Genomic DNA, 56296 nt, shown 5'->3' on the forward strand with positions numbered 1-56296 from the left:
GGGGTCAGCGCCGACCGGGAGCTGCCGGTGGTCTGGGCGGTGGCCAGGGGCTCGCTGTACAACAAGCTGATCCTGGTGCCGGCGGCGCTGTTGATCAGCACCCTGGCGCCCTGGGCCATTCTGCCGCTGCTGATGCTGGGCGGCGCCTTCCTCTGCTTCGAGGGGGCGGAAAAACTGCTGCACGGCCTGGGGCGGGAGCCGGACGGCCACGCCCGCCAGCCGCCCGAGCCGGTGGATCTGGTGGCATTCGAGCGCGACAAGATAAAGGCGGCGATCCGTACCGATTTCATCCTGTCCGCCGAGATTATCGTCATCACCCTGGGCACCGTGGCCGGGGCGGGTTTCGGCATGCGGCTGGCGGTGCTGGCCGGTATCGGCCTGCTGATGACGGTGGGGGTCTATGGCCTGGTGGCCGCCATCGTCAAGCTGGACGACGCCGGCCTCTACCTGAGCCGCCAGGGCGCGCCCTGGCGCCGGCTGGGACTGTTTCTACTCGCCGCCTGTCCCTACCTGATGAAGTTGCTGTCGGTGGTGGGCACCGCCGCCATGTTCCTGGTGGGCGGCGGCATTCTGTTGCACGGCCTGCCGTTCGCCGAGAACTTTGTGCACCACTGGGCCGACCTTATCGCCGGGGTGCCCGGCATCGGTGCCGTGCTGGCCTGGCTGGTGCCCGGCCTGCTCAACGGCCTGGCCGGGGTGGCCGCCGGCGCCCTGGTACTGGCGGCGGTCTCGCTGTTCGGCTGGCTGCACCGGCCGGCCCGTTAGCGGATCCGGGTCCGGTACCAGGCCAGCAGGTTGCGGCTGCGGTAGCTGAGCAGGGCCAGCAGGATCAGCAGGCAGCCGAGGATCTTCTGCGGCGGCATGGGTTCGTGGTACCAGAACACGCTGATCAGCACCGTCCACACCGGCTCCAGCATCATGATGATGGCGGCGTTGGCCACGTTGCTCAGTTTCTGTCCCGTGGTCTGGCAGGCGAAGCGCAGCGAGGTGGCCAGCAGCACGCTGGCGACAAACCAGCCCCAGATATGGGAAGGCACGCTGTCCGGCCAGTGTTCGAACAGGGCGGAATAGAGCAGGTTGATCACCCCGGTCACCGCCAACTGGATACAGGTGAGCGCCACCGGCGGAATGCGCCGGGCGAAGCGGCTGTTGAGGTTGAAGTAGAGCGCCATCGACAGCGACGCCAGCAGGAACAGCAGCTGGCCGAGGGACAGGCTGAGCCCGCTGCCCATGGTGAGCAGGAACAGGCCGGCCACGGCGATGGGCAGGGCGGTCCAGAAGGCGCGGGTGGGGCGCTCCTTGAACAGCACCCAGGCCAGCAGCGGCACCATCAGCATCGACAGGCTCATGATAAAGGCCCCTTCGCCGATGCCGGCGCTGTGGGACACCGCCTGGATCCAGCACAGCAGGTTCAGGCCCATGACGGTGCCCACGGCGGCGGCCCTGAGCAGGTTGGCCCGCGGAATGTCGCGCAGTTGGCGCCAGCAGAACGGCAGCAGCAGCAGGGCGGCGAGCAGGAAACGCCAGCCGACGAAGCCGGCGGCCGGCAACCCCTGAATCGCCTCCTTGGAAAACAGCCAGCCGGCGGAGGCCAGCAGGGTGGCCGCCAGGATAAAGAGATCGCCTCGCCGTTCCGGCAACATAGTTGACACCCCGATAGAGAAAGACAGCCCGCCCGGCGGGGGCGGTGGTGATGGCCATCGAAAGTTGCGATGGTAACTGAGTCGTCTACTCTATGCCATTCGGGAGCATTTGCACACACCGGGTTGTCAGATGGAGACGGTCGGGTGATGGCGTTCCATGATGGCTTTCAATGCCGCCATCTTGTCGGTGCTCGGCGGGGTGAGCCCGGCCAGCGGATAGGCCTGGCCGAAGCTGGCCCATTTGTGGCTGCCCAGGTTGTGGTAGGGCAGCAGCTCCACCTTTTCCACCGCCGGGCCCAGGCCGGCGATAAAGCGGCCGAGGGCGTCGATGTCGGCCTCGTCGTCGCTCCAGCCCGGCACCACCACGTGGCGGATCCACATGGCCTGGCCCCGTTCGGCCAGGTGCCTGGCCAGCGCCAGGGCGAAGCGGTTGCTGACCTGGGTCAGCGGGATATGCTGTTCGTCGCGGATATGCTTGAGATCGAGCAGCACCAGATCGGTGTTGTCGAGCAGCCGGTCGAGGGCGGCGTCGTGATGATGCACGAAGCCGTTGGTGTCCAGGCAGGTGTGCAGGCCCTGGGCCTGGCAGGCCTCGAACAATTCGGTGACGAAGGGCAGCTGCAGCAGGGGTTCGCCGCCGGAAACGGTAATGCCGCCGCCGGAAGCCTGCATAAAGGGCCGGTAGCTCAGCAGCTCCGGCATCAGCTCGGCCACCGTCACCTCGTGGCCGGTGTCGGTGTCCCAGGTATCCCGGTTGTGGCAGTACAGGCAGCGCATCAGGCAGCCCTGCATAAACACCAGGAAGCGGATGCCGGGACCGTCGACGGTGGCGCAGCTTTCGGTGGAATGGATTCGTCCGCTAATGGCCATGGTTCCTCCCCAAGACAAATAACAAGGATAGATGCGGTGGGCGGAGCCGCCTGCTGGCATTACCCTCAGACGGCGTCGGGGCTGGAAAGAGGCAACAGGGATGGCCTCCGCCGACCGTCACCTGCCAGGGATGGCAGGTGCGAGCGTACAGGGAGGTATTCACAGCGTGTCGGCGGAGGTGGCCCTGTTGCCTCTTCTCTGCGTCACATCAGACAGCCGGACTTGTGACGAAAAGTCCGGCTTCCAGCCCCCTACATCGACTCGGTAAAGGTCCGGGTGATCACATCCCGTTGCTGCTCGGGGGTCAGGGCGTTGAAGCGCACCGCGTAGCCCGACACCCTGATGGTCAGCTGGGGGTACTTGTCCGGGTGCTCGATGGCGTCGAGCAGCATCTCCCGGTTCATCACGTTGACGTTGAGGTGCTGGCCGCCCTCGCGTCCGGCCTCGTGATGGAAGTAACCGTCCATCAGCGCCGCCAGGTTGCGTTGCTGGCCTTCACCATCCTTGCCCAGCGCCTTCGGCACGATGGAGAAGGTGTAGGAGATCCCGTCCTTGGCGTGGCTGAAGGGCAGCTTGGCCACCGAGGTCAAGGAAGCCAGGGCGCCTTTCTCATCCCGGCCGTGCATGGGGTTGGCACCGGGGCCGAAGGGCTCCCCGGCACGGCGACCGTCCGGAGTGTTGCCGGTTTTTTTGCCGTACACCACGTTGGAGGTGATGGTCAGCACCGACTGGGTCGGAATGGCGTCCCGGTAGCAGGGGTGGGCCTGGATCTTGTCCATAAAGCGGCGCACCAGATCGCAGGCGATGTCGTCCACCCGGTCGTCGTTGTTGCCGAATTTAGGGAAATCGCCCTCTATCTCGAAATCCACCGCCAGTCCGGACTCGTCGCGCACCGGTTTCACCCTGGCGTACTTGATGGCGCTGAGGGAGTCGGCGGCCACCGACAGCCCGGCGATACCGCAGGCCATGGTGCGCACCACCTCCTTGTCGTGGAACGCCATCTGGATGGCCTCGTAGGCGTATTTGTCGTGACTGTAGTGGATCACGTTGAGGGCGGTCACGTACTGGGTGGCCAGCCAGTCCATCAGGCTGTCGAGGCGGCTCATCACCAGGCCATAGTCCAGCACCTCGCCCTGGAGCGGCTCGGCTGTGGGGCCGACCTGGATGTTCAGTTTCTCGTCCACACCGCCGTTGATGGCGTAGAGCAGGGTCTTGGCCAGGTTGGCGCGGGCGCCGAAGAACTGCATCTGCTTGCCCACCACCATGGGGGAGACACAACAGGCGATGGCATAGTCGTCGGAATCGAAGTCCACGCGCATCAGATCGTCGTTTTCGTACTGGATGGCGGAGGTGTCGATGGACACCCTGGCCACGTAGTCCTTGAACGCCCGCGGCAGTTGCTCGGACCAGAGCACGGTCAGGTTCGGCTCCGGGCTGGGGCCCATGTTGTACAGGCTGTGCAGGTAGCGGAAGCTGGTTTTGGTGACCAGGGGGCGGCCGTCCAGGCCCATGCCGGCCAGGGACTCGGTGGCCCAGATGGGGTCGCCGGAGAACAGCTCGTCATATTCCGGGGTACGCAGGAAACGGACCATGCGCAGCTTCATGATGAAGTGATCCACCAGCTCCTGGGCCTGGGCCTCGGTCAGGGCGCCTTCACGCCGATCCCGCTCGATATAAACATCGAGGAAAGTGGAGGTGCGTCCCAGCGACATGGCGGCGCCGTTCTGGGACTTGATGGCGGCCAGGTAGGCGAAGTACAGCCATTGCACCGCTTCCCTGGCATTGGCGGCGGGGCGACCGAGGTCGAAACCGTAGCCGGCGGCCATGGTCTTGAGATCGGCCAGGGCGCGTACCTGCTCGGCCAGCTCCTCGCGCAGTTGCAGGGTGCGGGAGAGATCGATGCCTGCTTCGAGGTCCGCCTGGGTGGAGGCGAGCTGGGCCTGTTTGTCCTGGATCAGGAAGTCCACGCCGTACAGGGCGCAGCGGCGGTAGTCGCCGATGATGCGGCCGCGGCCATAGGCATCGGGCAGGCCGGTGAGCACCCCGGACTTGCGGCAGTTGAGGATGTCCTGGGTGTAGAGGTCGAACACCGCCTGGTTGTGGGTCTTGCGGTAGTCGGAAAATACCTTGCTCACCTGCGGATCCAGCTCGCGGCCATAGGCCTGGCAGGAAGCCTCGACCATGCGCACGCCGCCATAGGGCATGATGGCGCGCTTGAGCGGCGCCTCGGTCTGCAGGCCGACCACCTGCTCCAGCTCCCGGTCGATGTAGCCGGGGGCGTGGGAGGTGATGGTGGACGGATTGCCGGTGTCGAAGTCGAGCGGGGCGTGGGTGCGGTTTTCCTCGGCGATGCCGATCATCACCTGCTCCCACAGGGCGAGGGTGGCCGGGGTCGGGCCGGCGAGGAAGCGGCCGTCGCCCTCGTAGGGGCTGTAGTTGGCCTGGATAAAGTCGCGTACCTTGACTTCCGTTTGCCAGCTTTCCCCACCGAAGCCACGCCAGGCGTGCTCTACGTTGTTGTTGACCTGTGCCATAAAAACCTCCGCTGAACGGGTGGTGGCGCCCTGGTGATAAAGGGCGGGCGCCATTACCGGATAGCGTCAGACTACTGCCGGGGAGGTAGCCGGCCTTTGATCTGGATCAAGCCTGGTTCCTGAATCTTTGTAATTTTACTACATTTTGATGTAACAACCGGTGCCGCCGCGACGTCAGCCACGGATCTCATCGGCGAGAGGGGAGCGGTGCCGTTTGCTGTGTGGTTCTTTGGTCACCCCCGCGAAGGCGGAAGTCCATCAGGCCCGGCCGGAAACAAGACCGAGACACTCCGCCCCTGGATGCCCGCCTTCGCGGGCATGACGGTTTTGCCCACCCCCATGTGGGGATTTGACCCTGGACGTGCCCTGTATCTACGGGGATTTGAGCCTGGTCGGAAGTACGCAATGTAGTAATAAATAGCATACCTGTCCCGGTGCCGACCTCGGGTGGGGCCCAGGCTTTTGTCAATCGTCGATTGTGCTAGAATGTGCGCACTTTTCTGCAAACAAGGATTCCCATGAAGGTAATCGAAGGGCTCATGGCCGCACCCGAGGCCAAGGTGGCCATCGTGGTGGCGCGCTTCAACAGCTTTATCAACGACAGCCTGGTGGCTGGCGCCCTGGACGTGCTCAAGCGCCAGGGACAGGTCGGCGATGACAACATCACCCTGGTTCGGGTACCGGGGGCAGTGGAGATCCCGCTGGTGTGCAAAAAACTCGCCAAGCGTGGCCAGTACGATGCCATTATCGCCCTGGGCTGTGTCATCCGCGGCGGCACCTATCACTTCGATCTGGTCGCCAACGAGAACAGCAAGGGCATGGCCGGCGTGATGATGGAATTTGAAGTGCCCATCGCCTTCGGCGTGCTGACCACCGAAAACATCGAACAAGCCATCGAGCGTGCTGGCACCAAGGCGGGTAACAAGGGCGCGGAAGCGGCCCTCAGCGCACTTGAAATGATCAACGTCCTGCAGCAGCTGGACTAAAAGGAGTACTGCATTGAAACCGTCTGAACGCCGCAAGGCCCGCCGTCTCGCCACCCAGGCCATTTACCAATGGCAGATGACCAGGGATAACGTCGCCGATATCGCCCAGCAGTTTGTGCTGGAACAGGATACCAAGGGCGTGGATCTGGATTATTTCCGTGATCTGCTGTTTGGGGTCTCGGTGCATGCCACCGAGCTGGACGCGGTGTTTTCTCCTTACCTGTCCCGTCCGCTCGCCGAGCTGGACGTGGTGGACAAGGCGGTGCTGCGGTTGGCCACCTACGAGCTGACCCGGCGTGAGGATGTGCCTTATCGGGTGGTGATCAACGAAGCCATCGAGTTGGCGAAGGCGTTTGCCGCCGAAGAGAGCCACAAGTTTGTGAACGGTGTGCTCGATAAGGTCGTCAAGCAGTTGAAAAAATAACGACAAGCATCGGGAAAAAGCCAGCAGCCGCTGGCTTTTCATTTTCTATGAATGAATTTGAAATAATAAAACACTATTTTACCGCCGACAGCGGCCGCAAGGACGTGATCATGGGGCCGGGGGACGACTGCGCCCTGCTGCAGGTCCCCGCCCAGACCCTGTTGGCGGTGAGCACGGACACCCTGGTCAGCGGGGTGCACTTTTTTGCGGATATGGAACCCTCGGCCCTCGGACACAAGGCGCTGGCGGTCAACTTGTCGGATCTGGCGGCCATGGGCGCGGATCCGCGCTGGGTTTCGCTGGCGCTGACCCTGCCCGCGGTCGACGAGGTGTGGATCAAGGGCTTTTGTGCCGGCTTCTTCGAGCTGGCGGAATATTACAACGTCGCCCTGGTGGGCGGTGATATGACCCGGGGGCCGTTGTCCATCACCGTCACCGTGCACGGCACCCTGCCCGAGGGCAAGGGACTCAGGCGCAACGGCGCCCGGATCGGGGACGGCATCTATGTCACCGGCACCCTGGGGGATGCGGCCCTGGGTCTGAAGGCGGCGCTCGGCGAGGCCAGGGTGCCGGCGGCCCACCTGGAGTTTGTGCGCAACAAGCTGGAACACCCCCATCCCCGCATCCTGGCGGGGCAGGCGCTGCGCGACATCGCCTCCAGTGCACTCGACATTTCCGATGGCCTGGCCGGGGATCTGGGGCACATAGTGACGGCCTCCGGGGTTCGTGCCCAGCTGGAGCTGGAGCAGTTGCCCCTGAGCGAGGCCATGCTGGCCTCGGTGTCCAGGGAGCAGGCCTGGCAACTGGCGCTGACCGGCGGTGACGACTACGAGCTGTGCTTTACCGTGCCCGAGTCGCATCGCGGTCTGCTGGACACCGCCTTGTCCCACTGCGGGGTCAAGTTCACCCGCATCGGCCGGCTGGTTCCCGGCGAGCCGGGACTCGAGCTGCTGGCCGACGGAGGCCCCTGCGAGCTCGATCTCCACGGCTGGGATCATTTCCGGAGCCGGCCATGAGAAAGCCCGAGCTGGCGGCGCTCAGGCTGTCCAATCCGCTGCACCTGCTGGCCCTGGGCTTCGGCTCCGGCCTGAGCCCGGTGATGCCCGGCACCATGGGCACCCTGGCGGCGATCCCGCTCTACTGGCTGGTGCAGGGGCTGCCGCTCGGCTGGTACCTGCTGTTGCTGGCGCTGGGCTTCGTGGCCGGCATCAAAATCTGCGAGGCGGCCACCAACGCCATCGGCCGCCACGATCACGGCGCCATCGTGTGGGACGAGATCATCGGTTTCGGCATCACCATGATAGCGGCGCCGGCGGGCTGGGGCTGGATCGCGGCTGGCTTCGTGCTGTTCCGCTTCTTCGATATCGTCAAGCCCTGGCCCATCCGCTGGTTCGACCGCCGGGTGCATGGCGGTTTCGGCATCATGCTGGACGACGTTATCGCCGGCCTGTTCGCCCTGGCCTGTCTGCAGGGGCTGGCCGTCCTGTTGTAGCCGCCAAGGGCCCGGATTCGCCGTTGTCCCGGGGATGCCGTCAGCAGCATGGCGGCATCCCCGGTCTTTTTTCGCGACGCAAACGTTTTCCTCTTCCCATTCCCCGATCCCGCTCACTGTCCGCCATTCGGACGCTTGCTTTTTAGAGTAAAATTTCTATTCTATTTCACTGCGAGGCGATCTACTTTAAGACGCAGTATTAGTCATAAATTCTGAATGTGCCGTCATGAGTGAAGTTTGTTACTAATTTTGTGAGATTGATCCGGATATATGAGGTTCCGTTTTTTGAGAACGGGCTTACAATACTTGCAAATGTTACTTTTTTGTTGCCGTCGTCCCGTGTATTCAAAACGGGTCGCGAATAAAGTCGTTATGCGGCCCGGGCGCCGGGGCTGGTCGGCAACGGGCGTTGAAGCCGCAGCGGTGTCGAGCCACCGCCGCTATCAAGGATGCCGTATCGAGGGGCTTGCCCCGGTTAAGGATGAACATGTCCCTGCTAGAAGTGAAACACCTGCGGATCGAGTATCCGTCCCGCCACGGCGTCATGGCCGCCGTCGAAGATCTTTCCTTCAACATCGAAAAGGGTGAAATACTCGGGGTGGTCGGTGAGTCCGGCGCCGGCAAGTCGACCATCGGCAACGCCGTCATCGACCTGCTGAGCCCGCCCGGGCGCATCGCCAGCGGCGACGTTTACCTGGACGGGGAAAAAATTTCCGACCTGGATCCCGCGGCCATCCGCGCCGTGCGCGGCCGGCGCATCGGTTTTATCTTCCAGGATCCCATGACCTCGCTCAATCCGCTGTTCACGGTGGAATACCAGATGGTGGAGACCCTGCTGGCCAATACCGGCATGAGCCGGGAGCAGGCCCGCAAGAAGGCGGTGTCGTTGCTCGAGGCGGTGGGCATTCCCCAGCCCGAGCTGCGCATCAAACAGTATCCGCACCAGTTTTCCGGCGGCATGCGCCAGCGGGTGGTGATCGCCATCGCCCTGTCGTGCGATCCGGAGCTGATCATCGCCGACGAGCCCACCACCGCCCTGGACGTGTCCATCCAGGATCAGATCCTCACCCTCATCCGCACCCTGTGCAAGGAGCGCAACGTGGGCTGCATGCTGGTCACCCACGACATGGGCGTGGTGTCGAACGTGACCGACCGGGTGGCGGTGATGTACCGCGGCCGGCTGGTGGAAATCGGCCCTACCGCCAAGGTGCTGGGCACGCCTACACCCGCAGTTTGATCTCCGCCGTGCCCCGCTCCGACGTCAAGCTGGTGCGCTTCCCGCTGGTGTCCTATATCGAGGATGCCAAGGAAATGAGCCACCTGGATCTCAAGCATCACTGGTTGGGCCAGAGCCAGGATCAGCGGCAATATCAGGGTGCCCTGCTCAGGGTGGAGCACTGCAACCTGCGCTTCGTGACCAGGGATTCCTTCTTCCCCTCGCGCCGGGAATACCTGCAGGCCACCAACGACGTCAGCTTCGAGATCGTCGAAGGCGAAACCTTCGGCCTGGTGGGGGAGTCCGGCTCCGGCAAGTCCACCATCGCCCGCGCCATCACCGGCCTCTATCCGCCCGACAGCGGCCAGATCTGGTTCGAAGGCATCGAGCTCACCGCCATCAAGACCGAGCAGGAACGCCGCCCCCTGCGCCGGCAGATGCAGATGGTGTTCCAGAATCCCTATTCCTCCCTCAATCCGCGCATGCGGGTGGAGGACATCATCGCCGAGCCGATCCGCTTCCACCGACTGGCCGGGAGCGAGGCGCAGACGCGCGGCATCGTCGCCGACCTGCTCGACTACGTGGGCCTGGGCCGGGCGGCGGGGGTCAAGTTTCCCCACGAATTTTCCGGCGGCCAGCGCCAGCGCATCTCCATCGCCCGGGCCCTGGCCACCCGGCCGCGGCTGCTGATCTGCGACGAGCCTACCTCGGCGCTGGATGTCTCGGTGCAGGCACAAATCCTCAACCTGCTCAAGGATTTGCAGGACGAACTCAGGCTGACCATGCTGTTCATCAGCCACGATCTGCCGGTGATCCGGCAGATGTGCGACCGTATCGGGGTGATGAAAAAAGGCACCCTGGTGGAGGTGGCGCCGACCGAACAACTCTTTACCCAGGCGGCGGATCCCTACAGCCGCTCGCTGATTTCCCTGATGCCCGAATTCAAGGGCATGTCCCGGGAAGGTCTGGATATTTCAGACGTGGCCGCCGGCCAAAACTAATCCCATCGACGGAGTGTGAAATGAAAAAAGGACTCAACAAAGTAACAGCGGCGCTGCTTGCCGCCGGTTTCGCCTTCAGCCTGCAGGCGGCGGACATCACCATCGCCTACGACTCGGATCCCACCTCCATGGATCCCCACGAGCAGTTGTCGGGCCAGACCCTGGAGATGTCGCACCTGCTGTTCGACCCCCTGGTGCGCTGGACCAAGGAGTTCGACTTCGAGCCCCGGCTGGCGGAAAAGTGGGAGCGGATCGACGAGGAAACCATGCGTTTCCACCTGCGCCAGGGCGTCAAGTTTCACAGCGGCAACGACTTCACCGCCGACGACGTGGTCTGGACCTTCAACCGGCTGAAGGAATCCCCCGACTTCAAGGCCATCTTCGAGCCCTTTGTCGAGGCGGTGAAGGTGGACGATCATACCGTGGATCTGGTGACCACCGGCCCCTTCCCGCTGGTGCTGAACACCGTGACCTACCTGTTCCCGATGGACTCCCAGTTCTACAGCGGCACTACCGAGGACGGCAAGGACAAGGGAGAAGTGGCCAAACACGGCAGCTCCTTCGCCTCCACCAACACCTCGGGCACCGGCCCCTTCAAGCTCAAGTTCCGCCAGCAGGGGGTGAAGGTGGAATACGAGCGCCATGCCGACTACTGGGACAGCAACTCGCCGGGCAATGTGGATAACATCACCCTGGTGCCGATCAAGGAAGACGCCACCCGGGTGGCCGCCCTGCTGGCCGGCGACGTGGACTTCATCAAGCCGGTGTCCCCCAACGACCACGACCGGGTCAAGGCCGCCAGCGACGTCAAGCTGGTGACCGAGTCCGGTACCCGCATCATCACCTTCCAGCTCAACCAGGACCGCTTCGAGCCGTTCAGGGATGTGCGGGTGCGCCAGGCGGTGAACTACGCCATCAACCAGGAGGGCATCGTCCAGCGTATCATGCGCGGCTTCGCCACCACCGCCGGCCAGCAACCGCCCGCCGGTTACGTGGGCCACAACCCCGAGCTCAAGCCGCTGTTCGATCTGGACAAGGCCAGGCAGCTGATGGCGGAGGCCGGCTACCAGGACGGCTTCAAGATCAGCATGATCGCCCCCAACAACCGCTACGTGAACGACTTCCGCATCGCCGAAGCGGTGAAGGCGATGCTGGCGCGCATCAATATCGAGGTGGACCTGAAGACCATGCCGGTGGCCCAGTACTGGCCGGAGTTCGACAAGTGTGCCGCCGACATGCTGATGATCGGCTGGCACTCGGACACCGAGGACACCGCCAACTTCTCAGAATTCCTGACCATGACCCGCAACAGCGAAACCGGTCGCGGCCAGTATAACTGCGGCCATTACGCCAACGCGGAACTCGACGGCCTGATCGAGGCGGCCAACCTGGAGACCGATACCGGCAAGCGGGAAGCCATGTTGCAGCGGGCCGAGAAGATCCTCTACGACGACGCCGCCTTCGTGCCCCTGCACTGGCAGGATCTGGCCTGGGGTGCGCGCAACAACGTGGAGGCCGAGCCCATCGTCAACGCCATGGACTTCCCCTACCTGGGCGACCTGGTGGTGAAGGAGTAAGACTTCGGGGTTAAAACCGGGGACTTGGGATTGGGGACTGGTGCTGGCTTAATCCCGAGTCCCGAGTCCCGAGTCCCGAGTCCCGGGATTTTATCCCCAGTCCTCAATCCCGCTATTGGAATTTTACAAAGATGTTGACGTTTTTACTGAAACGAGTGTTCCAGGCCCTGATCGTGATGTTTGTCATCAGCCTGGTGGCCTTTTCCATCCAGGACAACCTGGGCGACCCCCTGCGCGAGCTGGTGGGACAATCGGTGTCGGAAGAGGTGCGCCAGCAGATGCGGACCGAGATGGGGCTGAACGATCCCTTTATGGTCAAGTACAGCCGCTTCGTCGGCAATGCGCTGCAAGGGGACTTCGGCACTTCCTATTTCTTCAAGCAGCCGACCATTGAGGTCATCTTCGAGAAGCTGCCGGCGACCCTTGAGCTGGTGTTCTGTGCCAGCCTCATCATTATCGCCCTGAGCATACCGCTGGGGGTGTATTCGGCGATCAAGCCCCGCTCCATCCTGTCCAGGGCGATCATGGGGGTGAGCATCATCGGCATTTCGGTACCGGTGTTCCTCACCGCCATCCTGCTGATGTATGTGTTTTCCATCGAGCTCGGCTGGTTGCCGGCCTATGGCCGGGGCGAGCTGAGCAGCCCGCTGGGGTGGGACTCGGGGCTGTTCAACTGGCAGGGCTTTCGCAACCTGATACTGCCGAGCATAGCGCTGTCGTCGATCATGCTGCCGTTGTTCATCCGTCTGGTGCGTTCCGAGATGCTGGAGCAGCTCAGTGCCGAATACGTCAAGTTCGCCTGGGCCAAGGGCCTGGACAAGTACCGCATCTGGTTCATCCACGCCCTGAAGAACACCTTGCTGCCGCTGATCACCGTGGGCGGGGTGCAGATCGGCACCATGGTGGCCTACACCATCCTCACCGAGACGGTGTTCCAGTGGCCGGGCATCGGCCTGCTGTTCCTCGAGTCCATCAACCGGGTGGACACGCCGCTGATCACCAGCTACGTGATCTTCGTCGGCTTCATCTTCGTGGTGACCAACACCATCGTCGATTTGATCTACGGTCTGGTCAACCCGACCGTCAACCTGGCCGCCAAGGGGTGAGCACCATGAGTACAGACGTCAGCCTGAGCCGCTGGGCCCGCTTCAAACAATCGGATTTTTTGTATCACTTCCTGCGCGACAAGGTGGCCATGATCAGCTTCGCGGTGTTCGTGGCGCTGGCGGCGGCGGCCTTTTTGTCGCCGCTGATCGCGCCCCACAACCCCTATGACCTGGCCACCATCGACATCCTCGATTCCGAGCTGCCGCCGAACTGGCTGCCGGGCGGCGACGAGCGCTTCATGCTCGGCACCGACGTGCAGGGGCGCGACATCTTCAGCACCATCCTCTACGGCTCCCGGGTGTCGCTGATGATCGGCCTGGGCGCGGTGGCGCTGCAGCTGGCCATCGGCATCGTGGTGGGGCTGTCCGCCGGCTACTTCGGCGGGCGCGTCGACAACCTGCTGATGCGCATCGCCGACGTGCAGCTGTCCTTCTCCACCATGATGGTGGCCATCATCGTCTCGGCGGTGTTCCAGGCCACCCTGGGCGCCGATTTCTACGCCCAGTACGCGGTGCTGATGCTGGTGGTGATCATCGGCCTGGCCGAATGGCCCCAGTACGCCCGCACTATCCGCGCCACCGTGCTGGCGGAGAAGAAAAAGGAGTACGTGGAGGCGGCCCAGGTGATGGGCTTCAAGTCCATGCGCATCATGTTCCGCCACATCCTGCCCAACTGCCTGTCGCCGATACTGGTGATTTCCACGGTGCAGGTGGCCAACGCCATCATGAGCGAGGCGGCGCTGTCCTTCCTCGGCCTCGGCATGCCGGTGGACAAGCCTTCGCTGGGGTCGCTGATCAGCATGGGCTTCAGCTACATCTTCTCCGGCTCCTGGTGGATCACCGCCTTCCCCGGCATCTACCTGGTGGTGCTGGTGCTGGTGATCAACCTGCTCGGCGACTGGCTCAGGGACGTGTTCAATCCCAAGATCTACAAGGGGTAAACGCCTGGCCGAGGCGGCTTAAGGACTGTGACTGAAGACTGGGGGTTTGGGAGTCTTGCCCGACTCTCAATCCAATCTCCAGACTGCGGGATCGTGCGACTGACGTTGCGCCTATGAGGAGCAGCGTCAAGGTGCCAGACGGTAACCTGATGCATTGGCACAGGCGCGGCGTTATGATCGGCGTTTTGCCCCAGTTCAGATCAACGGAGCCCTCGTCTTGCTGACCCTGCTGTTCAACCGTTTTCCCGCTCTTTCCCGCCGGCGCCTGTCCGGTGGGCTGATCCTGCTTTCCATGGCGCTGGTGGCCGCCGGGCTGCTGGGAATGCCGGTGGCGCGGACCTGGGCCGGGGCGGGGTACTGGATGGCGGCGGCCCTGCTGTGGCCGGCGCTGGCCCGGCGCAATCGCATCCAGGCGCTGCTGCTGCTGGCCATCGGTGGCCTGTGCCTGGCCTGGAGTGCCGGGCTGGGCGCGGCCGTGGAGGTGGAGCGCATCGTGGCCAGCAACAGCGGCCTGTTGTCGATGCTGGTGGCGGTGAGCTTTCTGGGGCTGGTGAGCCGGCCCGCTACCGAAGGCGACGAACGGCTGCCCCGGGGGCGGCGGGCGGTGGCTTCCACCCTGGGGGCGGTGCATCTGTTCGGCTCCGTCATCAACCTGTCGTCGGTGTTCATCATCGGTGATCGCCTGGCCCGGCGGGGCACGCTCAGCCGGGAGCAGGCCATCGTGCTGATCCGGGGCTTTACCGCCGCCGCCTTCTGGTCGCCCTTCTTCGCCGCCATGGCGGTGGCGCTGAGCGTGGCGCCCGGTGCGGATCTGGCCCGCCTCTGGCTGGTGAGCATGCCGCTGGCCCTGCTGGCCATGGCACTCACCTTCTGGCAGCTGTGCCGGCAAGGGACGGGGGGAGAGGCCAGCGCGGTGAGCGAGTTCAGGGGCTATCCGTTGCATGCGGGCAGCCTGGTGCTGCCGGCCCTGCTGGCGGCGTGCGTGCTGCTGTTGCACGAATGGCGGCCGGCGTTGTCTATCCTGGCGGTGATCACCCTGCTGGTGCCGGCACTCAGCCTGGCGGTGGTGGTGGCCGGCCGGCGCTCGCCGCTGGCGGCGCTGGGGCAACTGGTGAACGGCCGGCTGCCGCAGATGGGCAACGAACTGGCGCTGTTTCTCACCGCCGGCGTGCTGGGTTACGGCCTGGAAAGCCTGATCGCCGCCTGGGGCGGCACCCTGCCGCTCGCGAGCTTCGGGGCACTGGAGGCGAGCCTGACCTACCTGGCCACGGTGCTGTTGTCGCTGCTGGGCATTCACCCCATCATCTGCATCGCGCTGGCGGGCTCGGTGCTGGCGCCGCTGTCGCCCGACCATACCCTGCTGGCACTGGTGTTTCTGTCGTCCTGGGCGGTGGGCACCCCCACCGGGCCCCTGTCCGGTATCAACCTGGCGTTTCAGGGCCGCTACGGGCTGGACTCATTCCGCATCATGCGCTGGAACCTGGGCTATCTGGGAGTGATGTCGGCGCTGGTGGTGCTGGCCATCTGGCTGCTGGCCGCCCTGCTCGGGGTGGATTAGTGCCGGTCGCGGTGCCCGTATCGCGTTTTGAACGGTGCCCGGCGGCCCCCCCGACCCCGGCCGGAGGGAAGGCAGGCCTCGCGCCGCAAAAACGGGCGCGGGCCCGGAGCCGGTATCCGGTCCGGCGCGCCGGCCCTTGTTTGAAAAATGCGCGATCCGGTGTTCTGGCCATTTGCGCACGCCTGGGTTCTACTGCATAATGTGCGCCTCGAAAAACTGATGTGCGGTGTGTCGGTACTCTTCACATGCTCCGTCTACTTCTTCAATCAACCATATAAAGTTGCATCATGTCCGAATTATCCAAATACAGAAATATTGGTATCTTTGCTCACGTTGACGCGGGCAAAACCACCACCACCGAACGTATCCTCAAGCTGACCGGCAGGATCCACCGGATTGGTGAAGTACATGATGGTGAGTCCACCACCGACTTCATGGAACAGGAAGCCGAGCGCGGTATTACCATCCAGTCCGCGGCGGTCAGTTGTTTCTGGAAAGACCACCGTTTTAACGTTATCGACACCCCCGGACACGTTGACTTCACCGTTGAAGTGTACCGCTCCCTGAAAGTACTGGATGGCGGTATCGGTGTTTTCTGTGGTTCCGGCGGTGTTGAACCCCAGTCAGAAACCAACTGGCGTTACGCGAACGAATCCGAAGTGGCCCGTATCATCTTCGTCAACAAGCTGGACCGTATCGGTGCCGACTTCCTGCGCGTTGTTCAGCAGACTCGCGACGTGCTGGCCGCCAACCCGGTGGTGATGGTGCTGCCTATCGGTGTCGAAGACGAGTTCAAGGGTGTGGTCGACCTGCTGACCCGCAAGGCCTACATCTGGGACGAAACCGGACAGGCTGAAAACTACGTTGTCGAAGACGTTCCGGCCGACATGGTTGACATGGTGGAAGAGTACCGTGAAAAACTGGTTGAAAGCGCCGTCGAGCAGGACGACGACCTGATGGAAGCCTACATGGAAGGTGAAGAGCCCTCCATCGAGGACATCAAGCGTTGCATCCGCAAGGGTACCCGCACCATGGCCCTGTTCCCGACCTACTGTGGCTCCGCGTTCAAGAACAAGGGCATGCAGCTGGTACTGGACGCCGTTGTTGATTACCTGCCGAGCCCGACCGAAGTCGACCCCCAGCCGCTGACCGACGAAGAAGGCAACGAAACCGGCGAACACGCCATCGTTGACCCCGAGGCACCGCTGAAAGCACTGGCGTTCAAGATCATGGACGACCGTTTCGGTGCCCTGACCTTCGTGCGTCTTTACTCCGGTCGCCTCAAGAAGGGTGATACCATCCTTAACAGCGCCACCGGCAAAACCGAGCGTATCGGCCGTATGGTTGAGATGCAGGCCAACGAGCGTAACGAACTGGACTCGGCCCAGGCCGGTGACATCATCGCCATCGTCGGTATGAAAAACGTGCAGACCGGTCACACCCTGTGTGATGTCAAGCACCCCTGCACCCTGGAAGCCATGGTGTTCCCGGAGCCGGTGATCTCCATCGCCGTTGCGCCGAAAGACAAAGGCGGTTCCGAGAAGATGGGTATCGCTATCGGCAAGATGATCGCCGAAGATCCGTCCTTCCGCGTTGAAACCGACGAAGATTCTGGTGAAACCATTCTTAAGGGCATGGGTGAACTGCACCTGGACATCAAGGTTGACATCCTCAAGCGTACCTACGGCGTCGAGCTGATCGTGGGTGAGCCGCAGGTGGCCTACCGCGAAACCATCACCGCCGAAGTGGAAGACAGCTACACCCACAAGAAGCAGTCTGGTGGTTCCGGTCAGTACGGCAAGATCGACTACATCATCCGTCCCGGCGAGCCGAACACCGGCTTCGTGTTCAAGTCCACCGTGGTCGGCGGTAACGTACCCAAGGAATTCTGGCCCGCGGTCGAGAAAGGTTTCGGCAGCATGATGAACACCGGTACCATCGCCGGTTTCCCGGTGCTGGACGTTGAATTCGAACTGACCGACGGTGCCTACCACGCCGTTGACTCCTCGGCCATCGCGTTCGAAATCGCCGCCAAGGGTGCCTTCCGTCAGTCCATCGCCAAAGCCAAGCCGCAACTGCTCGAGCCGGTGATGAAAGTGGACGTGTTCAGCCCGGAAGACAACGTGGGTGACGTGATCGGCGACCTGAACCGTCGCCGCGGCATGATCAAGGATCAAAACGCCGGCGTGACCGGTGTGCGCATCAAGGCCGACGTTCCGCTGTCCGAAATGTTCGGTTACATCGGTTCACTGCGTACCATGACTTCCGGCCGTGGCCAGTTCTCCATGGAGTTCTCGCACTACACCGCCTGCCCGGCCAACGTATCCGAAAAAGTGGTTGCCCAGGTGAAAGAACGCAAGGCCGCCGAAGCCAAGAAGTAATGCCGGCTTAAGCCTGCGCATTCAACAAAAACCGCTGCCGGAGCAGCGGTTTTTTTATGCCAGTTCCGGGACCGGCCATCAAAAAACGGCGAAGCCACCCGGCTTCGCCGTTTTTCATCGGCCAGCTCAGCGCTGCCGATATTCCGCTATGCTGCTGACCATGCCGTCCGCGTCCAGGCCCAGTTTGGCCAGGATCTGCGGCTGGCTGCCCTGCTCGATAAAGTGGTCCGGCAGGCCCAGGTTCAGTACCGGTACCGGCTTTTTATGGCGCATCAGGCACTCGTTCACCGCCGAGCCGGCGCCGCCCATGACGGCGTTTTCCTCTACCGTCACCAGCAGTTCATGATCATCCAGCAGGGAGAGCAGCAGGGCTTCATCCAGCGGTTTCACAAAACGCATGTCCACCAGGGTGGCATCCAGTTGCGCGGCGGCCACTTCGGCCTCGGCCAGCAGGGTGCCGAAGTTGAGCAGGGCTACCTTGCCGCCCCGGCGCAGCACCCGTCCCTTGCCCAGTGCCAGCGCCGTCATCTGCTCATCGATCCCGGCGCCGCGGCCGTTGCCGCGCGGGTAGCGCACCGCCGCCGGGCCCGGGTGCCGGTAGCCGGTGTAGAGCATCTGCCGGCATTCGTTCTCGTCGGCGGGGGTCATGATCACCATATTGGGCACGGTGCGCAAAAAGCTTAAGTCGAAGGCGCCCTGGTGGGTGGGGCCGTCGGCGCCGACGATGCCGGCCCGGTCGATGGCGAACAGCACGTCCAGGTTCTGCAACGCCACGTCGTGGATCAGCTGATCGTAGGCCCGCTGCAAAAAGGTGGAGTAGATGGCCACCACCGGTTTTTTGCCCTCTATCGCCAGCCCCGCCGCCAGGGTGACCGCGTGTTGCTCGGCGATGGCCACGTCGAAATAGCGCTTGGGGTATTCCCGGGAGAAGCGCACCAGCCCGGAGCCTTCGCGCATTGCCGGGGTAATGGCCATCAGCCGGGGATCCATCCTGGCCATGTCGCACAGCCAGGTGCCGAAAATGGCGGAATAGGAGGGGCCGGACGAGGCGCTTTTGGGCAGCGCATTCTGGCTGGGATCGAACCTGGGTACGCCATGGTAGCCAATAGGGTCCTGCTCGGCGGGCAGGTAGCCCTTGCCCTTGCGGGTCATCACGTGCAGGAACTGTGGGCCCTTGAGCTTGCGCATGTTGCGCAGGGTTTCCACCAGGGTCTCGATGTCGTGGCCGTCGATGGGGCCCACGTAATTGAAGCCGAATTCCTCGAACAGGGTGCCGGGCACCACCATGCCCTTGAGGTGTTCCTCGGTGCGCCGCGCCAGCTCCTTGAGCGGCGGCACCATCTCCAGCGCCTTCTTGCCCCCTTCGCGCAGGGTGCTGTAGAGGGAGCCGGACATGATCCGCGCCAGGTGGTTGTTGAGCGCGCCCACGTTCTCGGAGATCGACATCTCGTTGTCGTTGAGGATCACCAGCATGTCCTTGTGGATATCGCCGGCGTGGTTGAGCGCCTCGAAGGCCATGCCGGCGGTCAGGGCGCCATCGCCGATCACCGCCACCACCTTGCGGCCCTTCCTTTCTTCATCGGCGGCGATGGCCATGCCCAGCGCGGCCCCGATGCTGGTGCTGGAGTGGCCCACCGACAGGGTGTCGTATTCGCTCTCTTCCCGCCAGGGGAAGGGGTGCAGCCCCTGATACTGGCGGATGCTGCCCATGCGTTCGCGCCGGCCGGTGAGGATCTTGTGCGGGTAGGCTTGGTGCCCCACGTCCCATACCAGGCGGTCGAAGGGGGTGTTGTAGACGTAATGCAACGCCACCGTCAGCTCCACCACCCCCAGCCCCGAGGCCAGGTGGCCGCTGCTGCGGCTCACCGAATGCAGCAGGTAGGAACGCAGCTCCTCGCACAGGGTGGGCAGCCGCTCCTGGGGCAGGCTGCGCAATTCGTCGGGCAGGTTGGCCAGCGCCAGGGTAGGGTAATCGGCAATATTCAGACTCATAAGCTTATTATTATCCTCGCCCTAAAAGTCGCGTTTAACGATGTAGTGAGCGAATGCTTCCAGTGTTTGGGTGTTGTAGGGAATATCCGCCAGTGCCGCCAGCGCCTGCTGGTGCAGCTCGCCGGCCAGCCGCCGGGCGCCGTCCAGGCCGAGCAGGGCCGGGTAGGTGCTCTTCTGCTGGGCCAGATCCTTGCCCTGGGTCTTGCCCAGGGTTTGGGTGTCGGCGGTGATGTCCAGGATGTCGTCCTGCACCTGGAACGCCAGGCCGATGGCCTCCGCATAGCGGCTCAGGGCCGCCAGGTGGGCTTCGTCCAGCCGGCTGGCGCACAGGGCGCCGAGGCGCACGGCGGCACGGATCAGCGCTCCGGTCTTGTGGCGGTGAATAGACTCGAGCGTGGCCCGATCGACGCCTCGGCCCTCGTATTTGATGTCCAGCGCCTGGCCGCCGCACATGCCGCCGTAGCCGCTGGCCCGGGCCAGCTCCTGCACCATGCGCAGCCGGCGGCCGGCATCGAGGCCATCGTCCTGGTGACGGCTGAGCAGCTCGAAGGCCAGGGTTTGCAGGGCGTCGCCGGCGAGAATGGCGGTGGCTTCGTCGAACGCCTTATGCACCGTCGGTTTGCCCCGGCGCAGGTCGTCATCGTCCATCGCCGGCAGATCGTCGTGGATCAGGGAGTAGGCGTGCACGCATTCGATGGCGGCGGCGGCGGCGTCCAGGGTGCGCGGGTGGTCGGCGCCCAGCACCTCGCCGCTGGCATACACCAGCAGGGGCCGCACCCGCTTGCCGCCCTGCAGCAGGCCGTATTCCATGGCGGCCTTCAGCTCCGGCGCCAGGCCGTCGAGGTCGTCCAGGGCGGCGGAGAGCACCCCGGCGATGCGCGGGCCGTACTGCTGCTGCAACAGCGCCACGCTCACTTCTGTGGCTCCTGCCCGGGGCCGAAGGCCGCCAGCTGTTCGCCGTCCTGCTGTAGCAGTATCTGTACCTGCTGTTCGGCCTGGCTCAGGCGCTGTTGACCGGCGCGCGCCAGCTGGATCCCGCGCTCGAAGGATTTGAGTGCCTGCTCCAGGCTCAGCTCGCCTTCTTCCAGCTGGTTGACCAGACCTTCCAGTTCGCTCAGGGCGCTTTCAAAATCCATGTTTTCCGGTTTTTTGGTGGCCACGGGATCCCCTGTCATTCGCTTGCCAAATTGGCGCCAATAGTAACATTGCTGTTTACGATTTGGCGAAAGATATAGAAGAATTGCCGGTGCGGGATGTGATGGTCGTCCTAAAGAAATTCCGGCCCAGCCGATAACAACAAAAGCGACAAGGCGAGTCGTATCACGCTAATATTGGCATCACTTATGCCTGCAACAGTAATGGGGACCCTACTTTGGATCTGGCAACTCTTCTCGGATTGATCGGTGGCCTGGCGTTTATCGGTATGGCGATGGTGCTGGGGGGCGGGCTGACCATGTATGTGGACGTACCGTCCATTTTTATCGTGTTTGTCGGTTCCCTGTTCGTGGTGATGATGAAATTCAATCTCGGCCAGTTCCTGGGGGCGGCCAAGGTGGCGGCCAAGGCGTTCATGTTCAAGCTGGAAAAGCCCGAAGCCCTGATCGAGCGGGTGGTACAGCTGGCCGATGCGGCGCGCAAGGGCGGTTTTCTGGCGCTGGAAGAGGCGGAGATCAACAACCCCTTCCTGCAGAAGGCGGTCAACATGCTGGTGGACGGGCACGAGCAGAGCGTGGTGAAAACGGCCCTGGAGACGGACATCGAGCTGACCGCCGAACGGCAGGTGGAGGGCGCCCGCATCTTCCGTGCCCTGGGTGACGTGGCGCCGGCCATGGGCATGATCGGTACCCTCATCGGCCTGGTGGCCATGCTCGCCAACATGGACGATCCCAAGGCGATAGGACCGGCCATGGCCATCGCCCTGCTCACCACCCTCTATGGCGCCATGCTGGCCAACATGATAGCCCTGCCCATCGCCGACAAGCTGGAACTGCGCTCCGGCGAGGAGCGGCTGAATCGAACCCTGATCCTGGACGCGGTGCTGGGCATTCAGGATGGCCAGAATCCCCGGGTACTGCAGAGCCTGCTGGAAAACTACCTGACTGACGCCAAGCGGCCGAAGGAGGAATAGTGGCCGCCAAGAAAAAGGGGAAGCCGCAACCCGTCGGGGCACCGGCCTGGATGGCCACCTTCGCCGACCTGGCCACCATACTGATGAGCTTTTTCGTGTTGCTGCTGGCCTTTGCCGAGATGGACGTGCTCAAGTTCAAGCAGATCGCCGGCAGCATGAAGTTTGCCTTCGGGGTACAGAATCAGCTGGAGGTGACCGAAATCCCCAAGGGCACCTCGGTCATCGCCCTGGAGTTCCGCCCAGGGCAGCCGCAGCCGACCCCCATCGACACCATCATGCAGCACACTACCGACTCCACCCAGGCGGAGCTGGACTTCCAGCCGGGCGAGTCGGACCGGGCCGCCGGGCAGAGCAGAGAAACCGGCAACCTGAGCGGTAGCGAACAGCCGGAGATATCGCAGACGGACCCCCAGACTGTGAGCCTGGCCCAGGAGCTGGCCGAGCAGCTGAGCACCTCCATCGAACGGGATGCCATCGAGATCGAGGCCCTGGGACAGCAGGTGGTTATCCGCATCAAGGAGCATGCCTCCTTCCCGGCCGGGTCGGCCTTCCTGCAGCCCCAGTTCTGGCCGGTGGTGCGCCAGATAGGCGGCCTGTTGCAAGCGCTGCCCGGCGAAATCCTGGTCTCCGGCCACTCCGACGATATCCAGACCAGCAACGAGCTGTTCCGCTCCAACTGGGAACTGTCGACCCAGCGGGCGCTGGCGGTGGCCGATCAACTGCTGCGCACCGACGGCTTCGACGACAGCCGCATGGTGGTGATGGGCATGGCGGATACCCGCCCCCTGGTGCCCAACGACACGGCGGAGCACCGCAGCCGCAACCGGCGGGTGGAAATCGCCATCTCCCAGGGCAAACCGAAGTTTAGCGACCCGCTCGACGTGATAGCGCCGGACTAAATAGCTGTTCCGAATAGTAGATCAATCAAGACAGCGGGCGGGTACTGCTAAGCAGACCCTCTGCGCCAGGGATGGGTTTACGGCGTGTCTGTGTGCGGTGCCCGGCCGATGTAGCACCATTAGGATCGGTTATTTAGCCCCTGCTATTATTTAATCAAAAGCCCGGCTTTGCTGTATAATGCCGGGCTTTCGTTTTTGTTGTCGAATCCCGGGCGTACCGATCTATGAAATTTATTATCAAGCTACATCCAGAAATTACCATCAAGAGCAAGTCGGTGCGTCAGCGCATGAGCAAGATCCTGCAGGGCAACATCCGCAATGTGCTGCGTCCGCTGGATGAACACCTCAAGATCCGCGCCGACTGGGACAAGCTGGTGGTGCGCACCCATATTCAGACCGAGGAACACCGCCTGGCCATGGTGGCGGCCCTGGCCTGCATCCCCGGCATCCAGTCCTTCCTGGAAGTCACCGAGCACCGCGTCGAGACGATGGACGAGATCCTCGAGCTGACCCAGGCCATGTTCGGCGACCGGCTGGCCGGCAAGACCTTTTGCGTACGCGCCAAGCGCCGGGGCCAGCAGGCGTTCAGTTCGCTGGATGTGGAGCGTTACGTGGGCGGCGGCCTGAACCAGCGCTGCGTCACCGGTGGGGTGCGCCTCAAGCATCCGGATGTGCAGATCAACCTGGAGCTCGACGGCGACCGGCTGTTCCTGGTGAGCGAGCAGCACGCGGGGCTCGGCGGCTTCCCCATCGCCACCCAGGAGAGCGTGCTCAGCCTGATGTCCGGCGGCTACGACTCCGGGGTGGCCTCCTACCAGTTCATCAAGCGCGGCAGCCGGGTCCACTACTGTTTCTTCAACCTCGGCGGCCAGGAGCATGAGGCGGGGGTGCGCGAGGTGGTCTACTACCTGTGGAAGAAATACGGCGCCTCCCACCGGGTCAAATTCGTGTCTGTGCCCTTCGAAGGGGTGGTGGCGGAGATCCTGGCGAAGGTCGACAAGGGCCACATGGGCGTGGTGCTCAAGCGGATGATGATGCGCGCCGGCGCCGCCGTGGCCGGAAAACTGGCGATCAACGCCCTGGTGACCGGCGAGTCCATGGGCCAGGTCTCCAGCCAGACGGTGACCAACCTCAATGTGATCGACCGGGTGACCGACATGCTGATCCTGCGCCCGCTGATCGCCGCCGACAAGCAGGACATCATCGATCAGGCCCGCCAGATAGGCACGGCGCCCTTCGCCGAGAAGATGCCGGAATACTGCGGTGTCATCTCCCAGAAGCCGACCATCAAGGCCAGGCTGGGCAAGGTGGAGGCGGAAGAGGCCCACTTCGATTTCGGGGTGCTCGACACCGCCATCCAGGCCTCCTTCGTCGAGGACATCCGCAACCTGGCCGAGGCCTGGGTACTGCCGGAAGTGGAGTTCAAGCAGGAGGTCGAGGCCCGGGAAGTGATCCTCGATATCCGGGCGCCGGAGGAAGAGGAGGAGGCGCCGCTGGCGGTGGCCGGGCACCAGGTGGTGCATATGCCGTTTTTCAAGCTGGCGCACCACTTTGCCGAGCTGGATCCGAGCAAAACCTACCTGCTCTATTGCGCCCGGGGGGTGATGAGCCGGTTGCAGGCCATCCACCTGAAAGAACAGGGATTCGACAACGTCAAGGTCTATCGGCCCTGACGGCGGCGGATGTCCTGGTACAGCTGCCGGCATACCGGAACCGGCAGCTCGCCGGCCCGGCCGAGCAGGTAGCCGGTGATCTGGTCGATTTCGGTCCGGCGGCCGTGGTGCAGATCCTGGTGCATGGACGAGTAGTTGGTGGCGGTCAGCTCGATGACACTGCGCAGCCGGCGCCGGAACCGGGCCAGTGACTCCTGCTGCCCGAGCCGCGCCATCACCCGGTGTACTTCCTCGCTCAGTTGCTCCAGCACCGCCGCGAAGCGGGGCTCCAGCAACTGGCCGTTGCGGATGTCGTGGCTGGCGGTGAGCGGGTTGATCACCGCGTTGATCGCCAGCTTGCGGTGTTGCAGGCCGAGGATGTCCTCGCTCCAGCCGGCATGGCCCAGCGCCCGGGCGAGCGGCTCGACCAGGCCGGCACAGGCGCGGGCCGCCTCGTTGGCCGGGCCCAGCCAGGTTTCGCCCTTGCCGGTGTGGCGCACCAGCCAGTCGCCCTCCTTCAGGGCACCGTGGCTGGAAACGCCGGCCAGCACCGGGTTGTGCGGAAAGTGTGCCAGCACCTCATCGAGCAGGCCCATGCCGTTGTGCAGCAGTATGATGGGGGTGGCGGCGGGCAGGGACCTCAGCGCCGACAGCGCCCCGATCACCTGATAGGCCTTGGTGGTCACCAACAGGGTGGTCACGGCGGCGGCCTGCTCGGCAAACAGCGGCCGGGTATGCACCAGCTCGTGCTGGCCGCTCAGGGTGATCAGCTCCAGGCTGGGATGCAGGTGGCCCCGATGCCGTTCAGACAGCAGCAAGGACACCGGCTCGCCCCGCCGGCTCAGCAACCCGGCCAGCACGCATCCCACGGCACCGGCGCCCATAATGGTCCACTCTGTCATCGCTCACCCTCTGATATTTGTTATTATCCGGCCCCGTACACAGTGCTATACGTTAGCCGTGAACCAGGGCCGGTGCCAGTGTATTTTACCCGAGCGGCCGGAGACCGGCCGGCGGAACCAGCAAGCTCAACAGAGAGAGGAGCCAAGATGCCGTCTTTTGACATTGTCTCGGAAGTCGAGATGAACGAGGTGCGTAATGCGGTCGAGAACGCCAACCGGGAGCTCGAGACCCGTTTTGATTTCAGGGGAGTGGAAGCCAGCTTCGAGCTCAAGGACGGCAAGGTCAAGCTGGGGGCCGACGCCGAGTTCCAGCTGCAGCAGATGCTGGACATACTGCGGGCCAAGCTTATCAAGCGCAACATCGACACCCGGGTGATGGACGAAGCCGAGGTGGTACACTCGGGCAAGCGCTACTACCAGGAGGTGGCCTTCAAGCAGGGTATCGACAGCGGCTACGCCAGGAAGCTGGTCAAGCAGATCAAGGACAGCAAGGTCAAGGTGCAGGCCGCCATCCAGGGCGATCAGGTCCGGGTGACCGGCAAGAAGCGGGATGATCTGCAGCAGGTGATGGCATTGCTGCGCCAGGACGAGCAGGAGCAGCCGCTGCAGTTCAACAACTTCCGGGATTGAACAAGGGGGCAGCAAGGCCCCTTTTTGTTCAGAACTTGTAGGTGACCGAGAAGTAATGGCCCAGGCCGGAGGTATCCTGCATCACCCCGGTGGCGTCGCTGCCGTCCTTGAAGAACGCCATGTTGTTGTACAGCTTGGCGCCGTAGCCCACCGCGTAGCGGTCGGAGTGCCAGTAGATGCCGTTGAACCACTCCAGGGCGTTGGCAGTGCGGCCGGCGACGCCGCCGATGGTGTCGGCGCCGAACTTGTAGTCCAGGTAGCCCTGGTAGGCGACAAAGCTGCCGTTGTCGAAGGTGTGGAACGGCTTGAACCAGTTGGTCGACACCATGTAGCCGTCCCAGCTGCCCTCGTCCGGAGCGCCGAAGTTTTCACGCACATAACGGGCGTAGGCGTTCAGCCCCATCTTGCCGAACCAGGGCACCTGGATATCGGAGCCCAGGCCCACATAGTGCTCGAACAGGCCGCCGAAGGCGCCGTTGTCGCCGACATTGGTCACGCTGGCGATATACAGCTCCTGCACCGGGCCGAAGGACAGATCGGTCTTGGTCAGAGCGTCCAGCGACAGGCGCGGGGCGAACTTGAAGAAGAAGTTGTCGCCGCCGTGCAGGTCGTCCCCCTCGCTGTCGAAGATGTCGAACACGTCCAGGTAGCCGTAGAGATCGAACAGGCCGGAGCGGCCGCCGAATTCCATTTCCAGGTAGGTGTCGCGCTCGTTGCGAAACGGCAGCTTGTTGTCCGCGCTGCGCATCAGGTTGAACTGCAGCCACTTGTAGTCGTTCTTGTGAATATCGTCGCTGTAGTCGGTGGCGATGGCCGGGGCGGCGAGGGCGGTCAGCAGGCCGGCGGCGGCCAGGGTATTAAGCATCTTAGCCATGTGTCTGTCTCTTCTTTTCGTTGATTTGACAAGGTTTTCCCTAACCTTTGGGTCAGGACTACCCGGGGGAGACAGAGTCTAGGCGGACGAAAAAACGGCGCAAGACCGCAAACGATTGCGCCATTTCAATTTTGTGACAGGGCTTGCATTAGCGTTATCTGGCGGGAGGATGCAGCCGGGTGACCAGCCAGATCAGGGCCAGCACCGGCAGGCCGATGGCGGCGGAGCCGATAAAGAAGGAGGCGTATCCGTAAGAGTCCACCATGATACCGGAAAAGCCGGCAACGAACTTGGGTAACAGCATCATCACCGAACTGAACAGGGCATACTGGGTGGCGGAAAAGGCCACGTTGGTCAGGCCCGAAAGATAGGTGATAAAGGCGGCGGTGGCGATGCCGGCGCTGAGGTTGTCGAGGGAGATAATCAGCGTCAGCAGGGTGACATCGGCGCCCAGCCGGCTCATCAGGGCGAACAGCAGGTTGGTGCCGGCGGCGAGCAGGGCGCCCAGCATCAGGATGCGCAGGGTGCCGAAGCGGCTGACCAGCAGGCCGCCCACCGCCGCGCCCACCAGCGTCATGATCACGCCGTAGACCTTGGTCACGGTGGCGATCTCCGACTTGCTGAAGCCCATGTCCACGTAGAAGGGGTTGGCCATCACCCCCATCACCACGTCGGAGATGCGGTAGCAGGCGATCAGCGCCAGGATCAGCAGCGCCTGTTTGCCGAAGCGCTGGAAGAACTCGACGAAGGGGGCGACCACGGCGCTCCTGCCGAAGGCGGCGAGCCCGGCCAGCGGCGCCGGCCAGCCTCGCGCCACCAGTTGCCGGCGATGGGCCGCCTGGGCCTGTTCCTGCCCGGACAGATCCACCTCCGGCTCGTGCAGCAGCAGGCAGGTAATCACCCCCACCAGCATACAGGCCATCATCGTCAGGTAGGCGGCTCGCCAGCCCGCCGGATCGTAGCCCAGATCCGAGCCGGCCCAGGCGGCCACCGCCAGGGCGCCGGCGCCGGCCATGATCATCGCCAGCCGGTAACCGGTCATGTAGGCGGCGGCCAGGGCACCCTGCAGACGTTCCGGGGCCGACTCGATACGATAGGCGTCGATGACGATGTCCTGGGTAGCGGAGGCGAAGGCCACCGCCAGGGCGAACAGCGCCAGGCTGACCAACTGGGTGGTGGGGTCGGAAAACGCCATGCCCGCCAGGGAGGCCATGATCACCAGCTGGGAGCACAGCATCCAGCTGCGTCGCCGCCCCATCCTGCGCGACAGCCAGGGCAGGGGAAGCCGGTCGACCAGGGGCGACCACAGCCATTTCACCCCGTAGGCCAGTGCCACCCAACTGAAAAAGCCGATGCTGGTGCGGCTGACCCCGGCTTCGCGCAGCCAGAACGACAGGGTACCGAACACCAGCAACAGGGGCAGGCCGGAAGAAAAGCCCAGCGCAAACAGGGTCAGCACCCGCCGTTCGGCGTAGAGCGACAGGTTCTGCTGCAGTTTCAGCGTCAGGGCCTTGATGGTTTATTCCCCCGCGTCCAGCCGGCGTACCTGCTGTAGTATGATGGGCAGTTGCGGCACGTCCCTGGCCCGCAACTGCATGTTCATGCCGGTGGGTACCGCCGCCATACGTGCCAGCACCTCTTCCCCGGCCACCACCCTGCCGAACACCGTGTAACCGGCCTGGCGCCCGGCGTCCAGTGCCGGGTTGTCGCTCAGGTTGATGTAGAACTGGCGGGTGGCGCTGTCGGGATCCCGGGTGCGGGCCATGGCGATGGTGCCGCTGAGGTTGGACAGGCCGTTGCCCGATTCATTCACCACCGGCGCGTAGTTGGGCAGGGGAACGAAATCGGTGTCGAAACCGCCGCCCTGTACCACGAACCCGGGGATCAGCCGGTGGAACAGGCTGCCGGCGTAGCTGCCGTCGTCCACGTAGCGCAGGAAGTTGGCCACGGTGGCCGGGGCCGCCTGCTCGTCGAGCTCGATTTCCAGCCGGCCCATGCTGGTTTCCAGCTCGACCCGGGGGCCGGCCAGCGCGGCGGTGGCGGCCAGCAGGCCGGCCAGGAGCAACAGGATATGTTTCATTTAGTTACCATTGATAAAGTTCTGCACGTCGCGGTCGGCCAGCATGTCCTGCACCATCAGCGACAGCTGCTTGTTCAGGGCTTCCTTCACCTTGTCCAGCTCCGGATGCAGGCGACCGGGGAATTCTTCCTGGGCGCTGCGGCGATACTGCTTGGTGATGCGGCGGCCGTCCCGCTCCAGGGTGAGCTGCATGCGCAGCTGCTGCACCACGTCGTAGCTGATATGGCCGCGGATCACCCGCGCCAGCACCTCCTGCAGTTCGAGCTGCACCCGGGTGTTGGCGCCCTGCTCGACGAAGGCGCCCTGGGTGCTCAGCCCCTGGGCCAGGGCCTGCTCCAGCTGCACCTTGAGGTTGTTGCTGGCGCCCACCACCACCGGCGACTTGCCGGCCTGCTCGATCTGGATGACGTAGTCGTTGGCCCGGGCGTCCTGGCTGCCGAGGGCGACGGACTGGCCCCGGTAGACGCCGCCGCCCACCTGGGCGGACGGGCTGACGTCGACGGCGATGGGGTAATAGCTGGCGCAGGCACTCAGGCCGAGAAGCAGTGCGGCACCGGTCAACCATTTGATGGCATTCATGGATAGCGTTCCTTAAGGGGTTTTAATGGCTCTCAGGATAACGAATTTCCGGTTCGATGCCACTACCCGCTGGTTGCCGAAGAGGCGTTTCAGCTTCTGATGGTAATCGAGGTGGCGGTTGGCCACCAGCAGCAGCTCGCCGCCCCGGCGCAGCACCCGCCTGGCGTCCACGAACATCTGCCAGGCGACATGGTCGGTAATGGCCTGCTGCTGGTGGAAGGGCGGGTTGCACAGCACCAGATCGGCACTGTCCGGCGCCACCCCGTCGAGACAGTTATTGACCATGAAACGGGCCCGGGGCTCGGCCTCGGGCAGGTTGTGCTCGACGTTCAGTCGGGCGCTGGCGATGGCCATGTAGGATTCATCGACGAAGGTCACCCGGGCGTCGGGGTTGCGGGCCAGGGTGACCAGGCCCAGCACGCCGTTGCCGCAGCCCAGGTCGATAACCCGCCCGGGCCGGTTGGCGGGCAGGTGCTCGAGCATGAAGCGGGCGCCGATATCCAGGCTGGCGCGGGAAAACACGCTGGCGTGGTTGTGGATGCTGAAGCCGGTTCCCTCCAGCGGCCAGGCCAGCGTCGGGGTCGGCGGCGTCGGCACCCTGGCCGGATCCCGCCGGGCGAAGATCAGCCGGGCCTTTTTCCAGGCCAGGCTGGTACGGGTCGGCCCCAGGTACTGCTCGAACAGCTCGAGGGTGGCGCTGTGGATGTCCCTGGCCTTGGCACCGGCGATGATCAGGGTGTCCGGGCTCGCCACCTGGCTCAGGCAGGCGAGCTGATGTTCCAGCATGGCGTTGGCCCTGGGCAGCTTGAGCAGCACCAGGCCCGGCTGCTCCGGCCAGTCGGACAGGCTGTTCAACGGCTGCCAGTCGGGATCCAGGCCGTTGTCACGGGCGTTGGCGGCCAGCGCCAGCTCCGCCACCCGGGAGTCGGTCATGCTGTAGGGGTGCAGGTGGTGGAGGCCCAGGGTGAGGGCGCCGAAGCCGTCGTTGAGGATAAGCAGCGGCGCCTCCCGGCTCCACTCCTGCGCCATCAGTTCGGTCATGATATATTCATCGGCGGCGTCCCAGGCCTGCAGTCCGTGCTGGGCGGTGCGGGGGTAACGGTGCAGCAGCAGCTCGCCGCCCCGGGGCAGGGGAAAGTGATGATTCATAACGCAATGGCTCTAGTCTGGCAAAAGAGCCATTTTAACAGTTCGCGGAGGAAAAGCAGCATGGTGCTATGGCCGTCCGAGCCGGAGTGGATCACCCTGACCCAGGGGCGGTTGCTGTGGTGGCCCGATGCCTTCGCCGCCGAGGCGGATGCCTGGTTCGCCCGCCTGCGGTGCGAGATCCCCTGGCAACAGCACCGCCTGCGGCTGTTCGGCCGCGAGCTTGACGAACCACGTCTGTCCTGCTGGATGGGGGAGGCGGCGTACCGCTATTCCGGCCAGACCCGCGCGCCCGAGCCCTGGCATCCGCTGGTGGCGGAGATAGGCCGGCGACTGGCCGAATTGTGCGGCCAGCCGTTCAACGGCGTACTGCTGAACCTGTACCGGGACGGCCGGGACAGCATGGGCTGGCACGCGGACGACGAGCCGGAACTCGGGGCCGAGCCGGTGATCGCCTCGGTCAGCCTGGGGGCCGCGCGCTGCTTTGTGTTGCGCCACCCCGGCAGTGGTGAGCGCCGCCGGCTCGAGCTCGGCCACGGCAGCCTGCTGGTGATGGCCGGCGAAATGCAGCATCATTGGCAGCATGCCCTGCCGAAAACGGCCGGCATCGACCGCCCCCGCATCAACCTGACCTTTCGCCGACTGGCGGTGGGATGAGCGCAGGCGGCGGCCGGTCTTCAGAATCCATGGTTTATCAGGAGTCAATCATGTCGATGCAATCCATCATCGAACACAAGGTACGGGAGGCGCTGGCCCCCGAACACCTGGAAGTCATCAACGAGAGCTACATGCACCGGGTCGAGCCGGGTTCGGAAACCCATTTCAAACTGGTGGTGGTCAGCCCGGCCTTCGAGGGCCAGCGGCTGCTGGCCCGGCACCGGACCCTGAACACCCTGCTGGCCGACGAGCTGGCCGGGGGCGTTCATGCCTTGGCGCTGCACACCCTGACGCCGGCGGAGTGGCAGGCCAGGGGCGGGGTACCGGACAGCCCGAACTGCCGTGGCCAGGGCGGGATCTCCGCCTGAGCCTTGTTATCCCGGTTTGGCCGATTTGTTATGAGCCCGGGCGGCCCTGTTACGGGGCCGGCCACGGCCGCGGCTAACACTAAAGCACTATCTTCCTTTAAATATCATGGCCTTATTTTTGCTTGGCCGGATGACAGGCGAAGGAATTTTGCTGTGAAGCCCGCTAAATTTTGGTAATTGCCATGGCAGCGGCGCTTTTAAAAGTGCTAGAATTACGCGCCTTTTAAATCGGGCTGGATGTTACCGGAGTGTAATCGTGCTGTTGTCAGGGCGATGTCAGGCAAGCCGGTAGCGACTCATCAGCATGTTGTCATGTCCGACATGGCAAGTACCTGTCTTCCCCTAACAAGTAGTGCAAGTGAGTATGATTACAATTAAAAAAGGACTGGACCTCCCAATCGCCGGGGCCCCAGAGCAAGTAATCTACGATGGTCCCGCCATCAAACGTGTTGCTACGCTGGGCGAGGAGTATGTGGGAATGCGCCCTACCATGTATGTCAAGGTAGAGGACCGCGTTAAGAAAGGTCAGGTGATCTTCGAAGACAAGAAGAACCCTGGCGTCAAATTCACAGCTCCCGCCGCCGGTACAGTGGTTGAAATCAACCGTGGCGCCAAGCGTGTACTGCAATCCGTGGTGATTGCCGTCGACGACAGCGAAGAACAGATTACTTTCTCCAGGTACGCTCAAGCCGATTTGGCCAAACTGGAACGTGACACCGTCAGAGAGCAGCTGGTTGAATCCGGCCTGTGGACCGCCCTGCGCACCCGCCCTTACAGCAAGGTGCCGGCCGTGGGCTCGGCCCCCCGCTCCATCTTCGTGACCGCCATGGACAGCAATCCGCTGTGCGCCCATGCCGAACTGATCATCAAGGAAAACGCCCAGGCGTTTACCGATGGCCTGCAGGTACTGAGCCGCCTGACCGACGGTCAGGTCAATGTGTGCAAGGGCGAAGGCAGCCTGCCCCAGGCGCCGGCCGGCAACATCAAGGAGCACGTGTTTGTCGGCGTGCATCCCGCCGGCCTGCCCGGTACCCATATCCACTTCATCGACCCCATAGTACCGGGCAAGGTGGTGTGGTACATCAACTACCAGGACGTGATCGCGGTCGGCAAACTGTTCACCACCGGTGAACTGCATACCGATCGGGTGGTGGCCCTGGGCGGCCCCGTGGTGCAGAAGCCCCGCCTGCTGCGCACCCGCATCGGCGCCTCCCTGGAGGAGCTGACCGCCGGCGAACTGCAGAACGGCGAGCACCGCATCATTTCCGGCTCCGTGCTGTCCGGCACCACCGCCAATGGTCCCCAGGCCTACCTGGGTCGTTACCATCTGCAGGTATCCGTGCTGGCCGAAGGCCGCGAGAAAGAATTCATGGGCTGGCTGGTGCCGGGCGCCAACAAGTTCTCCGTGACCCGCGCCTACCTGAGTCACCTGACCAAGGGCAAGCTGTTCGACCTGACCACCTCCACCAACGGCTCCAGCCGTGCCATGGTGCCGATTGGCAACTATGAGCGGGTGATGCCGCTGGACATTCTGCCCACGCTGCTGCTGCGTGATCTGCTGTCCGGTGATACCGACAGCGCCCAGACCATGGGTTGCTTGGAGCTGGATGAAGAAGATCTGGCGCTGTGTACCTATGTGTGCCCGGGCAAGTATGACTATGGTCCTGTCTTGCGTAGCTGTTTGACCAAGATAGAGCTGGAGGGCTAATAGATGAGTCTGAAACAAACCCTGGAAAAGCTCGAACACCATTTCGAGCCGGGCGGCAAATACGAAAAGTTTTACGCCCTCTATGAGGCGGTGGCCACCGTGCTCTACACGCCGGGCCTGGTCACCCGCAATGCCGCGCACGTGCGCGACAGCATCGACCTCAAGCGCATCATGATCATGGTGTGGCTGTCGGTGTTCCCGGCTATGTTCTTCGGCATGTACAACACCGGCGGCCAGGCGATTGCCGCCCTGACCAGCATGTACAGCCCGGCGGAACTGGCTTCCGTGATCGACGGCAACTGGCGTTACGGTCTGGCGCAGAGCCTGGGGGCGACCCTGGGTGAAGGGGCCGGCTGGGGCAGCGAGATGCTGCTGGGCGCCATGTACTTCCTGCCCATCTACCTGACCGTGTTCCTGGTCGGCGGTTTCTGGGAAGTGCTGTTCGCCTCGGTGCGCAAGCACGAGGTGAATGAAGGCTTCTTCGTGACCTCGGTGCTGTTCGCGCTGATCGTGCCCGCCACCCTGCCGCTGTGGCAGGCGGCCCTGGGCATCACCTTCGGTGTGGTCATGGCCAAAGAGATCTTCGGCGGTACCGGCAAGAACTTCCTCAACCCGGCCCTGGCCGGTCGTGCCTTCCTGTTTTTCGCCTACCCGGCCGAGATTTCGGGTGACACGGTATGGACCGCGGTCGACGGCTTCTCCGGCGCCACCGCCCTGGGCCAGTGGGCCGCCGGCGGCCAGGCCGCGCTGATGGACGCCAACACCGGCTCCGTGATCAGCTGGATGGACGCCTTCATCGGCAACATCCAGGGCTCTATCGGTGAAGTCTCCACCCTGGCCATCCTGATCGGCGGCCTGTTCATCATCTACCTGGGCATCGCCTCCTGGCGCATCGTCGCCGGTGTGATGATCGGCATGGTAGCCACCGCGACCCTGTTCAACGTCATCGGCTCCGACACCAACGCCATGTTCTCCATGCCCTGGCACTGGCACCTGGTGCTGGGCGGCTTCGCCTTCGGCATGATGTTCATGGCCACCGACCCGGTGTCCGCTTCCTTTACCAACAAGGGTAAATGGTGGTACGGCGCGCTGATCGGCGTCATGGTGGTGCTCATCCGCGTGGTGAACCCGGCCTTCCCCGAAGGCATGATGCTGGCCATCCTGTTCGCCAACCTGTTCGCTCCCTTGTTCGACCACTTCGTGGTGCAGGCCAATATCAAACGGAGGCTGGCTCGTGGCTAAGAAAGAAACTATCGGCAGAACCTTTGCCGTGATCGGCAGTTTGTGCCTGGTGTGCTCCATCGTGGTATCCGGTGCGGCCGTCCTGCTGAAGCCGACCCAGCAGCGCAACCAGGCGCTGGACGTGCAGACCAACATCGTCGATGTGGCCGGCCTGGGCCGGACCAACGTTGCCGAAAACTACGAGCGCTTCATCGAAGCGCATCTGCTGGACCTGGAAACCGGCGAGTTCACCGAGCAGTCGGTGGCCGGCTACAACCAGCGTAATGCCGCCAAGGATCCGTCCACCAGCATCAGCCTGAGCACCGATCAAGATCCGGCCGGCATCCGCCGCCGCGCCAACCTGGCGCCGGTGTACCTGGCCAAGGACGAAAACGGCGAGCTCGACAGCATCATACTGCCGATGCACGGCCAGGGGCTGTGGTCCACCATGTACGCCTTCGTCGCCGTCGAGCCCGATGGCAACACCATCAAGGGCATCACCTACTACGAGCAGGGGGAAACCCCGGGACTGGGCGGTGAAGTGGAAAACCCGGCCTGGCGCGCCCAGTTCGTCGGCAAGAAGCTGTTCGACGACAACGGCGAGCCGGCGCTGCGGGTGATGAAAGGCGGTGCTCCGCAGGGTGCGCCCTCCAGTGTAGACGGCCTGTCCGGTGCTACCCTGACCTCCAACGGCGTGCAATATACCTTTGAATTCTGGCTGGGTCCGAAAGGCTTCGGTCCTTTCCTGGCCAAGGTTCGTGAAGGAGAGCTGAACAATGGCTGATAAAGCTGAAATGAAAAAGGTGCTGTTCGGGCCCATTATCGGCACCAACCCCATCGCCCTGCAGGTGCTGGGGGTATGCTCGGCCCTGGCGGTGACCTCGCAGATGCAGACCGCGTTCGTGATGTCGCTGGCGGTGATCGCGGTAACGGCGTTTTCGAACCTGTTCATCTCGCTGATCCGCAACCAGATCCCGAACTCGGTACGGATCATCGGCCAGATGGCGATCATCGCCTCCCTGGTTATCGTGGTGGACCAGATCCTCAAGGCCTATGCCTATGACATCTCCAAGCAGCTGTCGGTGTTCGTGGGCCTGATCATCACCAACTGTATCGTGATGGGTCGTGCCGAAGCCTATGCCATGAAGAGCCCGCCGCTGATGTCCTTCCTGGATGGTATCGGCAACGGCCTGGGTTACGGCCTGATCCTGCTGGTGGTGGCGACCATTCGTGAGCTGTTCGGCTCCGGTACCTGGTTCGGCATCGAAATCCTGCCGCTGATCAAGAACGGTGGCTGGTACCAGGCCAACGGCCTGTTGTTGTTGCCGCCGAGCGCCTTCTTTATCATCGGTGGTTTTATCTGGGTACTGCGTACCTACCGCCCCGAACAGGTGGAGGCGAAGGAGTAATCGATGGAACATTTTCTGAGTTTGTTTATTCGTGCCGTCTTTATCGAGAACCTGGCCCTGGCCTTCTTCCTGGGGATGTGTACCTTCCTGGCGGTATCCAAGAAGGTCAAGACCTCGTTCGGTCTGGGGGTGGCGGTTATCGTGGTACTGACCATTTCGGTACCGGTGAATAACCTGATCTACAACTTCATCCTGAAGGATGGCGCCCTGGCCGAAGGCATCGATCTGAGCTTCCTGAACTTCATTACCTTTATCGGGGTAATCGCAGCGCTGGTGCAGATCCTGGAGATGACCCTGGACAAGTTCTTCCCGGCGCTGTACCACGCCTTGGGCATCTTCCTGCCGCTGATCACCGTGAACTGCGCCATCTTCGGTGGCGTGTCCTTCATGGTACAGCGGGACTACAACTTCGCCGAGTCCATCGTGTACGGCTTTGGCTCCGGTGTGGGTTGGATGCTGGCAATCGTATTGCTGGCCGGTTTGCGTGAGAAGATGAAGTATGCGGATGTGCCCGATGGCCTGCGCGGTTTGGGGATTACCTTTATCTCCGCCGGCCTGATGGCGCTCGGCTTCATGTCTTTCTCTGGCATTTCTCTGTAAACCCAGTGACGGAAAAGGAATAATCGATGGAAATCATTCTAGGTGTGGTCATGTTCACCGTGATCGTGCTGGTCCTGGTGAGCGTTATCCTGTTTGCCAAGTCCAGGCTGGTCGCGGAAGGGGATGTGACTATCAGCATCAACGATGATCCCGGAAAGGCGATCACCACCGGCGCCGGCGGCAAGCTGCTGGGCGCCCTGGCGGCCAACGGTATCTTCGTGTCTTCTGCCTGTGGCGGCGGTGGCTCCTGTGGCCAGTGCCGGGTGCGCATTCTGGACGGCGGCGGTGAAATCCTGCCCACCGAGCTGGATCATATCTCCAAGCGCGAAGCGCGCCACGGCGAGCGTCTGTCTTGCCAGGTGAACGTCAAGCAGGACATGAAGATCGAGCTGCCGGAAGAAGTGTTCGGTATCAAGAAGTGGGATTGCGAAGTTATCTCCAACGATAACAAGGCGACCTTCATCAAGGAACTCAAGCTGAAGATCCCCAACGGCGAAAGCGTGCCTTTCCGTGCCGGTGGCTACATCCAGATCGAGGCGCCGCCCCACCACGTCAAGTACAAGGACTTCGACGTGCCCGAGGAATACCGGGAAGACTGGGACAAGTTCAAGATCTTCGAGCTGGAGTCCAAGGTAGACGAGGAAACCATCCGCGCCTACTCCATGGCCAACTATCCGGAAGAAGAAGGCATCATTATGCTGAACGTGCGGATCGCGACCCCGCCGCCCAGCAACTGGACCGCGCCTCCGGGCAAGATGTCGTCCTACATCTGGTCCCTTAAGCCCGGCGACAAGGCTACCATTTCCGGTCCCTTCGGCGAGTTCTTCGCCAAGGACACCGATGCCGAGATGGTGTTCATCGGCGGCGGTGCCGGCATGGCGCCGATGCGTTCGCACATCTTCGACCAGCTCAAGCGCCTGAACTCCAAGCGCAAGATCAGCTTCTGGTACGGTGCCCGCTCCAAGCGCGAGATGTTCTATGTGGAAGACTTCGACGGCCTGCAGGAGCAGTGCGACAACTTCCAGTGGCACGTGGCCCTCTCCGATCCCCAGCCCGACGACAACTGGACCGGTTACACCGGCTTCATCCACAACGTGCTGTTCGAGAACTATCTGCGGGATCACGAAGCCCCCGAGGATTGCGAGTACTACATGTGTGGTCCGCCGGTGATGAATGCTGCGGTGATCAACATGCTCAAGAACCTGGGCGTGGAAGACGACAACATTCTGCTGGATGACTTTGGTGGTTAAACACTGATGATATCTCGAGTAAGCAAATGGCTGGCCCCCCTGGGGCTGGCCTTTTTATTGGCGGCCTGCCAGCCGGCGGCGACCGAACGGCCACAGCTGCAGCTGACCGGCGACACCATGGGCACCTACTACTCGGTGAAGATAGTGGGCGCGGATGAGGCGCAGGCCCAGGCGCTGCAGGCCGAGATCGACCGCCGGCTGGAGCGGGTCAACGATCAGATGTCGACCTACCGGGAAGACTCGGAACTGAGCCGTTTTAACCGGTATCGGGGCCGTGATCCCATCCGGGTCTCGGCAGATACCGCCAAGGTGGTGACCGCCTCCCTGCAGCTGGGACGGCTGAGCGACGGTGCCCTGGACGTGACGGTGGGCCCCCTGGTCAACCTGTGGGGCTTCGGGCCCGATGCGCGGCCGGTGCGGATCCCGAGCGACGAGCAACTGGCGCAGACCCGCTCCCGCATCGGGCTCGGGCACCTGGAAGTCACCGTCGACGCCGAAGGCGAGTACCTGCAGAAGACGCTGCCCGAGCTCTATGTGGATCTGTCGGCCATCGCCAAGGGCTTTGGCGTGGATGTGGTGTCCGAGTACCTGGCGGAAGAAGGACTGACCGATCACCTGGTGGAGATCGGCGGCGAGGTCAGGGTCAGCGGGCTCAATGCCAAGGGGCAGCCCTGGCGCATCGCGGTGGAAAAACCGGCGCCGGGCTCCGGCTCGGTGCAGCAGGTGATCGCGCTCGGCAACAACAGCGTGGCCACCTCCGGCGACTACCGCAACTATTACGAGCTGGACGGGGAGCGGCTGTCCCACAGCATAGATCCGGCCACCGGCAAGCCCATCACCCACCGGCTGGCGTCGGTGACAGTGGTGCATCCCTCCTGTATGATCGCGGATGGGCTGGCGACGGCGCTGACGGTGATGGGCACCGACAAGGCGCTCGCCTTCGCGGAGCAACACCGGCTGGCCATCTACCTGCTCACCAAGACCGAAGAAGGCTTCCGGGTGGATATGTCCAGCGCCTTCAAGAAGTATTTAAGAGGTTGATATGCTGTATTTCGTCATTACGCTCGCGGTGTTTGCCCTGGTGTTTGCCGCCATGGCCATCGGCTATATCCTCCAGCGCAAGACCATTTCGGGATCCTGTGGCGGCCTGGGCTCGGTCGGTGTGGAAAAGGCCTGTGACTGTCCCGACCCCTGCGACAACCGCAAGAAGAAAATGGCCAAGGAAGAAGCCCGCCGCAAGATGCTGGAAGAACACCGCATCATCTAAGCCACGGGACTGGGGACTGGTGAGCGGGGACTGGATGCGCCGTGTTTAAGTCCCGAATCCCTGATCCCCAATCCCCGTTTTGCATTATGCGCAAGATCATCCACGTCGATATGGACTGCTTTTTCGCCGCGGTGGAGATGCGGGCCCATCCCGAGTGGCGGGACATCCCCCTGGCCATCGGCGGCAGCGCCAGCCGGCGCGGAGTGATTTCGACCTGCAACTACCCGGCCCGGGCTTATGGGGTCCGCTCGGCCATGGCCAGCCACCAGGCGCAGAAGCTCTGTCCGGGACTCTTGCTGATCCCCGGCAACATGGCCGAATACAAGCGGGTATCGCAGCAGATCAGGGAAATCTTCCATCGCTATACCCCCCTGGTGGAGCCGCTGTCGCTGGATGAAGCCTACCTGGATGTGACCGACAGCCCCTGGTTCGGCGGCAGCGCTACCCGTATCGCCGAAGATATCCGCCGGGCCATCTTCGAGGAGCTGCAACTGACCGCCTCCGCCGGGGTGGCGCCCAACAAGTTCCTGGCCAAGATCGCCTCGGAGGAAAACAAGCCGGACGGGCTCTTCGTGCTGCCACCCGGGGCGGTGGCCGATTTTGTGCGGGAGTTGCCGTTGATCAAGATCCCCGGGGTGGGGAGCAAGACCGCGGCCAGGCTGGCGGCGCTGGGGCTGGAGCGGTGCGGCCAGGTGGCGGAGATCGGCGAAGCGGAGCTGATCCGCCGCTTCGGCAAGTTCGGCTACCTGCTGTGGCAGCGCAGCCGGGGCATAGACCCGCGGGCGCTGCAGACCGAACGGGTCCGCAAGTCCCTGGGGGTGGAAACCACCCTGGCGGAGGATATTCAGGTCCCCGAACAGGGGCTGGAGGTGTTATCCCGGTTATGGCCGGAGTTGCTGCGCCGGCTCGACGGCCGGCCGGTGAAAGGGCTCTGCATCAAGCTGAAGTTCGATGATTTTACCCAGACGACGCTGTCCCGGCGTTGCCCGGCGCCCTCGCCGGAACTGGCCCGGCAGCTGTGCGTCGAGGCCTGGTCCCGGGCCGGGGGGCGGGGCGTCCGGCTGGTGGGGGTCAGCGTCGAACTGCAGGAGGAACAAGCCGCTCGCGCGGAGCAGCTCAGTTTTGACTGGTGACGCCGCTCAGGTATCGTCTTTGGCGTACTCCCCTTCCCGGCCCGCTTCAGGCGCCTTTGCCATGCTTTCCTTACCGGTCCGCTGGGTGTTGTCCAGTACCGTATCCGCCGATGCGGCACCCAGATAGCCTGCACTCAGGGCTAAAAACAAGGCTATTGAAGATGTTTTCATCTTAATGCTCCTTTGTTCACATCGGGTGAGCGGACAGCATAACAGGCTTACTGGAAATGAAAACCATTCTTATCAATGCGGTCAGACAAGGGGCGTCGCAGCTGCGCTGCCGGGGCGGACCCGGCAGCGAATCAGGGCTGGCCCGGATTAAGGTGATCTTCCTCCGCAAACTGAAAACCCGGCTGGCCGGTTGCCGGCTCCCCCGCGGGCACCACCTGGGGATACACGGTGGGCCCGGGCTCGATGGCCGGCCGGTCGCGGCCGTCGTCCGGCTGTGCCGGTACCACGGCGGTCGGCTCATGGCGCCGGTCGTGCTGTATGCCCGGGGCCAGCTTGCGGGTTTCGTCCAGGAGCTCGCGGCCGAAGGTGACCGCCCGATCCAGCAGGTTATCGGCCAGGGCCGGTGCCGCCAGCAGGCCCAGCAACAGGCCGAACGCGATGTTTTTCATTGTCACTTCCTCAACCGGTGATCTGTGCCGAGCATAAGACAAAGTCCCGGCCTTGAACATAGCCGGCCGGTGCCGTCCGTCGTTAATCGACCCGTGCCGCTTCCGGCACCCGGGCGAGCACCCGTACCAGCAACTGCCAGAAGCGCTCCACCGCCGCTATCTGCACCCGCTCGTCGGGGGAATGAGCCCCCTGGATGGTGGGACCGAACGACACCATGTCCCAGTGGGGGTAGACTGCCTTGAACAGGCCGCATTCCAGGCCGGCGTGGATCACCTTGACCGCCGGCAGCACACCGAAGACTTCCCGGTGCGTGTCGAGCACCAGCTGCATGATGGACGAGGCCGGATCGGGCTGCCAGCCCGGGTAGGCGCCGTCGAAGTGGCAGTCACCGCCGGCCAGGCGGAACACCGCCGCCGTCATGGCCGCCACCCGGTCCCTGCCGGCATCGTCGAGCGAGCGGATCAGGCACTGCACGTAAACCCGCTCCGGCTCCGTCCTGATCACGCCGAGGTTGGTGGACGCCTGCACCACCTCGGACATGGCCCGGCTCATGGCCATGACCCCATGGGGGCAGGCGAGCAGGGCCGCGCTCAGCTGCTGCTGCAGCGCCGGCGTCATCACGCGTTCGGGCAGGGAGGCCGGCGTCAGCTCCAGTTTGATGCGGTCGTCGATGCCGGCGAACTCCTCGGCATACTGCCGGCCGCGACGCGCGATCACCTGCTGCAGGCGGTCCTCGGCGGTGTCCGGCACCACCAGCAGGGCCCAGGCTTCCCGGGCGATGGCATTGCGCAGGGTGCCGCCGTGGAGTTCGGCCAGGCGGACCCGGGGATCCTCGCCGATGTCCGCCAGCAACTCGGCCAGCAGCTTGTTGGCGCAGGCCCGGCCCTGGTGAATATTGATGCCGGAATGGCCGCCGCGCAGGCCGGAAACGCCGAGGCGCAGGGCGCGGTGGCCGGCCGGCACGGGCTCCGCCCGGTAGGGCAGGCTGATATTGGCATCGACGCCGCCGGCACAGCCCATGTAGAGGTCGCCGTCCTGCTCCGAGTCGGTATTGAGCAGTATCTCGCCTTGCAGCAGACCGGGCGCCAGGCCGAAGGCGCCGGTCATGCCGCTTTCCTCGTCCACGGTCAGCAGCACCTCCAGCGGCCCGTGCTGCACCCTGTCGTCGGCCAGCACCGCCAGGCAGGCGGCCAGGCCGATGCCGTTGTCGGCACCCAGGGTGGTGCCGCGGGCCCGGACCCAGTCGCCGTCGATCCAGGGCTGGATCGGATCCCGGCTAAAATCATGCGATGCGTCGGCATTGGCCTGGGGCACCATATCCATGTGGGCCTGCAGGATGACGCCCTTGCGCCCTTCCATGCCGGCGGTGGCGTCCTTGCGGATAATCAGGTTGCCCACCTCGTCCTGCTGCACCGCCAGGCCCCGGCCGGCGGCCCAGTCGGCGATCCACCGGCGCAGGACGGCCTCCTGGCCGGAGGGGTGGGGGATGCTGCAGACGGTGTCGAAAAACTGCCAGAGTAGAGGGGGGGAGAGGCTGCGGATAGCGGTCATGGCCTGCCTTGTTCGTTCGTCGGGAGGAGGAAGCCGACAGCTTAACCTCCGACCGGTACAGATATCCATCCGTCCGCTGTGAAAATCCAATAATGCGTCACATTACTCCGTTATTTTTTATTTATTTGGTTTTATAAACTAATTTTTAGTGGTTTACGCCTTGAACAGCCTGACCTCGTCGGACAGCCTGCGCCCCAGGGCCGACAGGGCATCCCCGGCGCTGTCGGTTTCCTGGGTCTTGATCCTGACCTCTTCCGCCAGCTCGCTCAGCCGGCTCAGGTTACGGCTCATTTCTTCCGTGGTCTGCCGCTGTTGCTCGGCGGCGGTGGCGATGTGGCTGTTCATGTCGTTGATAAGCGTCATGCGATCGCTGATGGCGGCCAGGGCGTCACCGGCCTGGTCGGCGGTGCCTTGGGTATCCTGGGCTCGTTGCATCAGTTCGCCCATGCGGTTCACGGTGCCGTCGGCTTCCTGCTGCAGGCCCTGAATGATGTCCTGGATCTCGTCGGTGGAGCTCTGGGTGCGGGTGGCGAGGTTGCGTACTTCGTCGGCCACCACCGCAAAGCCGCGGCCCTGCTCACCAGCCCGGGCCGCCTCGATGGCGGCGTTGAGTGCCAGCAGGTTGGTCTGTTCGGCGATGGCCCTGATCACCTCCAGCACCTTGCCGATCTCCTGGGAGCGGTTGGCGAGGGAGCTCAGGCTGTGCTGGGCTTCGGCCAGCTCCGCCACCAGCCCGGCCGAGGCCTGGCGGGTATGGTCGGCCCGGTGCTTGCCGTCCTCGGCCGCCTCGGCGGAGGCCCGGCTGGCGTCGGCGGCCTGTTCGGCCGAGCGGGCGACCTCCTGGCTGGTGGCCAGCATCTCCTGCATGGCGGCGGCGACTTTCTCCGTTTCCTCCGACTGTTGTTCGGAAACGTGGCGGTTGTGGCTGACGATGCCGGACAGCCGCTGTGCGGCCTCGTTGACCTGTTGGCTGATCGGCAGCAGTTGGCGTATGGTGCCGGCCAGGCGCGAGCAGAACTGGTTGAAGCTCTTGCTGAGCTGGGTGATCTCGTCCTGGCCGGCCTCGTCCAGGCGGCGACGCAGATCGGCCTCGCCGTCGGAGATGTCGCGCAGGGCGTTGACCGTGTGGCCGACCGGATGCAGTATGCTGCGGATCAGGGCCATGGCCACCAGCACCGCGATGGCGCCGAGCCCCGCGACCAGCATCAGTACCTTCATGGCCGCCGCCTGCAGTTGGGCCTGCACGTCGTCGATATAGATACCGGTGCCGATGATCCAGCCCCAGGGCCGGAACAGCTCGACATAGGACACCTTTTCCACCGGGGCCTCCATGCCGGGTTTGGGCCACAGGTAATGCACGAAGCCGGCGCCGTCCCGTTTCGCCTTGTCGACCATTTCCATGAACAGCAAGGTGCCGTCGGGATCCTTGAATCCGCTGAGATCGCTCCCGTTCAGCCTGGGCTGCATGGGATGCATGATCATGACCGGCTGGTCGTCGTTGACCCAGAAGTAGTCGTCGTTGCCGTAACGCAGTCCGGCCACCGCCGCCAGGGCCTGTTGCCGGGCCTGCTCGGGTGACAGCAGACCGTCTTGCTGCTGTTGGTGATAGAAGCCGGCCAAGCTGACCACCGACTGCACCTGGCGCTGGGCCTGGGTCCGTTTTTCGGCGATCAGGCCCTGATAGAACAGCCACAGCATCAGCAAGGCGACCCCGATGATGCCGATGGAAAGCAGCAGCAGATTGAGATAAAGCCGTTTGGCGATGGAGAGCGAGCGCAGTAGATTCACGTCCATGTTCCCTTGTCGAATAACCATGCCCGGGGGCATCCATTAGTCCCCATGATAAAGGAGGGAATGGGACGTTTCGGCCACGAGGGTGCGAAAATGGGATCCGCGCGGCTAACTCTTTAGTCTAATAGGACCTGTCCCCACGCCGTCCGCGTGAATAAAAAGCTGTAACTCTGGTCAAGAATGGGTGCGATCTCTATAATGCGCCCATTGTTTGCCCGTCGTCCGGAGCGCTGACGAAGCGGTGCCAACGCCTTACCCGGGGCGCCCGCCGTCGACGTTACCCTGACCTGGCGCGGTGGGCGACGGTGATCATCTGTCTTGAAAGCTAACACCCAAAGGTTCTTCTTATGCCCAACAAATTCGTCGTCACCTGGGACTCATTTCAGCGCGAAGCACGCAAGCTGGCCCAGCGCCAGCTTCCTGCCAGCCAGTGGAAAGGCATTATCGCGGTGAGCCGCGGCGGCCTGGTCCCGGCGGCCATCATGGCCCGGGAGCTGGGGATCCGTCATGTCGACACCCTGTGCATCTCCAGCTACGACCACGATCAGCAGCGTACCGATCTGCAGGTGCTCAAGCACGTGTCCGGCGATGGAGAAGGTTTCCTGATCGTCGACGATCTGGTGGACACCGGCAATACTGCCCGGGTGATCCGCGAGCTCTACCCCAAGGCCAAGTTCATCACCGTGTTCGCCAAGCCCAAGGGCGAGCCGCTGGTGGACGACTTCGAGGTGAGGGTAGGGCAGGATACCTGGATAGAACAGCCCTGGGACATGAGCGTCACCTTTGTGCCGCCTTTGTGCGAACAGGATAACTCGTGATAAAAAGGCTCCTCGGAGCCTTTTTTCTTTGCCTGAGCCACCCCTAGGAGCGAACGATGCCGGAACCGGACAGCACCCTCAGCGAGCGACTCTTTTCCCGGTCGGAGCGCGTGCCGGAAACCTCCACCATCGCCTTCGACGGCCCCCGGTCCGGGGGCGAACCGCATATCGCCCCCTATGTGGACGGCGCCCACCTGCCCGGGTTCTACCGGCTGCAGAAACGGGCCTTCTGGCGCTGGCAGGGGACCGACAGCATCGAGATCGAGGCCACCCTGGCGCGCATCGCCGCCGCGCCCGGGCCGCGCTCCGTCGACGGCTGGCTGGACACCGTGGCCGAATACAAGCGCGGCAACTGGGTGTTCGAATGGAGCCAGCTTGGCGCCGAGTGTTATCAGGCCGGCATGGCCCTGGCGTCGAGTGACCGGGTCCGGGCCCGCCGGACCCTGCTGGCCGCCACCCGCTATTTTGCCCTGGCCAGTTATCCCCACCTCAAGGGCGATCCCCTGAGCCTGCAGGCGCAGTTGCTGGCCAACCAGGCCTACCGCCAGGCCGGGCAGCTGCTGCCGGTGCCGCTCAAGGAGCTCAGCATTCCCTACCACGGCAAGGAAGTGCAGGGCTATCTGCACCTGCCGACCCTGGATAAAGCCTCCCCCCTGGTGATCGTCAGCGGCAGCCTGGACAGCCTGCAGCTCGACTTCTGGCGGTTTTACGAGGAGTACCTGGCGCCGGCGGGCATCGCCATGCTGACCGTCGACATGCCCGGCGTCGGCTATTCCTCGCACTGGCCGCTGGTGCAGGACAGCAGCCGGCTGCACCAGGCGGTGCTCGATTATGTGCCGCGGATCCCCTGGGTGGATGAACGGCGGGTCGGCCTGCTGGGGGTGCGGATGGGTGGCAACGTGGCGGCCCGGCTGGCCTTTCTCGAACCCTTCAAGCTGCGCACCGTGGTCAGCATCGCCGGTGCCGCCAACCTGTTCTTTACCGAGTGCGAGCGCTTCATGCAGACCCCGCCCATGCTCAGGGACACCATCGCCAATCGCATGGGCATGCAGAGCAACGACTGGGAGCAGCTGTTCTACCGCTGCCAGGGACTGTCCCTGAAAACCCAGGGGCTGATGAGACACAGGACCACGGTGCCGATCTTCAGCATCGGCCACCGGCGGGATTTTATCTGTCCCGAGCAGGATATCCAGGCGCTGGCCGCCTCCAGCCGGGGCGGCAAGGCCCTGGTGCTCGACAAGATGCCGTTGTTCGAGGTCTATGGCGTGGCCCTGGCCCGGGCGAGGGACTGGTTGCAGGCCCATCTATAACGCCGGCGGGGCCGTTTTTTGCCCGCCCGGGCCGGCCGACCTTTACCGACGGGCGAAAAAACGTTACATATAGGCGAGTTACCAGGGAGACAGGCATGACCACAGAAAAGGTTAACCATCATAAGCTGGTGCGCAAATTTGCCGCCATCGGCCCTTACTTGCGCGGTGAGAAGTCAAATGAGTCCATTTATTTCTTCGACTGCCTGGCGGTCTGTGCCAGTGCCAAGGCGGCACCGGAAAAACGCGAGTTCTGGGGGTGGTGGCTGACCCTGACGGCCGAGGACGAGCAGCGTTTCGAGCTGCATTACCAGCTCGGCTTCTACAACGCGGCGGGGCAGTGGCAGCGGCAGGAGGTGCCGAAGAAGCACGAGGAAGAAGTGATTCGCACCCTGCGGGACTTTTACGAGAAGCTCGGCGGCTGCCTGGAAAGCCTGTCACTCGGCATCCGACCTTCCCCCGCGCTGGGAGAACGACATCCGCTGAGCGTTGCCTGAATCCAGTACGGCCTTGTTTCGCCGCCATCCATGCTGGCGGCGTGGGGCTTCCGCGATATTCAATCATCTGCCGGCAATGCCGGCATTGCTGTTAGTAAGGAGCCGCAGGGCGTTCCATGAAAGGCAAAACCATCGTTGTAAAACTGGGCACCAGCGTGCTCACCGGCGGCACTCGTCACCTGGACCGGGCGCACATGGTGGAGCTGGTGCGACAGTGCGCCAGCCTGCACCGGGCCGGCCACCAGATCATCGTCGTGACCTCGGCGGCCATCGCCGCCGGCCGGGAGCACCTGGGCTTTCCCGAGCTGGCCGGCACCATGGCCAACAAGCAGATGCTGGCTGCGGTGGGCCAGACGCAGCTGATCCAGAGCTGGCAGTCGCTGTTCAACATCTACGGCCTGCACGTGGGACAGATCCTGCTGACCCGGGCCGATCTGGAAGACCGGGAACGCTACCTCAACGCCCGGGATACCCTGCGTGCCCTGCTCGACAATCGCATCATTCCGGTGATCAACGAAAACGACGCCGTGGCCACCAACGAGATCAAGGTGGGCGACAACGACAACCTGTCGGCCCGCGCCGCCATCCTGGCGGAGGCGGATCTGCTGATTTTGCTGACCGATCAGAAGGGCCTGTTCACCGCCGATCCGCGCCACGATCCCAAGGCACAGCTGATCGAGGAAGTGCAGACCATCGACGACACCCTGCGCAAGCTCGCCGGCGGCAGCATCAGCGGCCTGGGTACCGGCGGCATGGCCACCAAGCTGCAGGCGGCGGACGTGGCGCGCCGGGCCGGCATCGACGTGGTGATCGCCACCGGCCAGGTGCCGGAAGTGATCGGCCGCCTGGCCGAGGGCGATCGCATCGGTACCCGCTTCCCGGCCCTGGCCACCCCGCTCGAGAGCCGCAAGCGCTGGATCCTGGCCGGCCCCCCGCCCCACGGCGAAATCCATATCGACGCCGGCGCGGTCAACGCGGTCAGGGAAAAAGGCTCCAGCCTGCTGCCCAAGGGCATAGTGCGGGTGGAAGGGCGTTTTCGCCGGGGCGAGGCGGTGCGTATCGTCAATCCCGAAGGGCGTGAGCTGGCCCGGGGCATCTGTCGTTACGATGCCCTCGACCTGAACCGAATCAAAGGACAACATTCAGAGCAGATTGAATCCCTGCTGGGTTATGGCTACGGCAGCGTGGCCATCCATCGGGACGATCTGGTGCTCTTGTAGGAGAATATATGAAGCTGGAACAGATGGGGCAGGCGGCGCGCGCGGCCGCCTTTACTCTTGCCGAAACCCCGACCCGGGCCAAGAACGATGCCCTGCTGGCGATGGCCGAGGCGCTGGAAGCGGGCGCCGATGCCATTCTGGCGGCCAACGAAAAGGATCTGCAGGCCGCCCGGGAAAGCGGCATCAACGAGGCCATGCTCGATCGACTGATGCTGAACCCGGCCCGACTCAAGGCCATCGCCGACGATGTGCGCAGCGTGGTGCGGCTGCCGGATCCGGTGGGCGCCGAGCTGGATTCGCGGGTGCTGGAGAACGGCATGCGGCTGTCGCGCCGGCGGGTGCCGCTCGGGGTGGTGGGGGTGATTTACGAAGCCCGGCCCAACGTCACCATCGACATCGCCGCCCTGTGCCTGAAGACCGGCAACGCCAGCATACTGCGCGGTGGCCGGGAGACCTTCCACACCAACCAGGAACTGGTCAAGGTGATCCAGCAGGCGCTGGCGGTGAGCCGGCTGCCCGCCGGCTGCGTGCAGTACATCGGCGAGCCGGGCCGGGAGTGGGTCAGCGGCCTGCTCCGGCTCGACAAGTATGTGGACATGATCATTCCCCGTGGTGGCCCCGGCCTGCACCAGCTGTGCAAGGAGCAGTCGACCATTCCGGTGATCATCGGCGGCTTCGGCATCAGCCACACCTTCGTGGACGAGAGCGCCGATCTGGTGCGTGCCATCGAGGTGGTCGACAACGCCAAGACCCACAGGCCGAGCGCCTGCAACGCCCTGGACACCCTGCTGGTGCACCGGGCGGTGGCGGCCGAGCTGCTGCCTCGCCTGAGCGAGCGGATGGCGGTGAAGGGCGTGGAACTGGTGGCCGATGCCGAGGCCCTGGCCCTGCTGCAGTCCGGCCCGGCCCGGGTGCGGGAAGCCGGTGAAGGCGATTTCGACACCGAGTGGCTGAGCCTGACCCTGGGGGTCAAGCTGGTGGCCGACGTGGACGAGGCGCTGGCGCACCTGCGCGACTATAACGCCAGCCACTCCGACGCCATCCTCACCAACCGCCTGGCCAGTGCCGAGCGTTTCATCAACGGCGCGCCCTCGGCGGCGGTGTACGTGAACGCCTCCACCCGCTTTACCGACGGCGCCCAGTTCGGCCTCGGCGCCGAGGTGGCGGTGTCCACCCAGAAGCTGCATGCCCGCGGCCCCATGGGGCTGGAAGAGCTGACCAGCTACAAGTGGATTGGTCAGGCGGATTACCTGATCCGCGACTAACCGACGATCCGGCCGCGACGGCGGCCGGGCACTGACAAGAGGGGGTAGTTATGCCATCCAAGCTGCTGGATGCCCTGCTGCTGGCGATGCCGCTGTCGCCGACGCTGGAGTCGTGGCGACAGCATCTTAAAACCCAGTTGCCTTATCCGGTGCAGGGGGCGCAGACGCTGTTTATCGGCGAGCCGACCCTGGCCATCGTTTCCTTTCAGCACGATCGGGCCGAGGTGTTGTTGCCGGCCATGGAATGGCGCCACCACGATATCCACACCGCCAAGCCCCGCTCCCAGGGGGGGGTGGACGAGCAGAGCGGCAGCCTGGCGCAGCTGCTGGCGCTGGTGGACGAGACCATGGCGCTGCGGCTCAAGTCGTTCCACGAGTGCGGCAGCTGCGGCAAGCGCTGTGCCCCGGAACTGCTCGGCTCGCTGCAGGGCGAGCCGGTGTGCCGGGATTGTATCAAGGGCCGGCGGGTCCTGTTTTAAGAATCTGTTTACGATCTTTACTAAGGCTACCTGTTACCACTTAATGAAGAGGCAACAGGGCCATCTCCACCGACACGCCGCAAGTACGTCCATGTAGGCTCGCACATGCCGTCCCTGGCATGTGACGGTCGGTGGAAGCAATCCCTGTTGCCTCTTCCAAGCTTCGCCGTAGGTTGCTGGTCTCACCAACAGGCGACACCGAGCTTTGGGAAGGACAAAGGGTGTCTGCTCCGCCGGCCCTCCGCGCCAGGGAGGGCGCGGCGGAGCCCCCAAGGATGGGTTTACGGCGAGCCGGAGGAGTAGCACGCTTTGGCCGACAGCTTCCGCTTCACCAGCGGTCAAAAAGGCTCCAGCGAAGAGATAATGGGAGCTACCTTAGTTTTAAACTATATAGTAGCCCAGTCCCCAGCTCCTGATTTTAGCCAGCCACAGCCGCAGGTACATGCCCGGCAGGGTGGTAAAGCCGGTGGTGGCATATTTGAGTTCGCCTTGGCTTGCCACCAGCAGGGTGGGGGTGGCTTGGATGCCGAGCCGGCGGGCCAGGATGTTGTGCTCGTCGTTCACCACCGCAAAATCATGGCCGTGCTGGGCCATATAGCCCGCGACCCGGTCGTCCGACCCGGAGGCGATGGCGATGCTGACCACGGGTTCGCCCACCAGGTCCACCATGGGGGAGACGAAGCGGCACGCGCCGCACCAGCTGGCCCATATATAGACCAGCACCGGGCGCTCCCGGCTGAGGGCGACCAGATCAAGCGTTTTCCCCTCCAGGGTGGTGAGCGACCCCAGGGCTACCGCCTCGGTGGGCAGCGCCCGGCCGCGCCACAGATCCACCGCACCCACCACGGCCGCCAGCAACAGCAGGTACGCCAGGCCGCGTGCCGGTCGGCGCCAGGGACACCTCATGGCCGGGCCTCTTCCAGCGCCGACAGCACGGCGTCGGCGCTGAGCAGCACCTCCAGCTCCCGGCCATCGGGCCGCCCGGGGCCGAATACCTGGTTGAAGGGGATACCGGCACGGCCATGGGCCCGCAGGTAGTCGGTAATCATCGGGTCGGGACGGGTCCAGTCGCCGCGCATCAGTACCAGGTCCTCTTGCTGCAGCACGCCGTAGACCGGCTCCCGCAGCAGCACCCCTATCTTGTTGGCCTGGCAGGTGATGCACCAGTCGGCGGTGATGTCGACGAACACCCGCCTGCCCGCCGCTACTTCCCGTTCGATACGGGCCGGATCCAGCGGCTGCCAGGCCAGCTCGTCCCGCACCGGGCTGACCCAGCGCGACTGGGTCAGCAGGGCGGTGCCGCCGGCCAGGGCGCCGAGCAGCAGCAGGCCGGCCAGGCCGAACAGCAGCCCCCGGGCGCCATGATGGCGCAACAGGGACCAGGGCGGCAACAGCACCAGCAGGGCGGCCAGCGCCCCGCTGGCGGTATTGCCGAGCGTCGGTTGCAACAAGGTCAGCAGCCACAGGCTGGTGGCCAGCAGCATCAGCCCGAACAGCCATTTGAGCCTCAGCATCCAGGGACCGGGCTTGGGCAGCCAGCGTACAAAGCCGGGGAACAGGGCGAGCAGCAGCCAGGGCAGGGCCATGCCGAGCCCGAGGCCGGTGAAGATGGCGAGCAGGACCGGCGGTGACGAAGCCAGGGCCGCGGCCACCGCCGTGCCCAGGAAGGGCGCGCTGCAGGGGGTGGCCAGCAGGGTGGCGAACATGCCCTGCAGCAGGTGGCCGCCGCTGCCCCGGCTCGGTCGGGTCGCCAGCCAGGTGCTCAGCCGGCTCGGCAGGCGGATCTCGAACAGGCCGAACAGGTTGAGGGAGAACAGGGCTGTGACCAGCAGCATAAAGCCGATGAAGCCCGGTTGCTGGAACTGGATGCCCCAGCCCAGCCGGGCGCCGGACCAGGTCAGCGCCAGCATGAAGCCGGCCAGGCCCCAGAACGACAGCATGATGCCGGCGGCGGACAGCAGCAGCGGACGGCGTACCTGGTCCCGGCTGCGGCTGCCCAGCAGCAGGCCGTTGAGCTTGAGCCCCAGCACCGGCAGCACGCAGGGCATGATATTGAGGATCAGGCCGCCGAGCAGGGCATAGAGCAGCACCAGGGGCAGCGGAAGCCCATCGGTGGCGGGAGCGAGCCGGCCGGCGGCGATTGACCCGGACAGCTCTTCCGCCAGCCCCTCGTCGGTGGCGGTGACCACCACCACCTGGCTGGCGAGATCCAGCGCCGGATCCCAGCTGCTCACCCTGAACCTGGCTTCCAGCCGCTCGCCTTCGATGCGGAGCCGCGGCTGGCTGAAGATGGCGTTGTCCAGTTCGTCGACGAAGACCGCGGGCCGTTGCCAGCCGCGCGGATGGTGCAGGCTGACCGCCAGTTGCTGCCGTTCCTTGTCCCAGATCAGCGGCTCCGCCTGCACCAGGCCGGCGGGCCGGGGCACCCGGGAGAGCGCCTGCTGGTACTGGTGGTAGAGGGCCTCGCCGGGCCGATAGGTGGGATCCAGGGTCAGTTGCAGCGGGTAGTCGGTCAGCACGCAGATGGTGGTACAGCTCGGCAGGGTCAGCACCGCCTCCAGGGTGAGCGGGCTGGCGGCATCGACGGGAGTCAGTTGCAGCGGAAAGTCCACCTCGTGCTGGTAGCCCTGGGTTTCCACCCCGAGCAGGGTGAAGCGTTCGGGCAGCGGCCACCGCCAGCCGATATCGGCGATGTTGGCGGAGGCCTGCCAGTCCAGGCGGGGAGCGATGCCGCCCTCGCCGGGGGAGCGCCAGTAGGTTTTCCAGTCGTCGGCCAGGCGAACCTGCAACAGTGCCGGGTAATGGTTGGCGGCGGTGTCGAAGGGGCCGGCCTGGAGCAGCCGCACCTGTACCGGCGGATGTTCGGGGGCCTGCAGCCAGCCGGTATCGGCGGCCTGCAGCGGCGGCAGGGGGAATAACAACAGCAACAGCAGAAAGAGCAAGGTTTTGTACACGGGGAGTCTCCGGTTGGTTAACGCAAGGTATCAGGGTTCGATGCGTTAACGGTTATTCCCGGAAGACACACAGCAGCAGGTGCCGTCGGTGGCGAGTGGCCGGCAGGGGCGGGGGGGCGCCCGGGGCTATCCCGGGCGGCAGGGCCGGCAGCAGCCACAGCATGATGGTCAGCAACAGGCCGATCAACAGCGGCTCGAGCTGGTTCCCGCCCTGGCTCAGCAGCCGCTCCGACAAATGGCACTGGCCCTCGGCGGCGGAAAGCAGCGGCGCCTCGGCCGCCGGCGTCGAATGTGTCGGACAGGTCGCCAGCAGGCCCATCCGCTGGCTCAGGCACAGGCTGGCGACCATCACCACCATCAGCAGCGCCAGCCAGACCGGCCGGGTGCCCATCAGCCGACCGCCAGCCACAGGGCCACGCCCAGCATCAGGGAGCCGGCGATGCGGTTCATCAGTCGCACCTTGCCTTTTTGCAGCAACACCCGGCTGAGGGTACGGCCGCCGCTGGCGTAGAGCAGCAGGCAGATAAACTCCAGGCTCAGGATAATGGCCACCAGGGTGACCAATTGCCCGGCCAGGGGGGCCTGGTTATTGATGAAGGGCGGCAGCAGGGCGATGAAGAAGGCCCAGCCCTTGGGGTTGGCGATGGCGGTCACGAAGCCCTGGCTTATCAGGGTGGTCACGGGAATATGGCGCGGTCCCGCATCGACCGGGCTCAGCGCCAGCTTGCCCTTGGAACGCCACAGTTGGATGCCGAGCCAGGCCAGATAGAGGCCGCCGCCGTACTTGAGCAGCAGGAACAGCTGCGGATATTGCAGCATGATGGCCGCTACCCCGACCACCGCCAGGCAGGCCACCAGCCCCACGCCCACCAGCTCGCCCAGCATCATCCACAGGGCGCGGCGGACCCCGACCGTCATGCCCAGCGACAAGGCCAGGGTCATGCACATGCCGGGGGTTACGGACACGAAAAAGAAGGTGGGAACAAACACCATCAAGACCGACGCGTTAATAGAGCACCTACCTGTTTATCCAGTCTGAGTCGAATACAATATGCGCCATTGTAGGCCAAAGACCGGATGACAGGCTATCGCTATTTAGTCACCGAAGCGGGGGCTGAACACCAGCCGGCCCGGGGCGATATCCATGGCCACCGGCGCCTTGCTCAGCCAGCGGTAGCGGCTGTCGTCGAGCCGGTAGACCGGCTGGTTCTCCAGCACGGCACGCACCAGCTGCATCATGCCGGCGGAGGCGGCGGCCACGTCGCCCTGGTAGCCGAAGGCATCCACCTTGCTTTGCAGCAGGTTGAGATCGCGGATAAAGATGGCATTCTGCCGGCGATCGTACACCGGGCGGCCCTCGATCTGCAGGTTCAGGGCGGCGGGAAAACGGGCCACGATGGCGTTGATGGCGGTTTCTCCCGCCACGTTCAGGCGCACCACCTGGCGGTTGTCCGGGCCTATCGCCAGATCGAGCTGATCGATGCGGGTTTCCACCAGTCCCTGGGTAAAGCGCGGGGCCTGCTCTTCCAGCAGGGTATACAATGATTGCTCGATTTCGCTTTCCGACACGCTGTACTGGTTGAAACCGGCACAGGCGCTCAGCATCAGGGTAAATACAAGGACAACGGGCTTGAGCACGACAACACCTCTCGGGAAAAATGATCACGGCAGTGTAAGCGCAGCCCGCCGTGAAATCTGCCTTTCCCGGCGGGCATCGGGCAGTTACTGGCGTAGCAGCCGGTCGAGCCGGTTGGCGAACGCCTGGCGATCAGCCGGGCTCAGGCTGGCCGGGCCGCCGGTCTGCACGCCACTGGCGCGCATCGTCTCCATGAAGTCGCGCATGGTGAGTTTGGCGCGGATGGTGCCGGACTCAAACTGCTCGCCCCGCGGGCTCAGTACCCGGGCGCCTTTCTCTAGCGCCTCCGCCGCCAGCGGGATATCGCTGGTGATCAGGATGTCGCCGGCGTCGAGCCGCGCCACGATTTCGTTGTCGGCCACATCGAAGCCCTTGGGCACCTGCAGTTGCCTGATGAGCGTCGAGCCGGGCAGGGGCAGGGGATGGTTGGCGACCATGGTCAGCGGGGTCCGGGTGCGCTCGGCGGCGCGGAACAGGATATCGCGGATGACCTTGGGGCAGGCATCCGCATCGACCCAGATCTGCATCAGTTGCGCCGTCCCAGCGCCTGCTTGCGATCGATGGCCTCTTTCAACTCGTAGGGATCGACCACCACCCCGGTGGCATCGGGGGTGGGGAAGACGGCCACCAGCAGTTCGTCTTCTTCCATGCCGGGCACCCAGCGGGCCAACCACACCTTGAGGCTGATGGCCTCGGGCCGGCACTGGCTCCAGTCGTCCACTGCCCAGTCCCTGGCGTAATCGGCGTGGGGCCAGACCGGGATGCAGTCTTCGTCGTCGTCCGAGGTCAGCATCATGCAGCCGTGCTCGTCGGTCAGGATCCACAGTTCTTCATGTTCGCATACCCGGGCCACGAAATGATTGAAGCGTTCATCATCCCGCATGCGCTGGGCGGCGGTTTTATCGGCGTCGGTAAGGGTGTAGCTCATGGTGAGTCTCGTTGCGGAACCTTTTTCGCATGTTCACACCGCCAGCCCCTTCTTGTCCAGCTTAAGCTTCGGGCCGCGGCCGAATTTGTTCCAGGCCTTTTCATGGAAGAAATAGGCCACCGTATTGACCATGGGCTCGACCAGGGCGATAAGGCCGCCGACCAGCAGATCGCCGGACAGCAGCCAGGCCACGGTAAAGGCCACGGTGAAGTGCACGAGGGCAAAGGTGATGGTCTTGTACATGATGTCGTCTCCGGCTGGGGTATGCATTTAATGATAATGATTATCATTTTTATATCAAGTGGTTCTGTCTTATCGGGTACATTGGCCGTTCCTATCAAACAATTGGTCCCACCGGGCAATCGGGCGTTTACAGCCGGCCCTCGCTCGGGATAGATTGAAACCAGTCTTTTTCGATAAAAACGAGCCCATGGCTCAGTACCGCAATCAGGGTTGCCCATGCATTTTCAAACCGACGATATCCGCATCAATGAAATCAAAGAACTGTTGCCGCCGATAGCGGTGCTGGAGAAATATCCGGCCACCGATACCGCCTCGGCCACGGTGTTCGAATCCCGCCAGGCGATTCACCGCATCCTGGCCGGCGAGGATGATCGCCTGCTGGTGGTGATAGGCCCCTGCTCCATCCACGATACCCACGCCGCCATCGAATACGGCAAGCGGTTGAAGCCGCTGCGCGACCAGTATGGCGACCGGCTCGAAATCGTGATGCGGGTATACTTCGAAAAGCCGCGCACCACGGTCGGCTGGAAGGGGCTTATTAACGACCCCTACCTGGACAACAGCTTCCAGATCAACGACGGCCTGCGCATCGGCCGCAAGCTGCTGCTGGATCTGAACGACCTGGGCCTGCCCACCGCCAGCGAGTTCCTCGACATGATCACTCCCCAGTACGTGGCGGACCTGATGAGCTGGGGCGCCATCGGCGCGCGCACCACCGAGTCCCAGGTGCACCGGGAACTGGCCTCCGGCCTGTCCTGCCCG

General features: G+C 63.9%; 56 protein-coding genes and 1 pseudogene (2 of these 57 only partly in view). 33 read left to right on the forward strand and 24 right to left on the reverse strand.

Annotation, left to right across the window (positions count from 1 at the left end; translation table 11 throughout):
- Positions 1-765, forward strand: partial view of a DUF808 domain-containing protein gene (locus C7H85_RS12470; protein ID WP_106730036.1) — the 3' portion only. It extends 141 nt beyond the left edge of the window; 765 of the gene's 906 nt are visible here — the last part of the coding sequence; its start codon lies off the left edge, out of view; its stop codon occupies positions 763-765.
- Here C7H85_RS12470 and C7H85_RS12475 read toward each other — a convergent pair.
- The 3 genes from C7H85_RS12475 to pflB form a co-directional block, all read right to left on the reverse strand.
- Positions 762-1643: a DMT family transporter gene (locus tag C7H85_RS12475; protein ID WP_106730037.1), complete on the reverse strand. Its 882-nt coding sequence runs from the start codon at positions 1641-1643 to the stop codon at positions 762-764. The genes C7H85_RS12470 and C7H85_RS12475 overlap by 4 nt on opposite strands.
- A gap of 126 nt (positions 1644-1769) precedes the next feature.
- Positions 1770-2513, reverse strand: coding sequence for a pyruvate formate lyase 1-activating protein (gene pflA / locus C7H85_RS12480; RefSeq protein ID WP_106730038.1), 744 nt, complete (start codon positions 2511-2513; stop codon positions 1770-1772).
- A 251-nt stretch (positions 2514-2764) separates the two neighbouring features.
- The gene (pflB, locus tag C7H85_RS12485) at positions 2765-5047 is read right to left on the reverse strand and encodes a formate C-acetyltransferase (protein ID WP_106730039.1); all 2283 of its coding nucleotides are present in this window, start codon (positions 5045-5047) and stop codon (positions 2765-2767) included.
- Positions 5048-5565: 518 nt separating this feature from the next.
- Between pflB and ribH the strand changes: the two genes are divergently transcribed.
- From ribH to fusA, 10 genes and pseudogenes are all read left to right on the forward strand, one after another.
- Positions 5566-6033, forward strand: coding sequence for a 6,7-dimethyl-8-ribityllumazine synthase (gene ribH, locus C7H85_RS12490; RefSeq protein WP_106730040.1), 468 nt, complete (start codon positions 5566-5568; stop codon positions 6031-6033).
- 13 nt (positions 6034-6046) lie between these two features.
- On the forward strand, positions 6047-6457 hold the full coding sequence (gene nusB, locus C7H85_RS12495; RefSeq protein ID WP_106730041.1) for a transcription antitermination factor NusB: 411 nt from the start codon (positions 6047-6049) through the stop codon (positions 6455-6457).
- A 47-nt stretch (positions 6458-6504) separates the two neighbouring features.
- Positions 6505-7473 carry a thiamine-phosphate kinase gene (thiL, locus tag C7H85_RS12500; protein WP_106730042.1) on the forward strand — a complete coding sequence of 323 codons (969 nt, stop codon included), beginning with the start codon at positions 6505-6507 and terminating at the stop codon, positions 7471-7473.
- The gene (locus C7H85_RS12505; RefSeq protein WP_106730043.1) at positions 7470-7949 is read left to right on the forward strand and encodes a phosphatidylglycerophosphatase A family protein; all 480 of its coding nucleotides are present in this window, start codon (positions 7470-7472) and stop codon (positions 7947-7949) included. Before thiL ends, C7H85_RS12505 begins: the two co-directional genes overlap by 4 nt.
- Before the next feature lie 487 nt (positions 7950-8436).
- Positions 8437-10166: pseudogene (locus C7H85_RS12510) on the forward strand (dipeptide ABC transporter ATP-binding protein).
- Between the two features lie 20 nt (positions 10167-10186).
- Positions 10187-11743 carry an ABC transporter substrate-binding protein gene (locus tag C7H85_RS12515; protein WP_106730044.1) on the forward strand — a complete coding sequence of 519 codons (1557 nt, stop codon included), beginning with the start codon at positions 10187-10189 and terminating at the stop codon, positions 11741-11743.
- Between the two features lie 131 nt (positions 11744-11874).
- On the forward strand, positions 11875-12849 hold the full coding sequence (locus C7H85_RS12520; RefSeq protein WP_106730045.1) for an ABC transporter permease: 975 nt from the start codon (positions 11875-11877) through the stop codon (positions 12847-12849).
- A gap of 5 nt (positions 12850-12854) precedes the next feature.
- On the forward strand, positions 12855-13790 hold the full coding sequence (locus C7H85_RS12525) for an ABC transporter permease (protein WP_106730046.1): 936 nt from the start codon (positions 12855-12857) through the stop codon (positions 13788-13790).
- 217 nt (positions 13791-14007) lie between these two features.
- Complete coding sequence (locus C7H85_RS12530) at positions 14008-15348, forward strand: hypothetical protein (RefSeq protein ID WP_106730047.1); 1341 nt, start codon at positions 14008-14010, stop codon at positions 15346-15348.
- Positions 15349-15635: 287 nt separating this feature from the next.
- Positions 15636-17729 carry an elongation factor G gene (fusA, locus tag C7H85_RS12535; RefSeq protein WP_106730048.1) on the forward strand — a complete coding sequence of 698 codons (2094 nt, stop codon included), beginning with the start codon at positions 15636-15638 and terminating at the stop codon, positions 17727-17729.
- 126 nt (positions 17730-17855) lie between these two features.
- On the opposite strand, the gene dxs is transcribed toward fusA, so the two are convergent.
- Genes dxs through xseB form a run of 3 tightly spaced genes read right to left on the reverse strand, consistent with a single transcriptional unit; the run spans position 17856 to position 20896 of the window.
- On the reverse strand, positions 17856-19721 hold the full coding sequence (gene dxs, locus C7H85_RS12540; protein WP_106730049.1) for a 1-deoxy-D-xylulose-5-phosphate synthase: 1866 nt from the start codon (positions 19719-19721) through the stop codon (positions 17856-17858).
- 21 nt (positions 19722-19742) lie between these two features.
- Positions 19743-20636, reverse strand: a complete 894-nt coding sequence (ispA, locus tag C7H85_RS12545) for a (2E,6E)-farnesyl diphosphate synthase (RefSeq protein ID WP_425445070.1) — start codon at positions 20634-20636, stop codon at positions 19743-19745.
- Entirely contained in the window at positions 20633-20896 is a 264-nt protein-coding gene (gene xseB / locus C7H85_RS12550; RefSeq protein WP_210433646.1) for an exodeoxyribonuclease VII small subunit, read from the reverse strand. The genes ispA and xseB overlap by 4 nt, the downstream gene beginning before the upstream one ends.
- 197 nt (positions 20897-21093) lie before the next feature.
- On the opposite strand from xseB, the gene pomA reads away from it, so the two are divergent.
- The 3 genes from pomA to thiI all read left to right on the forward strand — a co-directional run bounded on the left by pomA (position 21094) and on the right by thiI (position 24421).
- The gene (gene pomA / locus C7H85_RS12555; protein WP_106730051.1) at positions 21094-21849 is read left to right on the forward strand and encodes a flagellar motor protein PomA; all 756 of its coding nucleotides are present in this window, start codon (positions 21094-21096) and stop codon (positions 21847-21849) included.
- Between the two features lie 50 nt (positions 21850-21899).
- Positions 21900-22748 (forward strand): flagellar motor protein MotB, encoded by an 849-nt coding sequence (locus tag C7H85_RS12560; protein WP_106730196.1) that lies wholly within the window; start codon positions 21900-21902, stop codon positions 22746-22748.
- A 224-nt stretch (positions 22749-22972) separates the two neighbouring features.
- The gene (thiI, locus tag C7H85_RS12565; protein WP_106730052.1) at positions 22973-24421 is read left to right on the forward strand and encodes a tRNA uracil 4-sulfurtransferase ThiI; all 1449 of its coding nucleotides are present in this window, start codon (positions 22973-22975) and stop codon (positions 24419-24421) included.
- Here the strand turns inward: thiI and C7H85_RS12570 are convergent.
- Positions 24409-25302, reverse strand: coding sequence for a ketopantoate reductase family protein (locus C7H85_RS12570; protein ID WP_106730053.1), 894 nt, complete (start codon positions 25300-25302; stop codon positions 24409-24411). The genes thiI and C7H85_RS12570 overlap by 13 nt on opposite strands.
- Before the next feature lie 147 nt (positions 25303-25449).
- On the opposite strand from C7H85_RS12570, the gene C7H85_RS12575 reads away from it, so the two are divergent.
- Positions 25450-25932 (forward strand): YajQ family cyclic di-GMP-binding protein, encoded by a 483-nt coding sequence (locus tag C7H85_RS12575; RefSeq protein WP_106730054.1) that lies wholly within the window; start codon positions 25450-25452, stop codon positions 25930-25932.
- A gap of 28 nt (positions 25933-25960) precedes the next feature.
- Here C7H85_RS12575 and C7H85_RS12580 read toward each other — a convergent pair whose 3' ends face one another.
- The 5 genes from C7H85_RS12580 to C7H85_RS12600 form a co-directional block, all read right to left on the reverse strand.
- Positions 25961-26806, reverse strand: a complete 846-nt coding sequence (locus C7H85_RS12580) for a nucleoside-specific channel-forming Tsx family protein (protein ID WP_106730055.1) — start codon at positions 26804-26806, stop codon at positions 25961-25963.
- Between the two features lie 154 nt (positions 26807-26960).
- The gene (locus tag C7H85_RS12585) at positions 26961-28322 is read right to left on the reverse strand and encodes an AmpG family muropeptide MFS transporter (protein ID WP_168388264.1); all 1362 of its coding nucleotides are present in this window, start codon (positions 28320-28322) and stop codon (positions 26961-26963) included.
- 3 nt (positions 28323-28325) lie between these two features.
- On the reverse strand, positions 28326-28886 hold the full coding sequence (locus C7H85_RS12590) for a peptidylprolyl isomerase (RefSeq protein ID WP_106730056.1): 561 nt from the start codon (positions 28884-28886) through the stop codon (positions 28326-28328).
- Positions 28887-29465, reverse strand: coding sequence for a YajG family lipoprotein (locus tag C7H85_RS12595; RefSeq protein ID WP_106730057.1), 579 nt, complete (start codon positions 29463-29465; stop codon positions 28887-28889).
- A 12-nt stretch (positions 29466-29477) separates the two neighbouring features.
- A complete protein-coding gene (locus tag C7H85_RS12600; protein ID WP_106730058.1) occupies positions 29478-30614 on the reverse strand; it encodes a methyltransferase in 1137 nt (378 codons plus the stop codon).
- Positions 30615-30674: 60 nt separating this feature from the next.
- Here C7H85_RS12600 and C7H85_RS12605 point away from each other — a divergent pair, with 60 nt between their 5' ends.
- From C7H85_RS12605 to dinB, 11 genes are all read left to right on the forward strand, one after another.
- Positions 30675-31268 carry an alpha-ketoglutarate-dependent dioxygenase AlkB family protein gene (locus C7H85_RS12605; protein ID WP_106730059.1) on the forward strand — a complete coding sequence of 198 codons (594 nt, stop codon included), beginning with the start codon at positions 30675-30677 and terminating at the stop codon, positions 31266-31268.
- A 50-nt stretch (positions 31269-31318) separates the two neighbouring features.
- Complete coding sequence (locus C7H85_RS12610) at positions 31319-31636, forward strand: BolA family protein (protein ID WP_106730060.1); 318 nt, start codon at positions 31319-31321, stop codon at positions 31634-31636.
- A 364-nt stretch (positions 31637-32000) separates the two neighbouring features.
- Complete coding sequence (locus C7H85_RS12615; protein WP_106730061.1) at positions 32001-33344, forward strand: Na(+)-translocating NADH-quinone reductase subunit A; 1344 nt, start codon at positions 32001-32003, stop codon at positions 33342-33344.
- A 3-nt stretch (positions 33345-33347) separates the two neighbouring features.
- Positions 33348-34586, forward strand: a complete 1239-nt coding sequence (locus C7H85_RS12620; protein ID WP_106730062.1) for an NADH:ubiquinone reductase (Na(+)-transporting) subunit B — start codon at positions 33348-33350, stop codon at positions 34584-34586.
- Entirely contained in the window at positions 34579-35349 is a 771-nt protein-coding gene (locus C7H85_RS12625) for a Na(+)-translocating NADH-quinone reductase subunit C (RefSeq protein WP_106730063.1), read from the forward strand. Before C7H85_RS12620 ends, C7H85_RS12625 begins: the two co-directional genes overlap by 8 nt.
- Positions 35342-35974, forward strand: a complete 633-nt coding sequence (locus tag C7H85_RS12630) for an NADH:ubiquinone reductase (Na(+)-transporting) subunit D (protein ID WP_106730064.1) — start codon at positions 35342-35344, stop codon at positions 35972-35974. Before C7H85_RS12625 ends, C7H85_RS12630 begins: the two co-directional genes overlap by 8 nt.
- Before the next feature lie 3 nt (positions 35975-35977).
- On the forward strand, positions 35978-36574 hold the full coding sequence (gene nqrE, locus C7H85_RS12635; protein WP_106730065.1) for an NADH:ubiquinone reductase (Na(+)-transporting) subunit E: 597 nt from the start codon (positions 35978-35980) through the stop codon (positions 36572-36574).
- A 26-nt stretch (positions 36575-36600) separates the two neighbouring features.
- Positions 36601-37824: an NADH:ubiquinone reductase (Na(+)-transporting) subunit F gene (nqrF, locus tag C7H85_RS12640; protein WP_106730066.1), complete on the forward strand. Its 1224-nt coding sequence runs from the start codon at positions 36601-36603 to the stop codon at positions 37822-37824.
- A gap of 6 nt (positions 37825-37830) precedes the next feature.
- Positions 37831-38865 carry an FAD:protein FMN transferase gene (locus C7H85_RS12645; RefSeq protein ID WP_106730067.1) on the forward strand — a complete coding sequence of 345 codons (1035 nt, stop codon included), beginning with the start codon at positions 37831-37833 and terminating at the stop codon, positions 38863-38865.
- Position 38866: 1 nt separating this feature from the next.
- Positions 38867-39091, forward strand: coding sequence for a (Na+)-NQR maturation NqrM (nqrM, locus tag C7H85_RS12650; RefSeq protein ID WP_106730068.1), 225 nt, complete (start codon positions 38867-38869; stop codon positions 39089-39091).
- Positions 39092-39177: 86 nt separating this feature from the next.
- Positions 39178-40224, forward strand: a complete 1047-nt coding sequence (gene dinB, locus C7H85_RS12655; RefSeq protein WP_106730069.1) for a DNA polymerase IV — start codon at positions 39178-39180, stop codon at positions 40222-40224.
- Between the two features lie 6 nt (positions 40225-40230).
- Here dinB and C7H85_RS19730 read toward each other — a convergent pair whose 3' ends face one another.
- The 4 genes from C7H85_RS19730 to C7H85_RS12670 form a co-directional block, all read right to left on the reverse strand.
- Positions 40231-40395 (reverse strand): hypothetical protein, encoded by a 165-nt coding sequence (locus C7H85_RS19730; RefSeq protein WP_158260089.1) that lies wholly within the window; start codon positions 40393-40395, stop codon positions 40231-40233.
- Between the two features lie 131 nt (positions 40396-40526).
- Positions 40527-40844, reverse strand: a complete 318-nt coding sequence (locus C7H85_RS12660; RefSeq protein ID WP_106730070.1) for a hypothetical protein — start codon at positions 40842-40844, stop codon at positions 40527-40529.
- Positions 40845-40926: 82 nt separating this feature from the next.
- A complete protein-coding gene (locus tag C7H85_RS12665; protein ID WP_106730071.1) occupies positions 40927-42396 on the reverse strand; it encodes an aminoacyl-histidine dipeptidase in 1470 nt (489 codons plus the stop codon).
- A gap of 153 nt (positions 42397-42549) precedes the next feature.
- Positions 42550-44184: a methyl-accepting chemotaxis protein gene (locus C7H85_RS12670; protein WP_106730198.1), complete on the reverse strand. Its 1635-nt coding sequence runs from the start codon at positions 44182-44184 to the stop codon at positions 42550-42552.
- Positions 44185-44534: 350 nt separating this feature from the next.
- Here C7H85_RS12670 and gpt point away from each other — a divergent pair, with 350 nt between their 5' ends.
- The 6 genes from gpt to C7H85_RS12700 all read left to right on the forward strand — a co-directional run bounded on the left by gpt (position 44535) and on the right by C7H85_RS12700 (position 49773).
- Positions 44535-45005 (forward strand): xanthine phosphoribosyltransferase, encoded by a 471-nt coding sequence (gpt, locus tag C7H85_RS12675; RefSeq protein ID WP_106730072.1) that lies wholly within the window; start codon positions 44535-44537, stop codon positions 45003-45005.
- A 56-nt stretch (positions 45006-45061) separates the two neighbouring features.
- Positions 45062-46315: an esterase FrsA gene (frsA, locus tag C7H85_RS12680; protein WP_106730073.1), complete on the forward strand. Its 1254-nt coding sequence runs from the start codon at positions 45062-45064 to the stop codon at positions 46313-46315.
- A 95-nt stretch (positions 46316-46410) separates the two neighbouring features.
- Positions 46411-46809, forward strand: coding sequence for a sigma factor-binding protein Crl (crl, locus tag C7H85_RS12685; protein WP_106730074.1), 399 nt, complete (start codon positions 46411-46413; stop codon positions 46807-46809).
- 116 nt (positions 46810-46925) lie between these two features.
- Positions 46926-48029 (forward strand): glutamate 5-kinase, encoded by a 1104-nt coding sequence (proB, locus tag C7H85_RS12690; RefSeq protein WP_106730075.1) that lies wholly within the window; start codon positions 46926-46928, stop codon positions 48027-48029.
- A gap of 8 nt (positions 48030-48037) precedes the next feature.
- Positions 48038-49294 carry a glutamate-5-semialdehyde dehydrogenase gene (locus tag C7H85_RS12695; RefSeq protein ID WP_106730076.1) on the forward strand — a complete coding sequence of 419 codons (1257 nt, stop codon included), beginning with the start codon at positions 48038-48040 and terminating at the stop codon, positions 49292-49294.
- A gap of 50 nt (positions 49295-49344) precedes the next feature.
- Positions 49345-49773 (forward strand): hypothetical protein, encoded by a 429-nt coding sequence (locus tag C7H85_RS12700; protein ID WP_106730077.1) that lies wholly within the window; start codon positions 49345-49347, stop codon positions 49771-49773.
- 381 nt (positions 49774-50154) lie between these two features.
- Here the strand turns inward: C7H85_RS12700 and C7H85_RS12705 are convergent, their stop codons facing one another.
- From C7H85_RS12705 to C7H85_RS12740, 8 genes are all read right to left on the reverse strand, one after another.
- Positions 50155-50679, reverse strand: a complete 525-nt coding sequence (locus tag C7H85_RS12705; protein WP_106730078.1) for a protein disulfide oxidoreductase — start codon at positions 50677-50679, stop codon at positions 50155-50157.
- The gene (locus C7H85_RS12710) at positions 50676-52727 is read right to left on the reverse strand and encodes a protein-disulfide reductase DsbD family protein (protein ID WP_245879660.1); all 2052 of its coding nucleotides are present in this window, start codon (positions 52725-52727) and stop codon (positions 50676-50678) included. Before C7H85_RS12710 ends, C7H85_RS12705 begins: the two co-directional genes overlap by 4 nt.
- A 52-nt stretch (positions 52728-52779) precedes the next feature.
- Entirely contained in the window at positions 52780-53136 is a 357-nt protein-coding gene (locus tag C7H85_RS12715; protein ID WP_146140456.1) for a hypothetical protein, read from the reverse strand.
- Positions 53118-53720, reverse strand: coding sequence for a LysE family translocator (locus tag C7H85_RS12720; RefSeq protein WP_106730080.1), 603 nt, complete (start codon positions 53718-53720; stop codon positions 53118-53120). Before C7H85_RS12720 ends, C7H85_RS12715 begins: the two co-directional genes overlap by 19 nt.
- A 102-nt stretch (positions 53721-53822) precedes the next feature.
- Positions 53823-54365, reverse strand: a complete 543-nt coding sequence (locus C7H85_RS12725; protein WP_245879661.1) for a YceB family lipoprotein — start codon at positions 54363-54365, stop codon at positions 53823-53825.
- Positions 54366-54449: 84 nt separating this feature from the next.
- A complete protein-coding gene (locus tag C7H85_RS12730) occupies positions 54450-54890 on the reverse strand; it encodes a YaiI/YqxD family protein (RefSeq protein WP_106730082.1) in 441 nt (146 codons plus the stop codon).
- Complete coding sequence (locus tag C7H85_RS12735; RefSeq protein ID WP_106730083.1) at positions 54890-55291, reverse strand: DUF2750 domain-containing protein; 402 nt, start codon at positions 55289-55291, stop codon at positions 54890-54892. Before C7H85_RS12735 ends, C7H85_RS12730 begins: the two co-directional genes overlap by 1 nt.
- Positions 55292-55324: 33 nt before the next feature.
- The gene (locus C7H85_RS12740; RefSeq protein ID WP_106730084.1) at positions 55325-55534 is read right to left on the reverse strand and encodes a DUF2061 domain-containing protein; all 210 of its coding nucleotides are present in this window, start codon (positions 55532-55534) and stop codon (positions 55325-55327) included.
- Positions 55535-55750: 216 nt separating this feature from the next.
- Here C7H85_RS12740 and aroG point away from each other — a divergent pair, with 216 nt between their 5' ends.
- Positions 55751-56296, forward strand: partial view of a 3-deoxy-7-phosphoheptulonate synthase AroG gene (aroG, locus tag C7H85_RS12745; RefSeq protein ID WP_106730085.1) — the 5' portion only. The gene runs 510 nt beyond the window's last position; only the first 546 of its 1056 coding nucleotides appear in the window; its start codon is at positions 55751-55753; its stop codon lies beyond the right edge, outside the window.

Source organism: Zobellella endophytica, from assembly GCF_003012775.1.
GTDB classification, from domain to species: domain Bacteria; phylum Pseudomonadota; class Gammaproteobacteria; order Enterobacterales; family Aeromonadaceae; genus Oceanimonas; species Oceanimonas endophytica.

Coding starts and splice junctions, on each gene's coding strand:
- C7H85_RS12475 (WP_106730037.1), bottom strand. CDS start 1,643: ATGTTGCCGGAACGGCGAGGCGATCTCTTTATCCTGGCGGCCACCCTG.
- pflA (WP_106730038.1), bottom strand. CDS start 2,513: ATGGCCATTAGCGGACGAATCCATTCCACCGAAAGCTGCGCCACCGTC.
- pflB (WP_106730039.1), bottom strand. CDS start 5,047: ATGGCACAGGTCAACAACAACGTAGAGCACGCCTGGCGTGGCTTCGGT.
- ribH (WP_106730040.1), top strand. CDS start 5,566: ATGAAGGTAATCGAAGGGCTCATGGCCGCACCCGAGGCCAAGGTGGCC.
- thiL (WP_106730042.1), top strand. CDS start 6,505: ATGAATGAATTTGAAATAATAAAACACTATTTTACCGCCGACAGCGGC.
- C7H85_RS12505 (WP_106730043.1), top strand. CDS start 7,470: ATGAGAAAGCCCGAGCTGGCGGCGCTCAGGCTGTCCAATCCGCTGCAC.
- C7H85_RS12515 (WP_106730044.1), top strand. CDS start 10,187: ATGAAAAAAGGACTCAACAAAGTAACAGCGGCGCTGCTTGCCGCCGGT.
- C7H85_RS12520 (WP_106730045.1), top strand. CDS start 11,875: ATGTTGACGTTTTTACTGAAACGAGTGTTCCAGGCCCTGATCGTGATG.
- C7H85_RS12525 (WP_106730046.1), top strand. CDS start 12,855: ATGAGTACAGACGTCAGCCTGAGCCGCTGGGCCCGCTTCAAACAATCG.
- fusA (WP_106730048.1), top strand. CDS start 15,636: ATGTCCGAATTATCCAAATACAGAAATATTGGTATCTTTGCTCACGTT.
- dxs (WP_106730049.1), bottom strand. CDS start 19,721: ATGAGTCTGAATATTGCCGATTACCCTACCCTGGCGCTGGCCAACCTG.
- xseB (WP_210433646.1), bottom strand. CDS start 20,896: ATGACAGGGGATCCCGTGGCCACCAAAAAACCGGAAAACATGGATTTT.
- C7H85_RS12560 (WP_106730196.1), top strand. CDS start 21,900: ATGGCCACCTTCGCCGACCTGGCCACCATACTGATGAGCTTTTTCGTG.
- thiI (WP_106730052.1), top strand. CDS start 22,973: ATGAAATTTATTATCAAGCTACATCCAGAAATTACCATCAAGAGCAAG.
- C7H85_RS12570 (WP_106730053.1), bottom strand. CDS start 25,302: ATGACAGAGTGGACCATTATGGGCGCCGGTGCCGTGGGATGCGTGCTG.
- C7H85_RS12575 (WP_106730054.1), top strand. CDS start 25,450: ATGCCGTCTTTTGACATTGTCTCGGAAGTCGAGATGAACGAGGTGCGT.
- C7H85_RS12580 (WP_106730055.1), bottom strand. CDS start 26,806: ATGGCTAAGATGCTTAATACCCTGGCCGCCGCCGGCCTGCTGACCGCC.
- C7H85_RS12590 (WP_106730056.1), bottom strand. CDS start 28,886: ATGAAACATATCCTGTTGCTCCTGGCCGGCCTGCTGGCCGCCACCGCC.
- C7H85_RS12595 (WP_106730057.1), bottom strand. CDS start 29,465: ATGAATGCCATCAAATGGTTGACCGGTGCCGCACTGCTTCTCGGCCTG.
- C7H85_RS12600 (WP_106730058.1), bottom strand. CDS start 30,614: ATGAATCATCACTTTCCCCTGCCCCGGGGCGGCGAGCTGCTGCTGCAC.
- C7H85_RS12605 (WP_106730059.1), top strand. CDS start 30,675: ATGGTGCTATGGCCGTCCGAGCCGGAGTGGATCACCCTGACCCAGGGG.
- C7H85_RS12610 (WP_106730060.1), top strand. CDS start 31,319: ATGTCGATGCAATCCATCATCGAACACAAGGTACGGGAGGCGCTGGCC.
- C7H85_RS12615 (WP_106730061.1), top strand. CDS start 32,001: ATGATTACAATTAAAAAAGGACTGGACCTCCCAATCGCCGGGGCCCCA.
- C7H85_RS12620 (WP_106730062.1), top strand. CDS start 33,348: ATGAGTCTGAAACAAACCCTGGAAAAGCTCGAACACCATTTCGAGCCG.
- C7H85_RS12630 (WP_106730064.1), top strand. CDS start 35,342: ATGGCTGATAAAGCTGAAATGAAAAAGGTGCTGTTCGGGCCCATTATC.
- nqrE (WP_106730065.1), top strand. CDS start 35,978: ATGGAACATTTTCTGAGTTTGTTTATTCGTGCCGTCTTTATCGAGAAC.
- nqrF (WP_106730066.1), top strand. CDS start 36,601: ATGGAAATCATTCTAGGTGTGGTCATGTTCACCGTGATCGTGCTGGTC.
- C7H85_RS12645 (WP_106730067.1), top strand. CDS start 37,831: ATGATATCTCGAGTAAGCAAATGGCTGGCCCCCCTGGGGCTGGCCTTT.
- nqrM (WP_106730068.1), top strand. CDS start 38,867: ATGCTGTATTTCGTCATTACGCTCGCGGTGTTTGCCCTGGTGTTTGCC.
- dinB (WP_106730069.1), top strand. CDS start 39,178: ATGCGCAAGATCATCCACGTCGATATGGACTGCTTTTTCGCCGCGGTG.
- C7H85_RS19730 (WP_158260089.1), bottom strand. CDS start 40,395: ATGAAAACATCTTCAATAGCCTTGTTTTTAGCCCTGAGTGCAGGCTAT.
- C7H85_RS12660 (WP_106730070.1), bottom strand. CDS start 40,844: ATGAAAAACATCGCGTTCGGCCTGTTGCTGGGCCTGCTGGCGGCACCG.
- C7H85_RS12665 (WP_106730071.1), bottom strand. CDS start 42,396: ATGACCGCTATCCGCAGCCTCTCCCCCCCTCTACTCTGGCAGTTTTTC.
- gpt (WP_106730072.1), top strand. CDS start 44,535: ATGCCCAACAAATTCGTCGTCACCTGGGACTCATTTCAGCGCGAAGCA.
- frsA (WP_106730073.1), top strand. CDS start 45,062: ATGCCGGAACCGGACAGCACCCTCAGCGAGCGACTCTTTTCCCGGTCG.
- crl (WP_106730074.1), top strand. CDS start 46,411: ATGACCACAGAAAAGGTTAACCATCATAAGCTGGTGCGCAAATTTGCC.
- proB (WP_106730075.1), top strand. CDS start 46,926: ATGAAAGGCAAAACCATCGTTGTAAAACTGGGCACCAGCGTGCTCACC.
- C7H85_RS12695 (WP_106730076.1), top strand. CDS start 48,038: ATGAAGCTGGAACAGATGGGGCAGGCGGCGCGCGCGGCCGCCTTTACT.
- C7H85_RS12700 (WP_106730077.1), top strand. CDS start 49,345: ATGCCATCCAAGCTGCTGGATGCCCTGCTGCTGGCGATGCCGCTGTCG.
- C7H85_RS12705 (WP_106730078.1), bottom strand. CDS start 50,679: ATGAGGTGTCCCTGGCGCCGACCGGCACGCGGCCTGGCGTACCTGCTG.
- C7H85_RS12720 (WP_106730080.1), bottom strand. CDS start 53,720: ATGGTGTTTGTTCCCACCTTCTTTTTCGTGTCCGTAACCCCCGGCATG.
- C7H85_RS12730 (WP_106730082.1), bottom strand. CDS start 54,890: ATGCAGATCTGGGTCGATGCGGATGCCTGCCCCAAGGTCATCCGCGAT.
- C7H85_RS12735 (WP_106730083.1), bottom strand. CDS start 55,291: ATGAGCTACACCCTTACCGACGCCGATAAAACCGCCGCCCAGCGCATG.
- C7H85_RS12740 (WP_106730084.1), bottom strand. CDS start 55,534: ATGTACAAGACCATCACCTTTGCCCTCGTGCACTTCACCGTGGCCTTT.